Annotated in this window: 51 protein-coding genes and 2 pseudogenes (1 of these 53 cut by a window edge); 30 read left to right on the top strand and 23 right to left on the bottom strand. The window is 57.2% G+C overall.

The window, feature by feature from the left end:
* The 3 genes from guaA to ACK5JN_RS10865 form a co-directional block, all read left to right on the top strand.
* Positions 1–1,153: glutamine-hydrolyzing GMP synthase (gene guaA / locus ACK5JN_RS10855; protein WP_416870191.1), on the top strand; the 1,153-nt coding region annotated here is incomplete at its 5' end.
* Positions 1,154–1,368: 215 nt separating this feature from the next.
* A complete protein-coding gene (locus tag ACK5JN_RS10860; RefSeq protein WP_416870192.1) occupies positions 1,369–1,671 on the top strand; it encodes a hypothetical protein in 303 nt (100 codons plus the stop codon).
* A gap of 95 nt (positions 1,672–1,766) precedes the next feature.
* Positions 1,767–3,233: a hypothetical protein gene (locus ACK5JN_RS10865; RefSeq protein ID WP_416870193.1), complete on the top strand. Its 1,467-nt coding sequence runs from the start codon at positions 1,767–1,769 to the stop codon at positions 3,231–3,233.
* Positions 3,234–3,278: 45 nt separating this feature from the next.
* On the opposite strand, the gene ACK5JN_RS10870 is transcribed toward ACK5JN_RS10865, so the two are convergent.
* The gene (locus ACK5JN_RS10870) at positions 3,279–3,794 is read right to left on the bottom strand and encodes a GNAT family N-acetyltransferase (protein WP_416870194.1); all 516 of its coding nucleotides are present in this window, start codon (positions 3,792–3,794) and stop codon (positions 3,279–3,281) included.
* Between the two features lie 5 nt (positions 3,795–3,799).
* Positions 3,800–4,993, bottom strand: a complete 1,194-nt coding sequence (locus tag ACK5JN_RS10875) for an MFS transporter (RefSeq protein ID WP_416870244.1) — start codon at positions 4,991–4,993, stop codon at positions 3,800–3,802.
* 72 nt (positions 4,994–5,065) lie between these two features.
* Here ACK5JN_RS10875 and ACK5JN_RS10880 point away from each other — a divergent pair.
* Positions 5,066–5,984 (top strand): annotated as a pseudogene (locus tag ACK5JN_RS10880) (LysR family transcriptional regulator).
* On the opposite strand, the gene mscS reads toward ACK5JN_RS10880, so the two are convergent.
* A complete protein-coding gene (mscS, locus tag ACK5JN_RS10885) occupies positions 5,981–6,859 on the bottom strand; it encodes a small-conductance mechanosensitive channel MscS (protein WP_416870195.1) in 879 nt (292 codons plus the stop codon). The pseudogene ACK5JN_RS10880 and the gene mscS sit on opposite strands and share 4 nt — an antisense overlap.
* A gap of 315 nt (positions 6,860–7,174) precedes the next feature.
* A complete protein-coding gene (locus ACK5JN_RS10890) occupies positions 7,175–7,378 on the bottom strand; it encodes a YfgG family protein (RefSeq protein ID WP_416870196.1) in 204 nt (67 codons plus the stop codon).
* Positions 7,379–7,729: 351 nt separating this feature from the next.
* On the opposite strand from ACK5JN_RS10890, the pseudogene ACK5JN_RS10895 reads away from it, so the two are divergent.
* Positions 7,730–10,011, top strand: a pseudogene (locus tag ACK5JN_RS10895) (EAL domain-containing protein).
* Here the strand turns inward: ACK5JN_RS10895 and ppx are convergent.
* From ppx to purM, 4 genes are all read right to left on the bottom strand, one after another.
* Positions 9,964–11,511 carry an exopolyphosphatase gene (ppx, locus tag ACK5JN_RS10900; RefSeq protein WP_416870197.1) on the bottom strand — a complete coding sequence of 516 codons (1,548 nt, stop codon included), beginning with the start codon at positions 11,509–11,511 and terminating at the stop codon, positions 9,964–9,966. The pseudogene ACK5JN_RS10895 and the gene ppx sit on opposite strands and share 48 nt — an antisense overlap.
* Before the next feature lie 3 nt (positions 11,512–11,514).
* Complete coding sequence (gene ppk1, locus ACK5JN_RS10905) at positions 11,515–13,575, bottom strand: polyphosphate kinase 1 (RefSeq protein ID WP_416870198.1); 2,061 nt, start codon at positions 13,573–13,575, stop codon at positions 11,515–11,517.
* 191 nt (positions 13,576–13,766) lie between these two features.
* Positions 13,767–14,408, bottom strand: coding sequence for a phosphoribosylglycinamide formyltransferase (purN, locus tag ACK5JN_RS10910; RefSeq protein WP_416870199.1), 642 nt, complete (start codon positions 14,406–14,408; stop codon positions 13,767–13,769).
* Positions 14,409–15,446 (bottom strand): phosphoribosylformylglycinamidine cyclo-ligase, encoded by a 1,038-nt coding sequence (gene purM, locus ACK5JN_RS10915; protein ID WP_065355898.1) that lies wholly within the window; start codon positions 15,444–15,446, stop codon positions 14,409–14,411.
* 286 nt (positions 15,447–15,732) lie between these two features.
* On the opposite strand from purM, the gene bglK reads away from it, so the two are divergent.
* The 5 genes from bglK to ACK5JN_RS10940 all read left to right on the top strand — a co-directional run bounded on the left by bglK (position 15,733) and on the right by ACK5JN_RS10940 (position 21,051).
* Positions 15,733–16,623, top strand: a complete 891-nt coding sequence (bglK, locus tag ACK5JN_RS10920; protein ID WP_416870200.1) for a beta-glucoside kinase BglK — start codon at positions 15,733–15,735, stop codon at positions 16,621–16,623.
* 12 nt (positions 16,624–16,635) lie between these two features.
* Entirely contained in the window at positions 16,636–18,066 is a 1,431-nt protein-coding gene (locus ACK5JN_RS10925; protein WP_416870201.1) for a 6-phospho-beta-glucosidase, read from the top strand.
* Positions 18,067–18,252: 186 nt separating this feature from the next.
* Positions 18,253–18,879 (top strand): uracil phosphoribosyltransferase, encoded by a 627-nt coding sequence (gene upp, locus ACK5JN_RS10930; RefSeq protein WP_416870202.1) that lies wholly within the window; start codon positions 18,253–18,255, stop codon positions 18,877–18,879.
* A gap of 84 nt (positions 18,880–18,963) precedes the next feature.
* Positions 18,964–20,253, top strand: a complete 1,290-nt coding sequence (gene uraA, locus ACK5JN_RS10935; RefSeq protein ID WP_416870203.1) for a uracil permease — start codon at positions 18,964–18,966, stop codon at positions 20,251–20,253.
* A 96-nt stretch (positions 20,254–20,349) separates the two neighbouring features.
* A complete protein-coding gene (locus ACK5JN_RS10940; protein ID WP_074398749.1) occupies positions 20,350–21,051 on the top strand; it encodes a DnaA inactivator Hda in 702 nt (233 codons plus the stop codon).
* 2 nt (positions 21,052–21,053) lie between these two features.
* Here ACK5JN_RS10940 and ACK5JN_RS10945 read toward each other — a convergent pair whose 3' ends face one another.
* The 4 genes from ACK5JN_RS10945 to celB form a co-directional block, all read right to left on the bottom strand.
* A complete protein-coding gene (locus ACK5JN_RS10945; protein ID WP_416870204.1) occupies positions 21,054–21,392 on the bottom strand; it encodes an anti-adapter protein iraM in 339 nt (112 codons plus the stop codon).
* 242 nt (positions 21,393–21,634) lie between these two features.
* Complete coding sequence (locus ACK5JN_RS10950; protein WP_416870205.1) at positions 21,635–23,092, bottom strand: leucyl aminopeptidase family protein; 1,458 nt, start codon at positions 23,090–23,092, stop codon at positions 21,635–21,637.
* A gap of 3 nt (positions 23,093–23,095) precedes the next feature.
* On the bottom strand, positions 23,096–24,049 hold the full coding sequence (locus ACK5JN_RS10955) for a N(4)-(beta-N-acetylglucosaminyl)-L-asparaginase (protein ID WP_416870206.1): 954 nt from the start codon (positions 24,047–24,049) through the stop codon (positions 23,096–23,098).
* Between the two features lie 6 nt (positions 24,050–24,055).
* Complete coding sequence (celB, locus tag ACK5JN_RS10960; RefSeq protein ID WP_416870207.1) at positions 24,056–25,372, bottom strand: PTS cellobiose transporter subunit IIC; 1,317 nt, start codon at positions 25,370–25,372, stop codon at positions 24,056–24,058.
* Positions 25,373–25,539: 167 nt separating this feature from the next.
* Here celB and ACK5JN_RS10965 point away from each other — a divergent pair, with 167 nt between their 5' ends.
* Positions 25,540–26,397 (top strand): XRE family transcriptional regulator, encoded by an 858-nt coding sequence (locus tag ACK5JN_RS10965; protein ID WP_416870208.1) that lies wholly within the window; start codon positions 25,540–25,542, stop codon positions 26,395–26,397.
* A gap of 6 nt (positions 26,398–26,403) precedes the next feature.
* On the opposite strand, the gene arsC is transcribed toward ACK5JN_RS10965, so the two are convergent.
* Together arsC and bepA are read right to left on the bottom strand one after the other, a co-directional pair.
* Positions 26,404–26,763, bottom strand: a complete 360-nt coding sequence (gene arsC / locus ACK5JN_RS10970; RefSeq protein ID WP_416870209.1) for an arsenate reductase (glutaredoxin) — start codon at positions 26,761–26,763, stop codon at positions 26,404–26,406.
* Between the two features lie 11 nt (positions 26,764–26,774).
* Complete coding sequence (gene bepA, locus ACK5JN_RS10975) at positions 26,775–28,238, bottom strand: beta-barrel assembly-enhancing protease (RefSeq protein ID WP_416870210.1); 1,464 nt, start codon at positions 28,236–28,238, stop codon at positions 26,775–26,777.
* 189 nt (positions 28,239–28,427) lie between these two features.
* Between bepA and ACK5JN_RS10980 the strand changes: the two genes are divergently transcribed.
* On the top strand, positions 28,428–29,501 hold the full coding sequence (locus tag ACK5JN_RS10980; protein WP_416870211.1) for an AI-2E family transporter: 1,074 nt from the start codon (positions 28,428–28,430) through the stop codon (positions 29,499–29,501).
* A gap of 81 nt (positions 29,502–29,582) precedes the next feature.
* Here the strand turns inward: ACK5JN_RS10980 and bcp are convergent, their stop codons facing one another.
* Entirely contained in the window at positions 29,583–30,053 is a 471-nt protein-coding gene (bcp, locus tag ACK5JN_RS10985) for a thioredoxin-dependent thiol peroxidase (RefSeq protein WP_416870212.1), read from the bottom strand.
* The gene (locus ACK5JN_RS10990; RefSeq protein WP_416870213.1) at positions 30,053–30,625 is read right to left on the bottom strand and encodes a glycine cleavage system transcriptional repressor; all 573 of its coding nucleotides are present in this window, start codon (positions 30,623–30,625) and stop codon (positions 30,053–30,055) included. Before ACK5JN_RS10990 ends, bcp begins: the two co-directional genes overlap by 1 nt.
* A gap of 154 nt (positions 30,626–30,779) precedes the next feature.
* Here ACK5JN_RS10990 and dapA point away from each other — a divergent pair, with 154 nt between their 5' ends.
* The 6 genes from dapA to ypfH all read left to right on the top strand — a co-directional run bounded on the left by dapA (position 30,780) and on the right by ypfH (position 37,333).
* On the top strand, positions 30,780–31,658 hold the full coding sequence (gene dapA / locus ACK5JN_RS10995; protein WP_064543635.1) for a 4-hydroxy-tetrahydrodipicolinate synthase: 879 nt from the start codon (positions 30,780–30,782) through the stop codon (positions 31,656–31,658).
* Positions 31,659–31,674: 16 nt separating this feature from the next.
* The gene (gene bamC / locus ACK5JN_RS11000) at positions 31,675–32,706 is read left to right on the top strand and encodes an outer membrane protein assembly factor BamC (protein WP_416870214.1); all 1,032 of its coding nucleotides are present in this window, start codon (positions 31,675–31,677) and stop codon (positions 32,704–32,706) included.
* A gap of 109 nt (positions 32,707–32,815) precedes the next feature.
* Positions 32,816–33,529 (top strand): phosphoribosylaminoimidazolesuccinocarboxamide synthase, encoded by a 714-nt coding sequence (purC, locus tag ACK5JN_RS11005; RefSeq protein WP_416870215.1) that lies wholly within the window; start codon positions 32,816–32,818, stop codon positions 33,527–33,529.
* A 139-nt stretch (positions 33,530–33,668) separates the two neighbouring features.
* On the top strand, positions 33,669–34,541 hold the full coding sequence (locus ACK5JN_RS11010; protein WP_416870216.1) for a neutral zinc metallopeptidase: 873 nt from the start codon (positions 33,669–33,671) through the stop codon (positions 34,539–34,541).
* Between the two features lie 16 nt (positions 34,542–34,557).
* Positions 34,558–36,558 carry a tRNA(Met) cytidine acetyltransferase TmcA gene (locus ACK5JN_RS11015; protein WP_416870217.1) on the top strand — a complete coding sequence of 667 codons (2,001 nt, stop codon included), beginning with the start codon at positions 34,558–34,560 and terminating at the stop codon, positions 36,556–36,558.
* A 76-nt stretch (positions 36,559–36,634) separates the two neighbouring features.
* Entirely contained in the window at positions 36,635–37,333 is a 699-nt protein-coding gene (gene ypfH, locus ACK5JN_RS11020) for an esterase (RefSeq protein ID WP_416870218.1), read from the top strand.
* Between the two features lie 92 nt (positions 37,334–37,425).
* On the opposite strand, the gene ACK5JN_RS11025 is transcribed toward ypfH, so the two are convergent.
* The 3 genes from ACK5JN_RS11025 to ACK5JN_RS11035 are packed head-to-tail and all read right to left on the bottom strand — an operon-like array spanning position 37,426 to position 39,198.
* Positions 37,426–37,626 (bottom strand): YpfN family protein, encoded by a 201-nt coding sequence (locus ACK5JN_RS11025; RefSeq protein ID WP_333496781.1) that lies wholly within the window; start codon positions 37,624–37,626, stop codon positions 37,426–37,428.
* Positions 37,627–37,652: 26 nt separating this feature from the next.
* Positions 37,653–38,780, bottom strand: a complete 1,128-nt coding sequence (gene dapE / locus ACK5JN_RS11030) for a succinyl-diaminopimelate desuccinylase (protein ID WP_416870219.1) — start codon at positions 38,778–38,780, stop codon at positions 37,653–37,655.
* A gap of 55 nt (positions 38,781–38,835) precedes the next feature.
* Positions 38,836–39,198, bottom strand: a complete 363-nt coding sequence (locus tag ACK5JN_RS11035; protein WP_416870220.1) for an ArsC family reductase — start codon at positions 39,196–39,198, stop codon at positions 38,836–38,838.
* Positions 39,199–39,555: 357 nt separating this feature from the next.
* On the opposite strand from ACK5JN_RS11035, the gene ypfM reads away from it, so the two are divergent.
* Complete coding sequence (gene ypfM, locus ACK5JN_RS11040) at positions 39,556–39,615, top strand: protein YpfM (RefSeq protein WP_001386977.1); 60 nt, start codon at positions 39,556–39,558, stop codon at positions 39,613–39,615.
* Between the two features lie 125 nt (positions 39,616–39,740).
* Here the strand turns inward: ypfM and acrD are convergent, their stop codons facing one another.
* A complete protein-coding gene (gene acrD, locus ACK5JN_RS11045; RefSeq protein WP_416870221.1) occupies positions 39,741–42,854 on the bottom strand; it encodes a multidrug efflux RND transporter permease AcrD in 3,114 nt (1,037 codons plus the stop codon).
* Between the two features lie 328 nt (positions 42,855–43,182).
* Here acrD and aegA point away from each other — a divergent pair, with 328 nt between their 5' ends.
* The 4 genes from aegA to maeB all read left to right on the top strand — a co-directional run bounded on the left by aegA (position 43,183) and on the right by maeB (position 49,534).
* Entirely contained in the window at positions 43,183–45,165 is a 1,983-nt protein-coding gene (gene aegA, locus ACK5JN_RS11050; RefSeq protein WP_416870222.1) for a formate-dependent uric acid utilization protein AegA, read from the top strand.
* A 58-nt stretch (positions 45,166–45,223) separates the two neighbouring features.
* Positions 45,224–45,799, top strand: coding sequence for a GDP-mannose pyrophosphatase NudK (gene nudK, locus ACK5JN_RS11055; protein WP_416870223.1), 576 nt, complete (start codon positions 45,224–45,226; stop codon positions 45,797–45,799).
* 105 nt (positions 45,800–45,904) lie between these two features.
* Positions 45,905–46,954 carry a DUF1176 domain-containing protein gene (locus tag ACK5JN_RS11060; RefSeq protein WP_416870224.1) on the top strand — a complete coding sequence of 350 codons (1,050 nt, stop codon included), beginning with the start codon at positions 45,905–45,907 and terminating at the stop codon, positions 46,952–46,954.
* Between the two features lie 300 nt (positions 46,955–47,254).
* Positions 47,255–49,534 carry an NADP-dependent oxaloacetate-decarboxylating malate dehydrogenase gene (maeB, locus tag ACK5JN_RS11065; protein ID WP_416870225.1) on the top strand — a complete coding sequence of 760 codons (2,280 nt, stop codon included), beginning with the start codon at positions 47,255–47,257 and terminating at the stop codon, positions 49,532–49,534.
* Between the two features lie 78 nt (positions 49,535–49,612).
* Here maeB and hemF read toward each other — a convergent pair whose 3' ends face one another.
* Positions 49,613–50,515 carry an oxygen-dependent coproporphyrinogen oxidase gene (gene hemF / locus ACK5JN_RS11070; RefSeq protein WP_416870226.1) on the bottom strand — a complete coding sequence of 301 codons (903 nt, stop codon included), beginning with the start codon at positions 50,513–50,515 and terminating at the stop codon, positions 49,613–49,615.
* Positions 50,515–51,384: an N-acetylmuramoyl-L-alanine amidase AmiA gene (amiA, locus tag ACK5JN_RS11075; protein WP_416870227.1), complete on the bottom strand. Its 870-nt coding sequence runs from the start codon at positions 51,382–51,384 to the stop codon at positions 50,515–50,517. The genes hemF and amiA overlap by 1 nt, the downstream gene beginning before the upstream one ends.
* A gap of 213 nt (positions 51,385–51,597) precedes the next feature.
* On the opposite strand from amiA, the gene ACK5JN_RS11080 reads away from it, so the two are divergent.
* The 4 genes from ACK5JN_RS11080 (at position 51,598) to ACK5JN_RS11095 (ending at position 54,093) form a co-directional block, all read left to right on the top strand.
* On the top strand, positions 51,598–52,023 hold the full coding sequence (locus ACK5JN_RS11080; protein WP_416870228.1) for a GNAT family acetyltransferase: 426 nt from the start codon (positions 51,598–51,600) through the stop codon (positions 52,021–52,023).
* A complete protein-coding gene (locus ACK5JN_RS11085) occupies positions 52,010–52,459 on the top strand; it encodes a DUF2919 domain-containing protein (protein ID WP_416870229.1) in 450 nt (149 codons plus the stop codon). The genes ACK5JN_RS11080 and ACK5JN_RS11085 overlap by 14 nt, the downstream gene beginning before the upstream one ends.
* 61 nt (positions 52,460–52,520) lie before the next feature.
* Positions 52,521–53,096: an RpoE-regulated lipoprotein gene (locus ACK5JN_RS11090; RefSeq protein WP_416870230.1), complete on the top strand. Its 576-nt coding sequence runs from the start codon at positions 52,521–52,523 to the stop codon at positions 53,094–53,096.
* 97 nt (positions 53,097–53,193) lie between these two features.
* Positions 53,194–54,093 (top strand): Dyp-type peroxidase, encoded by a 900-nt coding sequence (locus ACK5JN_RS11095; RefSeq protein WP_416870231.1) that lies wholly within the window; start codon positions 53,194–53,196, stop codon positions 54,091–54,093.
* Between the two features lie 340 nt (positions 54,094–54,433).
* On the opposite strand, the gene ACK5JN_RS11100 is transcribed toward ACK5JN_RS11095, so the two are convergent.
* Positions 54,434–54,796: an endonuclease domain-containing protein gene (locus tag ACK5JN_RS11100; protein ID WP_416870232.1), complete on the bottom strand. Its 363-nt coding sequence runs from the start codon at positions 54,794–54,796 to the stop codon at positions 54,434–54,436.
* A gap of 196 nt (positions 54,797–54,992) precedes the next feature.
* Here ACK5JN_RS11100 and ACK5JN_RS11105 point away from each other — a divergent pair, with 196 nt between their 5' ends.
* The 3 genes in view from ACK5JN_RS11105 to cysW are tightly spaced (each overlapping or abutting the next) and all read left to right on the top strand, a layout consistent with a single transcriptional unit that may run on beyond the window.
* Complete coding sequence (locus ACK5JN_RS11105) at positions 54,993–56,009, top strand: sulfate ABC transporter substrate-binding protein (protein ID WP_416870233.1); 1,017 nt, start codon at positions 54,993–54,995, stop codon at positions 56,007–56,009.
* Positions 56,009–56,842, top strand: a complete 834-nt coding sequence (cysT, locus tag ACK5JN_RS11110; RefSeq protein ID WP_416870234.1) for a sulfate/thiosulfate ABC transporter permease CysT — start codon at positions 56,009–56,011, stop codon at positions 56,840–56,842. The genes ACK5JN_RS11105 and cysT overlap by 1 nt, the downstream gene beginning before the upstream one ends.
* Positions 56,842–57,520 carry the 5' portion of a sulfate/thiosulfate ABC transporter permease CysW gene (gene cysW / locus ACK5JN_RS11115; RefSeq protein ID WP_416870235.1) on the top strand. The gene runs 197 nt beyond the window's last position, so 679 of the gene's 876 nt are visible here — the first part of the coding sequence; the start codon lies at positions 56,842–56,844; the stop codon falls past the right edge of the window. The genes cysT and cysW overlap by 1 nt, the downstream gene beginning before the upstream one ends.

Raw genomic sequence — 57,520 nt, forward strand, 5'->3', positions numbered from 1 at the left:
CCACGGCGACAAAGTGACCGCGATCCCGGAAGGCTTCGTGACCGTTGCCAGCACCGAGACCTGCCCATTCGCCATTATGGCGCACGAAGAAAAACGCTTCTACGGCGTGCAGTTCCACCCGGAAGTGACCCATACCCGTCAGGGCCAGCGTCTGCTGGAGCGTTTTGTTCTGGAGATCTGCGGCTGCGAATCACTGTGGACACCGGCAAAAATCATCGAAGATGCCGTTTTCCGCATCCGCGAGCAGGAGGGTAACGACAAAGATATCCTCGGCCTGTCCGGCGGCGTTGACTCCTCCGTCACCGCAATGCTGCTGCACCGCGCCATTGGTAAAAACCTGACCTGCGTCTTCGTGGATAACGGCCTGCTGCGCCTGAACGAAGCCGATCAGGTGATGGATATGTTCGGCGACCGTTTCGGCCTGAACATCGTGCACGTCGAAGCCGAAGAGCGCTTCCTGAGCGCGCTGAAGGGCGAAAACGATCCGGAAGCGAAGCGTAAAATCATTGGACGCGTCTTTGTGGAAGTCTTCGACGAAGAAGCGCTGAAGCTGGAAGACGTGAAGTGGCTGGCGCAGGGGACTATCTACCCTGATGTGATCGAATCCGCGGCATCCGCGACCGGTAAAGCACACGTCATCAAATCTCACCACAACGTGGGCGGCCTGCCGAAAGAGATGAAGATGGGTCTGGTGGAGCCGCTGCGTGAGCTGTTCAAAGACGAAGTGCGTAAAATTGGTCTGGAGCTGGGCCTGCCGTACGACATGCTGTACCGTCACCCGTTCCCGGGCCCGGGTCTCGGCGTGCGCGTGCTGGGCGAAGTGAAGAAAGAGTACTGCGACCTGCTGCGTCGCGCGGACGCTATCTTCATTGAAGAGCTGCACAAAGCTGACCTGTACAACAAAGTCAGCCAGGCGTTCACCGTATTCCTGCCGGTCCGTTCTGTGGGCGTAATGGGCGATGGCCGTAAGTACGACTGGGTTGTTTCCCTGCGTGCTGTGGAAACCATCGACTTTATGACCGCGCACTGGGCGCACCTGCCGTATGACTTCTTAGGCCGCGTGTCTAACCGTATCATCAACGAAGTGAACGGTATTTCCCGCGTGGTGTATGACATCAGCGGTAAGCCGCCAGCGACGATTGAGTGGGAATGATTTTGCGTCTGGTAAGTCTCTGAGCGTAAAAGTATATACCTCCTTCTAAGTCCGCGTAACAGCGGACTTTTTTTTTGCTCGGTATTTTGTTGTATAGGGCGTGGAAGTTAGTTTTTTATTACATATAGCATTAAACAGGGCACAACGGGGGGAAGGTGACCCATACAGGATAATCTCTATGGGATACTGAATTCCTCATCAACCAGGAGGTCAGTATGACTACACCGAAAAACCCCTATAAAGGCTTGTACACTGCCGGTAACAATCATTATCACGGCGTTAAATCAATCGCTGAGTTTGGGGCGCTCGCTCACGCAAATGCCTTGGCCAATGTGTTGATTCAGGAAGGAAAAGTATCCACGGAGGAGGAGGCCCTCTCTTTATCCAACTTCGAAGTTCAGCGGCTAAAGTGGAATAATGATGGTTTTCAGGGCAACCGCAAGGCACGAGATAAACTACGTGCTGATAAAGCCCCCCGTGTGCAGAAGTCCGATATTAACCCTTTAGCGGAAAAATAATCGGTTCGGCAAAGATTAGTTATTTCATTCAGGCGGTTATTGCGTACGAACGTTGCGCGATAGCTGCCTGTGATATGCATGACAGAGGGGATATTATGAGAAAGCTATTCGAATATGAAACTAAACGCATTTTACCGCGTATTGAGGCGATTTTATCCGTGGAGAAGGAGCGTAAGGGTGAACTAAGATCGTGGATTCGACATCACAAGTTTAATGATGATTTGGCGCGTTTCTCTGATATTTCTAACTCTGCGACGCTTAAGCTTAACTCCCAGTGGACAAAGGCAATTTTAGCCGCGTTACCTGATACATTTTGGTCCGTGAGCCAGGAAGGAATGGTGCAGCTTGATAAAACTGGCTCTGCCGCGTCTCTGCGTTTGCTGTCTATTATGTGGGAGGGCGCTGAAGAGGATAAATCGATTTTGCACCAGAAGGTGCGTAAAGATGTGATGCAGGAATTGTTCAATAATATTCCACTGCCAGATCGTCGAGCATATAAGGAAATGCTGAGCTGGGTTGATGGACCAGAGGGAGAGGCTGGTCACTTTTCTGGAGAAACTCGATTTGGTCTGATGTTGTATCATCTGGAACTTTTGATGGATTCGATGGTTGCGGAGCAGGATAAATTGTGGCGGAAGGAAGTGTTGCTGGATGATGCTCAAACCACCCCCGTAGCGATGCGAGAAAAATTCTCTGCTATTGCGGTAAGGCAGATGAGTTACTTTATTGACCGTTGCTGCGCATATGGAAATAACAATCTCACTACTCCGGACAGCTTACTTGCTTTACTGTCGGCACATATGTCGTGTAACAAAGCTGTGCTGGAGTACGCCGCGATGAACAATCGAGGGGTGGAGGCGCGGGAAATGACGGTCAACTTTTTACGCGTGTTAAACCAGTATGGTATTCAGGAAGTGCCTATAGAATTTGGGCCGTTAAATCCAACTGAGTGTGAACATGCTATCTCCACGATAATGCAGACTTGGTTTGGCTACCGAGGCAAATTAATTCAGAGTGGGACTGAGTTTGCCAAGCATATGACAAACTCAGATATTCAGACCATTGTAGATCTGAGCCGTGAGCTGCAAGAGGTATACATTGTGTCGCGGGGTTCTATTCCCATGACACCAAAGGAACAAGCTCAACAAATTCATGGTGGGTCGCAGAATCGATTTATTTTTGCATTGGTATTGGCTGCGGCCTTTTATAGCAAAATTCGCACCGATAGGGAGTTCTCAGTCGGGAAGAATGCATCTTATGCCATTTTTCCTGACCGGCAATCGATTAAACGTGGCGATTCATTGAGTATTCATGCCAGGGATGTGCTACTCAAAGCGTATGGTCTGGTTTTCTTTGGCAATCGTGATTGGGATTTGCTAGCTGAAGGTATTGAGCAGTACGCCGGAGGTACTGAAATTCGCCGTTTGCACAATCAGGCGATTCTGTTATATGCCGTAAAGGGACGCACAACAAAAGAATTAATGGGCCTTTATGAATGCCTGACGCAATTACAAAATGAACCTGCTTTAGTTTTTACGCGCATCGGCATGAAGTCTACATAATGCTCGTTTTGAGCCGCGTTTCTTTTTTGTGTTACTTGGGCTGGGTTAGCAGCGGTGTCGTATAAATATTAGACTCGGCTCCGCCCCCGGCACATCGTCAATTTCCCTGAACAGCTTCAACCCACACTTCAGCAGCACCTTTTGCGACGCCAGATGATTCTTGCGCACGATCCCGACGATCTCTTCGAGCCTTAACGTTGTAAAGGCATAATCCACCGCCGCCAGGGCAAATTCCGTCGCTAACCCTTTTCCCCACGCTTCGGGAGCAAAGCGGTAGCCCAGGTTATTCACCGTCCCGAAGGGATATTCGACGATGCGCAGCCCGCCAAAACCGATGATCCGCTCGGGCGTCTCCCGCAGGCTGAACGCCCAGTTGCCGAAGCCGTGAGCATCGCGATGTGCAAGCCACCCGGCCAGAATGCGGCGAGAGTGTTCGATATTCGGGTGCGGGCCCGCCGGGTTAAAGGTGTTGGTCGCCGGATCGCCGTAGATGCGGTACAACGCGTCGAGATCGCTAGCCGCCGCTGGACGGAGGCTCAAGCGTTCAGTTTGCAGGTGCATGGGGGTTATCCTTGTCGTGAAGCGTGTTGATCGTTGTTTTTGGTTATGCGAGCAGTCTGGCATAGCGCAATGGTCACCGCCAGCCCAGCGGCGATCACGGCGAGAGCAGCGGATACGGTAAGACTTCCCTGCATACCCAGCATCTGATTTAGCCAGGCGTAGGCAAACGGTGAGGCGGCGGCCAGCAGTTGGGCGGGGATCAGCAATATGCCAGTGCGGCGGGCATAGTCTTCAGCGGCGAACAGTTGAAGTGGCAGGGTGGCCTTGAATACCGTGGTCAAACCGTTGATTGCGCCGTATCCGAGGACAAATCCTCCGGCCGCCCAGCCAATATGTGTGCTGCTGATGCCCAATGCAAAGCACAGCGGTATGAAAAAGACCGTGAGCAGCGTCAGTCTGATGGGCGTTAACACTGAGCCGGAGGCGACTTCAAGAAAGCGCGCGCCGGTCTGCCCGACGCCCCACAGAATACCCACGACGATGGGGAGGCCGTGGGCAGCGATAAACTCCGGCAGATGCGTTGAGGTACCATTAGAGATAAAGGTCACGATGGCAATCAGTGCAGCGTAAAGCCAGCCAATATGCCCGTCGCGGGAGAGGGGGGCGTTGGGGCAGCGTGGGCTCACTGGCGGCAGTTTTTGGTTGGGCATTGGGATGAGAATCAGGGCGCTAAGAAAACCGAGCAGGCTGTACACCAGCAGCGCGTGTCGCCAGTCGGTTATCGTGAGTAATGCACTACCCAGCGGCCAGAATAGCGCGGAGGCTAGCCCGCCGGCTAAGGTGACGCGGGAAATGGTCGGTCTGGCTCTCTGGCCGTAGAGGTTCACCAGCGCGGCAAACAGGCCATCGTACAGCGCCAACCGCATGCCGATGCCGGTCAGTATCCAGGCACAGTACCAGCCCGGCAAGGTGTGTATGAGCGACATCAGGAGGCAGCCTGCGGCAATCAGCATGGTGCCGCCTATCACCACACGCTGGCCGCCAAAATGTGCCAGCAGGCGAGCGACACATGGTGAAAGTAGCGCCATGACCAGCATGGCTAGCGTCAGGCCGAAATAGATATGCGTCGCTGCCCAGCCGGTATCTTGCGTAATCGCGCAGGCCAAAGTGCCAGGCATATAAAACGAGATCCCCCAGTTAATCAGCTGGTTGCCTCCAGCGGCAAGGGTAACAGAAAGGGGGGCGGGAGGTGTTTTCATCATATTCTCGTCAGTTATGCAGTTGCTGGCAGCATAACGCTCACGCTATTGTGCTGGCAGAGCCCTTCGTTTATGACCCTGATAAGAGAAACTTTGCATGACAACCCTGAATCTGGGATATCTGGCAACCTTCCGCCTGGTGATACAGCGCGGCAGCTTTTCGGCGGCGGCTGACGCGCTGGGTCTCTCTCAGCCAGCGGTGAGTCTTCAGGTGCGCCAGCTTGAACAGTTCTTACAGGCAAGGTTGATTGAGCGTACCGGGCGCGGTGTAAAGGCGACGGCGGCAGGAATGGCGTTGTTGCTGCACGGCGAGCGGATTGAACAGGCAGTGAATGAAGCCGTGCAGTCGGTAAACGAATGCAGCGAGCAGGTGAGCGGCGAGATTTCGTTGGGCACCGGGGCTACGGCGTGCATTCATCTGTTGCCGCCTATCCTGCAGGAACTACGTGAGCGTTATCCGCTGCTGACGGTAGGAGTCACCACTGGCAATACGCCGGATATCGTGCGGGCGCTAGAAGAGAATCGGCTCGATTTGGGGCTGGTCACCTTACCCGCTAGCGGGCGTAGTCTGGAAGTCATGGCGGTTCAACGAGAAGAATTTGTGCTAATTATCGCCGCGACGCAACAGGCACCAGCGGTCACACCTGCTGTTTTACAGAATCTACCGCTTATTGCGTTCGAGCAAGGAAGCGGCACGCGTAGTCTGATTGACGGCTGGTTCCAGCGCGCTGGCGTAGACGTTCGGCCGGTGATGCAACTGGGCAGTATTGAAGCGATAAAGCGCATGGTGGCTGCCGGGCTGGGTTACAGTATTATTCCGCGTATGGCGGTTGAGGCGCCCCGAGATCGTGAAGGGCTGCACGTCAGTTCGCTGGCGCCACTTTTGCACCGCCAACTGGCGGTGGTGATGCGCCAGGATAAGATCCTCAGTAAAGGGATTGCTGAGTTAGTGAAGCTGTTGCAAAGGGCACCCTCGTGCCCTCGGGATTAATCCACCAGCTGAAGCTGTGGATGCGCAGCGGCCGTTACGTTCTCAACGCGAATATCCATCTGCGGATAGGGCAGGTCGATATGATTGGCGTCCAGCGCCTCTTTGATGTTTTCCAGCATATCGTAATAGGTGTCCCAGTAATCTGCGTTGCGTACCCACACCCGCACGTAAAAGTTCAGCGATGAGGCGGCCAGCTCGCCGAGACGGACGGTGACGCCGCGTTTACGGTCGATTCGAGCGTCCTGTTCAATCAGCTGATTAATCACGCGCTTCACGTCGGCAATGCGGCTCTGGTAGCCTACGCCAATCACCAGGTCGATACGACGGAACGGATGGCGCGAGTAGTTGATGATATTGTCGGCGATGATTTTGCCGTTGGGGATCACCACCTCTTTGCTATCGCCCGTCAGCAGCGTGGTGGAGAAAATATGGACCTTTTCTACCGTGCCGGTCATGGCGCCAATCTGTACCACTTCTCCGGCGCGGAAGGGGCGCAAGGAAACCAGCAGCACGCCCGCGGCAAAGTTAGAGAGCGACCCCTGAAGCGCCAGGCCTACCGCCAGGCCCGCAGCGCCGATGACCGCGATGATGGACGAGGTTTCAATCCCGACACGACCCAGTGCGGCCACGACAAAAAACGCGAGCGTGATGTAGCGTACCATCGCGGTGAAAAACTGGACGATGGTAATATCAACCTTACGCTTGAGCAGTAGCTTTTCCAGCCCGCGAGAGAGCAGGCGGGAGATTGCTTTACCGACGAACAGCAGAATAATGGCCGCAACCAGATTCCAGCCAAATTGAATAACCGCATCGCTGTGGCCAGCCATCCATTCGAACGCATTTTTTATTTTCGGAAATAAGGTAAAGCTGGTCATCGTGAACCCTGTCTATTTAAAAGAATGACGAAAAAATCAAATAAAGATATATAAAATATCTATATATTTGCGATTTATATCTCTAAGGAGGTATGCATTAGCGATTATTTGAGCGCTTATTGCCTTTTTTCCGCTCATTTATCAAGAGCGTAAAAAAACAGCGCGAATGGTGCGGCGATGCGAAAAGAAAATTTTGTGTATTCGTGCGGGAAGCGATTTTTTGCGCATTGACGGCAGGCGATGCGCTGTAGTGCAGATCCCTTAGCGGATGGTTAAACGGCGACTTAGCCATTCGCTAAGGAATCTTACGGGCGATTAACGTTCGTCGGTTTGCGCGGGGGGAGTCTGTTGCGACAGGCTGCTCTGCTGGGATTCTTTTTTGTCCTGGTGGTGATGCCACGCACCGATAGAGGAGTAGACGAAGCGTCCGAAGAAGAAGAGGAAACTGATAAGCAGTACGATCCGGGTCATTCGACTGTTAAATCGGTGTCGTTTTCGTAGGCTGGTAACCTGGCTCACAAAGGGGTCCTTTAGCAATACCCATAGACGGGCGATTTATACATTAAGGCACAGAGTGGCGCACGGGTCAATTGACGGGAATGTAAAAAACCGTCAGATAAAACATTAATTAATGTTATATAAGATATTATTCGTATTCACAAATATAATTTGGGAATTGAACAAATGGCAAAGAAAAGGAAATTATTAATTTTATGTACGCGGTTTCTTGACTCACATCAAACTTCATTCGTAACCAATAACTAAAATTCTCGCCATACCCGCGGGTTGCCTTCTTCTGCGGACTCCTAAGCCAGGTTGGATGCCTGTCTGAAAATACCCAGCAGGATTTGGGGTATCTATAGAGCATCTATGAACTTCTGTAAAATATATAAGCAATATCGCGATTGCTGGTGGGGTCTCCCGCTGATATTGCCGCTTCTGATATTGCCAATAATTAAATTTGCTAATACGTACACCTATGTGGACGGCGGCAAGACCTACCTTTATTATCTGCCGCTGCCGTTTCTGCTGTGTATGATGCTGTTTTTCGGCTGGAAAGCGCTGCCGGGCATGATTATCGGTATCAACTGCTACCTGACGCGCGATCTGTACATGGTAGAAGAAATTGGGCTGATGCTGCAGTTTCTCATTCCTACGCTGGTGGCGTGGGCCGGCTACCAGTATTTCAACGGTGGGCGGAAGATGGTGTCGCACGGCGACACGCGGCTTATGGCGCATAGGCTGTTCTGGCAGATGTTTATCCCGGCAACGCTGTTTATGTTCCTGCTCCAGTTTACGCTGTATATCGGGGTGTACCCGAGCCTCAGCGAAGCGCAGTGGACCTCGCCGCTGACCCAGCGCAACTTGATTAACTATCAGTCGCTGCTAATGGGCTACCTGACCGGGGTGCCGATGTGCTATCTGCTGATCAGGTTAATCCGCAACCCCTACTATATTCGCAGCTTTATCTCCCAGGTGCACCGCGACTTTGACCCCAAGGTTAAATGGTATGAAATGGTGGTGTGGATTGCGGTGGTGCTGGGGATTTTCTCCATGCTGATGAGCCCGCTGAACAACGCCAGCACCATTTTTAGCACTAACTACACCATTTCATTGCTGCTGCCGGTGATGCTGTGGGGGGCGATGCGCTTCGGCTACCGTTTTATCTCGGTGGTCTGGACGCTGCTGCTGATCGTGGCCATTCATTACCACTATCACTACGTGCCGCGCACCGCAGGCTACAGCGTACAGCTGGCGATTACCTCCTCCAGCTTCCTGGTGTTCTCATTTATCATCGCCTATATGGCGATGCTCTCCAGCCGCCAGCGGGCCATTCACGAGCGGGTGAGGCGTATGGCCTTTATCGACCCGGTGGTGAATTTGCCGAACATGCGCGCCCTGAGTCGGGCGATTAACAAAGCGCCGTGGTCGGTACTGTGCTTCCTGCGTATGCCGGATCTGGAAATGTTAACGCGCCATTACGGCATCATGCTGCGTATTAACTACAAGCAGAATCTGGCGGAGTACCTTAACGAGGTGCTGCGTCCCGGAGAAGGCGTGTATCAGCTAACCGGCAGCGATCTGGCGGTGATGCTGCACACCGAGTCCTACAAAGAGCGCATTGACGATCTCTATGCGCGCCTGAAAATGTTCCGCTACAGCTGGAACGGTATGCCGCTACAGCCGCAGATTGGCCTGAGCTACTGCTACATTCAGTCGCCAATATCGCATCTCTCGCTGATGCTGGGCGAGCTGAATACGGTCGCTGAACTGTCGCTGGTGACCGATCGTCCGGAAAACCTTGAGCGCAGAGGCGCGCAGCATCTCCAGCAGGAGCTGAAAGACAAAATCGCGATGATGGTCCGCGTTCAACAGGCGCTGGAAAACGATCGCTTCCGCCTGATGGCCCAGCCAATCGTCGGTATCCGCGGTGATGATTATCACGAAGTGCTGCTGCGCATGCTGGGCGATGATGATGAGCTGATCTCGCCGACGCTGTTCCTGCCGGTGGCCCATGAGTTTGGTATGGCCTCGCGTATCGACCTGTGGGTGCTGGAAAATACCCTGCGCTTTATGGCACGCCGCCGGGCGACTCACCCCGGTATGCGCCTGGCGCTGAACCTCGCGCCGTCAACGGCCAGCGGCCTGGGCTTTGCTCGTCAGGTGGCGCAGCTGTTGGAAGAGCACGGCATTGAGGCGTGGCAGCTGGTGTTTGAAATCACCGAAAGCCATTCGCTGGTTAACGTGGAGCAGGCGCGCCGCACCCTGCACGAGCTTCAGGATCTGGGCTGTCGGGTGGCCATCGATGACTTTGGTACCGGCTATGCCAGCTATGCGCGGCTTAAGCACATCAGCGCCGATATCCTCAGATTGACGGTAGCTTTATTCGTAATATTGCTACCAGCAGTATGGACTACCAGATAGTGGCGTCGATTTGCCATCTGGCGCGGATGAAGAAAATGCAGGTGGTGGCGGAGTACGTGGAGAACGAAGAGATTCGCCAGGCGGCGATTGCGCTGGGGATTGATTACCTGCAGGGGTACGGCATTGGTAAGCCAGCTCCCCTTGAGGAGCTGGCGGCGGCAGAGTACGAAAGCCGTGAATCAGGCCGCGACAACCTCGTCGGGGGCACGCTCCTCGGTGATTTTTAACAACCAGCCGGTGACGCTCTCCCAGTACTCCTGCTCTTTTTCCAGATCGAGCAGCACCAGCGCGTTCTGGGTAAACCAGTCGTGCGGGAAGCAGAGCGTCCAGTGGTTGGCTTCGGTCGTGAGCTTCAGCGTCGGTGGCGTCGTCGTCGCCTGACGCTGGTTGTTCAGCAGCACGCCCAGGCGCAGCAGCTGGATCATCGGCAGGAACTGCTTCTTCTTAAACAGCGTAAAGCGCGGCAGCTCGTCGAGCTTAATGGCCTTACGGTGGAAACGCACCAGGGTTGCCATCAGGTACTGCTGCTCCTGGTTGAAGCCGGGCAGATCGCTGTTTTGCAGAATGTAGGCCGAATGGCGATGCATACCGCTGTGGTTAATATTCAGCCCCACTTCGTGCAGCATCGACGCCCACTTCAGCAGCGCGTTCAGCTGCGGGTTGCCCAGCTTCGGGTTCTGCTCCAGCCACTGATCGTACATTTGCATCGTGGTTTCGAGTACGCGCTGGGCCTGCTCGCGGTCGATGTTGTACTGGTTCGCCAGGCTTTGCGCGGTGCGGCTACGCACGTCCTGATGACGGAAGCGGCCTTCCATCTCATACAGCACGCCTTCGCGCAGCGCGCCGTCCGACAGGCGCAGCTCTTTGATTGCCAGCGCGTCGAACACGCCGCAGAGAATCGCCAGCCCCGGTACAAACACGCCTTTACGCTCTTCGGAAAGGCCCGGCAGGCTCAGGCTACTGAAGTTTTTATACTTCAGCACTTCTTCCACCAGCTTTTCCAGGCGTTCCGGCGTGATAAAGCCGTCTTTCTCGCCCATCTCAAGCAGCACTTCATGCGCCGCCTTAATGGTACCGGAGGCGCCCATCGCCACGCTCCAGCCCTGAATGCGGAACTGCCATGCCAGGGTTTCCAGCTTCTGCACCGCCGCCATGCGGGCGCGCTGGAAGTTCTCGCGGTTGATGGTGCCGGCCAGGAAGAACTGCTGGCCGAAGCTCACGCAGCCCATGCGGCGGCTTTCCACCAGCTTGGGCTCGAAGTCTTCGCCAATCACCAGCTCCGTTGAGCCACCACCGATGTCGATGACCAGCTTACGGCCTTTCTCCGGCTGGGTATGCTCCACGCCCATGAAAATCAGACGGGCTTCTTCGTTCCCGGAGATGATTTCAATCGGGTAGGGGATCACTTTTTCCGCGCGCTTGAGGAACTCGGTCGCGTTGGTCGCCTGACGTAACGAGTGCGTGCCCACGATACAGACGCTGGAAGGGGAGAAGCCCTGTAGTCGCTCGGCGAATAGCGACAGGCAGCTCAGCCCGCGTTCCATGGCCTCTTCGCTCAGCATGTTGTTCTCATCCAGACCGTCGGCCAGATGAACGCGCTGCTTCAGGCGGCCGATGATCTGCATTGCGCCGTCGACGACGCGCGCAATGACCATGTGAAAACTGTTCGAACCAAGATCAACCGCCGCAAATTCCTGCGGCCGGGGTGCTTTGCTTTTTATTGGCATAGGTTAGTCAGGTTGTTCAAGTGATTTGATGTAATCGTAGATCGCCTGCTGCGAGCGGACCTTACGGCGGTTGCCGCGCGGAACATAGCGATTACTCAGTTCTTTATCAATAAAGCGGGCTTTCACCGTGTCGCTGAACAGGATCTCGATAATATCGAGAATGCGCTGTTTAAGACGCGGGTCGAGCAGCGGCGTCGCCACTTCAATACGGTAGTCGATGTTGCGGGTCATCCAGTCCGCGGAGGAGAGGTAAACGCGTTTGTCGCCGCCGTTCTCGAAAATATAGATCCTGTCGTGCTCAAGGAAACGGTCCACGATGCTAATGACGCGAATATTGTCGCTGATTCCTTCTAATTCCGGGATCAGCGAGCACATCCCGCGGATCAGCAGGTTCACCTGCACGCCGGAGCTGGAGGCCGCATACAGGCGATCGACCAGCCCTTTGTCCACCAGGTTGTTGAGCTTGAGGGTGATCCCCGCCGCGATGCCGTTCTGGGCGTTGGCGATTTCGCGGTCGATCATTTCGTACAGCAGGCGGCGCGAGTTCTGCGGTGAGACCAGCAGGTAGTCGAAGCTCACCGGGCGATACGGGTTCTCGATAAAGTTAAACACCCGGCGCACTTCGTTGGTGATGCGCGCGTCGGCGGTCAGCAGCGAGTAGTCGGTGTAAATACGCGCGGTTTTCTCGTTAAAGTTACCGGTGCCGATGTGGGCGTAGCGCACCACGTCATCGCCTTCTTTACGCGAGATGAGGAACAGCTTGGCGTGAATTTTTAGCCCCGGCGCGGAGAAAATCACGTGCACGCCCGCCTCGGTAAGGCGCTTCGCCCAGTGAATGTTGGCCTCTTCGTCGAAACGCGCCTGCAGCTCGACCACCACCGTCACTTTTTTGCCGTTGTGCGCCGCGTGGATCATGGCATCGATAATGCGCGAGTCTTTCGCCACGCGGTAGATGTTGATTTTGATCGCCAGCACGCTTGGGTCGAACGACGCCTGGCGCAGCAGCTCCAGCACGTGTTCAAAGGTGTGGTACGGATAGTAGAGCAGCACGTCGCGTTCGCGGATGGCGTCGAAGCCGTTGCGGAACTTATCGAACCACAGATGGCGAAGGCGCGGCAGCGGTTTATTGACCAGGTTGGCCTTCCCGACGTTCGGGAAGCCGATAAAGTCTTTGAAGTTGTGGTAGCGTCCGCCCGGCACAATCGAATCATAGCGGGAGATGGTCAGCTTTTTACGCAGCATTTCCACCATCGCGTCCGGCATGTCGCGCTGATAGACAAAGCGCACCGGCTCGGCGGTCAGACGCTGCTTGAGGCTGGAAGACATCAGCTCCATCAGGCTCGACTCCATTTCGTGCACCAGATCGTACTCGGCGTCACGGGTCATCTTCATGGAGTAGGCGTTGAGCGCGTCGTAGTCGAAGAAGCCTTTGAAGATATCGTCCAGGCAGTAGCGCAGAATGTTATCCAGCAGGATCATTGGCTTACGGCGGCGCGGCGTTTCCGGCGGCAGGTTGACGAAACGCGGCACTTTATCGGAAGGGATTTCCAGCAGCGCGTAGTTGATCTCATCGCCACGGATAATTTCAACCGCCAGATAGGTGTAATCGTCCTTAAGGAACTGCACCAGATCGGTTTCGCGGTTCAGCAGAATGGGCGTAATGTGCTGGCGCAGATGCTGTTTAAAGTAATGACGCAGCCAGCCCTGCTGGTTGACCGACAGCTGGCGTTCGTTAATCAGGAAGATTTGGTTGCGCGCCATCTCCAGCAGCAGCTCGTTGTACAGACCATCAAACTCCTGATCGGCCTTCAGCACCCGAGCCTGGATTTTACTCAACAGGTGGCGGGAATGTGTGGTCACGCCCTGTTCTTCGCTGATGATGATGCGACGCTTCAGCTCCGCAAAGCGGACCTTATAAAATTCGTCGAGGTTGTTGGAGTAGATCCCCAGAAAACGCATGCGCTCAATCAGCGGGTTACTTTTATCTGCCGCTTCCTGAAGGACGCGCTCGTTGAAGGACAACCAGCTCAGTTCTTTTTCGATGTACAGTTTTTCCTGACCCATTACTACTCACACTCCGGTTAATTCACGGGACGCGGCAAAGTCGTCTCACTGTTTATATTGCTAGCTTTGCCGGGTTATGTCCAACTGTGTCATCTTAGTATGACAGTTATCCTGGTTTGCATAAAAAAGAGGGCCTTAAAGGCCCTCTTTTTAAGGTCGCCGGCGAACGATGTTACGCCGGGCTGCATGATTTACTCTTCTGCGGCATAACCCGCAGGCGGCAGCGGAATGTCGTCGAGCCAGGCGTGGTTATCCTGCATCTTCAGGCGGCCATCAAGGAACCAGCCTACCACCAGCGGATAAATCGCGTGCTCCTGCGCCTGCACCCGCGCGGTGATATCGTCTTCATCATCGCCGTCAAACACCGGCACTCTGGCCTGCAAAATGACCGGCCCGCCGTCCAGCTCCTCGGTGACGAAGTGCACCGACGTGCCGTGCTCGGCGTCGCCGTTTTCCAGCGCCTGGCGGTGCGTATTGAGGCCCGGATACTTCGGCAGCAGGGAAGGGTGGATATTGAGCAGCTTCCCCTGATAGTGCTGAACGAATTCGGCGCTGAGGATACGCATATAGCCGGCCAGCACCACGACGTCGGGCGCGTAGGCGTCAATCTCGTGCATCAGCTCGCGATCGAATGCTTCACGGCTGGCGAACTGGCTGGCAGACAGCGCGTGCGGGGGGATACCCGCCGCGCGGGCGCGTTCAAGGCCGAACGCGTCGGCCTTATTGCTGAATACCGCCCGGATGGTGCCGTGGATCCTTTTCTGCTCGCAGGCATCAATAATGGCCTGTAAGTTGCTGCCGTTGCCGGAAATCAGCACCACGATGTTTTTCATTTACTCGATGACCACACGCTGTTCGGAATCAGTGGCTTTGATATAGCCGATTTTCCACGCGTTTTCACCTTTTTCGTTCATCAGGGCAATCGCTTTGTCCGCCTGGTCCGCCGCCAGCGCGATAACCATGCCAACGCCGCAGTTAAAGGTGCGGTACATTTCGTGACGGCTGACGTTACCGGCATCCTGCATCCAGTTGAACACCGCCGGCCACTGCCAGGAGGATTCATCAATCACCGCCTGAGTGTTGTCCGGCAGGACGCGCGGGATGTTTTCCCAGAAGCCGCCGCCGGTCAGGTGGGCAATTGCGTGCACGTCTACGTTGGCAATCAGCTCAAGAATTGATTTAACGTAGATGCGGGTCGGCGCCAGCAGGTGGTCGGCCAGGGTTTTGCCTTCCAGCATCGTGGTGTCCGGGTTGCAGCCGCTGACCTCAACAATTTTGCGCACCAGCGAGTAGCCGTTGGAGTGCGGGCCGCTGGAGCCCAGCGCGATCAGCACGTCGCCGTCGGCCACCTTGCTGCCGTCGATGATTTCGGATTTTTCGACCACGCCGACGCAGAAACCGGCCACGTCGTAGTCTTCGCCGTGGTACATGCCCGGCATTTCAGCGGTTTCCCCGCCGACCAGCGCGCAGCCCGATTGCAGACAGCCTTCGGCGATGCCGTTGATCACGCTTGCCGCGGTGTCGACGTCCAGCTTACCGGTGGCGTAGTAGTCGAGGAAGAACAGCGGCTCGGCGCCCTGAACCACCAGGTCGTTCACGCACATGGCCACCAGGTCGATGCCGATGGTGTCATGGCGTTTTAAATCCATCGCTAAACGCAATTTCGTGCCAACGCCATCAGTGCCGGACACCAGCACCGGTTCACGATATTTTTGCGGCAGCGCACACAGGGCGCCGAAACCGCCTAATCCACCCATCACTTCCGGACGGCGCGTTTTCTTCACCACCCCTTTGATACGGTCAACCAGAGCGTTTCCTGCGTCAATATCAACACCGGCATCTTTGTAGCTGAGAGAGGTTTTGTCGGTCACTGCAAGTCTCCACGCAATTGCGATAGCAAGAAAAATCGGCGCAATTCTATCAGCCAAGGCAAACGTTTGCGAGCCTATTCTGCACCCAATTTTTTGCTCGTAGATTTTCCCGCGTTTCCATCAATAAATTGGTCAAATATGATACTGCTCACGAAAATGAACGCGGGTATTCCCTTGTCCTTGCATCCTTCTGAATGAATCCACATCATGTCACTGAAACCGGTTTCTGTTTTATTTCGTCGCGTCCGGTAGCAGATCTAAATACGGCCAGAAGGGATTGAAAGGAATGAAAATTGCTGCCTTTGATATTGGGGGAACGGCGTTAAAAATGGGCGTCGTTACCGACAGCGGCGAGCTGTTGGAAAAATGGAAACAGCCAATCAGCAACAGCGACGGCGATCAAATCCTCGCGGCGATGGAAGGCTGGATGAACGACCACCCGGAGTGTGAAGGTGTGGCCATCAGCGCGCCGGGCTACGTTAACCCGCATACCGGCTATATAGAAATGGGCGGCGCTATCCGCCGCTTTGACAACTTTGCCATCAAAGATTGGCTGGAAGAGCGTTCCGGGCAGCCCGTCGCCATTGAGAACGATGCCAACTGCGTGCTGCTGGCCGAGCGCTGGAAGGGCAAAGGCGCGGACCTGTCCGATTTCCTGGTGCTGACCATCGGTACCGGCATCGGCGGCGCGATTTTCTGCAATAACCAACTGGTGCACGGCGCGCGCTTTCGCGCCGGTGAGTTTGGCTATATGCAAACCGAAAAGCCAGGTTCCCGCGATGTGCGCCGTTACTCGATGAATGAAAACAGCACCCTGCGCGTGCTGCGCTATCGCTATGCGCAGCATTTGGGTAAAGCACTGGAAGAGGTCACCGGCGAAGAGATATTTGACCGTTTTGACGCGGGCGACGCCGTTTGCCAGCGGCTGGTGGCCGAGTTTTTCAACGGCTTGGGCACCGGGCTCTACAACCTGGTGAATCTGTTTGATCCGCAGACCATTCTCATCGGCGGCGGCATCGTCGAGCGCCCGGGTTTTCTGGCGCTGATGCGCGAGCACCTGGCCTGGTTTGGCATTGCCGACTACATCGATACCGTCAGCCACGGCAACGACGCCGGGCTGATCGGCGCGGTTTACCATTTCAATCAGCACTATTCGCAGCGACAACTTACTGATTAACGAGGGAAAGATATGTCTGGATTTAAAACGGGGTTTCTCTGGGGCGGCGCGGTAGCGGCACATCAACTGGAAGGTGGCTGGAAAGAAGGCGGTAAGGGCGTGAGCGTGGCGGATGTGATGACCGCTGGCGCGCACGGCGTACCGCGTGAAATCACCGACGGCGTCCTGCCGGGGAAAAACTACCCTAACCACGAAGCCATCGACTTTTACCATCGCTATAAAGACGATCTGAAGTTGTTCGCTGAGATGGGCTATAAATGCTTCCGTACCTCTATTGCCTGGACGCGTATTTTCCCTAACGGCGACGAGCTGACGCCGAACGAAGCCGGGCTGCAATTCTATGACGATCTGTTTGATGAGTGCCTGAAGCTCGGCATCGAACCGGTGATCACCCTGTCGCACTTCGAGATGCCGTACCATCTGGTCACCGAATACGGCGGCTGGCGCAACCGTAAGCTGATTGAGTTCTTCGTGCGTTTCGCCGAAGTGGTATTTACCCGTTACCAGCACAAAGTGAAGTACTGGATGACGTTCAATGAAATCAACAACCAGGCCAACTTCCACGAAGATTTTGCGCCGTTTACCAACTCTGGCCTGAAGTACCTGCCGGGTGAAGATCGTGAGCCGGTGATGTATCAGGCGGCGCACTACGAGCTGGTGGCCAGCGCCCTGGCGGTGAAGGCGGCCCGTGAGATTAACCCGGCGCTGCAGGTCGGCTGTATGATCGCCATGTGCCCGATTTACCCGCTAACCTGCGCGCCGAACGATATGATGATGGCCATGAACGCCATGCATCGCCGCTACTGGTTCACCGACGTGCACGTGCGCGGCAAATATCCGCAGCACCTGCTGAACTACTTCGAGCGTCGCGGTTTTGAACTCGATATCACCGAGGAAGACCGTCAGGCGCTGACCCAGGGCTGCGTCGACTATATCGGCTTCAGCTACTATATGTCGTTCGCCACCAAAGCGACCGACGATAACCCGCAGCTTGATTACGACGAAACCACCAGCCTGGTCTCTAACCCGTACGTGCAGAAATCGGACTGGGGCTGGCAGATTGACCCGGTAGGCCTGCGCTACTCGCTGAACTGGTTCTACGACCACTATCAGCTGCCGCTGTTTATCGTTGAAAACGGCTTTGGCGCTATCGACGTGATGGAGAGCGACGGCACGGTGAACGACCAGTACCGCATTGACTACCTCTCCGCGCACATCGCCGAAATGAAAAAGGCGGTGGTGGAGGACGGCGTCTATCTGATGGGCTACACCCCGTGGGGCTGTATCGACCTGGTTTCCGCCGGCACCGGCGAGATGAAAAAGCGCTACGGCTTTATCTATGTCGATAAGGACAACGAAGGCAACGGTACGCTGGCGCGCAGCCGCAAAAAATCTTTTGCCTGGTATCAAAAGGTGATTGCGACCAACGGAAGCGAGCTTTAACTCGCTGAATAGACGAAATAAAACCCCGCGAGTCGGGGTTTATTTTTATCCTGTCTTATACTGACTGGTGCTCCATTCGCCGCTTTGCTTGATCCTGGTCAATCATCATAGGTATGGCGCAGTCGAAAAAAAGCGGTATAATCCCGCGATTTTTTTTGTGGCTGCCCTATTCAAAGGAGAAAGAGAATGAAGATTGTGGAAGTTAAACACCCACTCGTCAAACACAAGCTGGGCCTGATGCGTGAGAACGACATTAGCACCAAACGCTTCCGTGAACTCGCCTCCGAAGTCGGTAGCCTGCTGACTTATGAAGCCACCGCCGGTCTGGAAACGGAAAAAGTGACTATCGAAGGCTGGAACGGCCCGGTAGAAATCGACCAGATCAAAGGTAAGAAAATTACCGTTGTGCCGATCCTGCGCGCAGGCCTGGGCATGATGGACGGCGTGCTGGAAAACGTCCCAAGCGCGCGTATCAGCGTGGTCGGTATGTACCGCGACGAAGAGACGCTGGAGCCGGTACCGTACTTCCAGAAGCTGGTTTCCAACATCGATGAGCGTATGGCGCTGATCGTTGACCCGATGCTCGCCACCGGCGGTTCCGTGATCGCCACCATCGACCTGCTGAAAAAAGCGGGCTGCACCAGCATTAAGGTACTGGTGCTGGTTGCCGCGCCGGAAGGCATCGCGGCGCTGGAAAAGGCGCATCCGGATATTGAGCTGTACACCGCTTCTATCGATCAGGGCCTGAACGAGCAGGGATACATCATCCCGGGCCTCGGCGATGCCGGCGATAAGATTTTTGGTACGAAGTAAACGAAAAAATAAAAAGAGCCGACTTTGATAGTCGGCTTTTTTTTGAATAAAAAAACCTGACTAATAACACAGAGGAAAAACACAATGACGCGCCGCGCAATTGGGGTAAGTGAGAGACCACCACTTTTACAGACCATCCCGCTAAGTTTGCAGCATTTATTCGCCATGTTTGGCGCAACCGTGCTGGTGCCCGTGCTGTTCCACATTAACCCGGCGACCGTGCTGCTGTTCAACGGCATCGGGACCCTGCTGTATCTGTTCATCTGTAAAGGGAAAATCCCGGCCTATCTCGGTTCGAGCTTTGCCTTTATCTCGCCGGTTCTGCTGCTGCTGCCGTTAGGCTACGAAGTGGCGCTGGGCGGCTTTATTATGTGCGGCGTGCTGTTCTGCCTGGTCTCCTTCATCGTCAAGAAAGCGGGTACCGGCTGGCTGGACGTGATGTTCCCACCGGCGGCAATGGGCGCAATTGTTGCGGTCATCGGCCTGGAGCTGGCGGGCGTGGCGGCCAACATGGCGGGGCTGCTGCCGCCGGACGGTCAGTCTGCGGACACCAAAACCATCATTATTTCCCTGGTCACGCTGGGCGTCACCGTGTTCGGCTCGGTGCTGTTCCGCGGCTTCCTGGCGATTATCCCGATTCTGATCGGCGTGCTGGTGGGCTACGCGCTCTCCTTCGTGATGGGCGTAGTCGATACCACGCCGATTGCCCAGGCGCACTGGTTCGCGCTGCCAACCTTCTACACCCCGCGCTTTGAGTGGTTTGCCATCTTCACCATTCTGCCTGCGGCGCTGGTAGTGATTGCCGAGCACGTGGGCCACCTGGTGGTCACGGCGAACATCGTGAAGAAAGACCTGATCCGCGACCCGGGCCTGCATCGCTCGATGTTTGCCAACGGTTTGTCGACGGTGATTTCCGGTTTCTTCGGCTCCACCCCGAACACCACCTACGGTGAAAACATTGGCGTGATGGCGATTACCCGCGTCTACAGCACCTGGGTTATCGGCGGGGCGGCGATTATTGCGATTCTGCTCTCCTGCGTCGGCAAGCTGGCGGCCGCCATCCAGATTATCCCGCTGCCGGTGATGGGCGGCGTGTCTCTGCTGCTGTACGGGGTCATCGGCGCGTCCGGTATTCGCGTGCTGATCGAATCAAAAGTGGATTACAGCAAAGCGCAGAACCTGATCCTGACCTCCGTTATCCTGATCATCGGCGTCAGCGGCGCGAAGGTGCACATCGGCGCGGCCGAGCTGAAAGGCATGGCGCTGGCGACCATCGTCGGGATCTGCCTGAGCCTGATCTTCAAACTCATCAGCGTACTGCGCCCGGAAGAAGTGGTGCTGGACGCCGCGGACAGCGACGACGCGAAGTCGTGATCCGTAAGCCGGGCGGGATCGCCGCCCGGTTCTCTGATCGGTTATTTCTGTGGTAAACTCTTTACGTTTTTTCGTAAGCCCATGTTGAGGTCTCCTCTGAACGCACCGGCACAGCTCTCTTTGCCACTTTATCTTCCCGATGACGAAACCTTTGCGAGTTTCTTCCCGGGCGATAACCCTTCTTTACTTGCTGCACTGCAAAACGTGCTGCGGCAGGAACATAGCGGATACATCTATATCTGGGCGCGTGAAGGCGCCGGGCGCAGCCATCTGCTGCACGCGGCCTGTGCTGAGCTCTCCCAGCGCGGCGACGCGGTTGGCTATGTGCCGCTGGATAAGCGCACCTGGTTTGTGCCGGAGGTGCTGGAAGGGATGGAGCAGCTCTCGCTGGTCTGCATTGATAATATCGAGTGCGTGGCGGGCGACGAACCGTGGGAAATGGCGATCTTTAACCTCTACAACCGCATTCTCGAATCCGGCAATACGCGCCTGCTGATCACCGGCGATCGCCCGCCGCGCCAGCTGAATCTTGGCCTGCCGGATCTCGCCTCGCGCCTTGACTGGGGGCAAATCTACAAGCTCCAGCCGCTCTCTGATGAAGACAAATTACAGGCATTGCAGCTGCGCGCCCGACTGCGCGGTTTTGAGATGCCGGACGATGTCTGCCGCTTTATGCTCAAGCGTCTGGATCGTGAAATGCGTACTTTGTTCCAGACGCTGGATCAGCTCGATCACGCCTCCATCACCGCCCAGCGCAAGCTGACCATTCCGTTTGTTAAAGAGATCCTCAAGCTCTAGTTTCAGGCTTCCTGCGCCCCGTAGGGGCAAAGCTGAAAAGCGCACATCATCTGGCGCGGGCAGCGCCGGAGCTCTGGCAGCGTATTGCCGGGGCAAAGCGTGCGCTCTGTGAAATAGTCCCACAGTGAGCGACTATAGGGAAAGGCGTGCAGCACCTGAATCTTCCTGACTTTCCCGTTCACCACCATGCCAAACGGCGTGTTGTTCATCACTGAACCCTGACGTAAAAAATAGTCGCCTTTACACCACAGAATCAACCGCAGGTTTTTGGCGCTGATGGCCATACTGTACATCGTCCCGGTCTCGGGGCAGACAATGAATTTCTGAATATCCCAGTTCATTTTCGCACCTTATCGTCAGGTTTTTCCGTTGTGTTAACGCAGAATTACCGATGCAGATAAGGCTGTCACTCCCGTTTAAATAGTTTTTAAAAACAGTGATTTATAAACAAAAACTGAACGTTAGTGACAAACATTATCAGCGGTAGGCGCTACGTCTGGGTGGCTCAGAGAGAAGGCTGATGATTAAGCGGCGCTTATCGAAAGGGAAATACCCGGCGTCGCGATGCTCGGCCGGGAGGGGGTTAGCGAGTGAGGGACAGATCGTTAAGCAGGTGCTGCATCAGCAGTGGAATGGGCCTGCCGGACGCCACGCTTTTGCCGCCTTCGCGCCACAGTGCCGTACCGCTGACGTCAAGGTGCGCCCACGGAATATCCGCCGGGCAGAAGTGGTGCAGCAGCCAGGCGGCGGAGGCGCTGATCGCCGCGTTATTGGTCGGCGTATTGCACAGATCGGCAATCGCGCTCTCGGTTTGCTTTATCAGCCGCGCATCCAGCGGCAGCGACCAGACTTCATCGCCGCTCTGTTCCCCGGCGGCGGTTAAGCCTGAACGCAGCGCGTTATCCTGCGTCATCAGCCCGCTCAGCTCATAGCCCAGCGCTTTCACCACCGCACCGGTCAGGGTGGCTAAATCGATGATATAGCGCGTTTGCGCATGGCGCTGACTGGCCCAGGCAATGGCGTCGGAAAGCACCAGCCGGCCTTCGGCGTCGGTGTTGTTGATCTCCACCGTCATACCGTTACAGGCGCGCGCCACGCTGCCCGGCTGCATCGCGTCGGGGCCGATCGCGTTTTCCGCCAGCGCCAGTACGCCCATCACCCGTACCGGCAGCGCCAGCTCGGCGATACTTAGCATCAGCCCCAGGACGTTGGCCGCGCCGCACATGTCGTACTTCATGGTGTACATACCCGCGCCTTCTTTCAGCCACAGGCCGCCGGTATCAAAGGTGACGCCTTTACCCACATAGCTGCGCACCGGGCCCTGGCTGGCCCCTTCATAGTGAATAGCCAGCAGGCGCGGTGGGCGGCTGGCGCCTTTGCCTACCGCGTGCAGCAGGCCAAGGCCTTGATCAACAATCTCTTGCTCATCCAGCACTTCGCAGCGCAGGGTAGGGAAGGCCGCGCACAGGCGCTGAGCTTCTTCCACCACAAACTGCGGCGAGCACTGTTCGGCGGGAATATCCGCCAGCCGGCGGGCGGCAATCATGCCGTTGGTGATGGCCTGCTGCTGGCTGAACAGGGTTTCCAGCCGCGCCAGTTCAGAGGCCGGGCAGTAGGCATGAACGTGCGTCAGGCGCACGTCGCTCTGCGCGGTGCTCTTTAAGCCGAGGTCCGTCAACCGGTGCGCCTGGTTAAACAGAAAACGCAGGGTTTTAGCCAGCACCGTATCGTGAATGTGCGTGCAGTCCAGCAGCACTTCCCGGCACACCGGCGCGGCAAACAGCGGGCGCAGGAAGGTGAGCAGCGCGTCGGTCAGGCTATCCTGCCAGGCGCTTTGCGGCACCAGCGTGATACGGGCGAACGGCCCGCAGCCAAAGCAGGTGTCCGCCAGTTGCCCCTGGGCCGCGCGCGCCGCCATCTCGGCGATCAGCGGGTTGTTGCGCAGCGCCTCTTGCTGGAGCAGGGGGCTGTCGGGCCAGGTGATGAGATGGCTCTGTTCCTGCTCGCGGGACAGCGCCGTGACTAAGCGGTAGTGAATCATCGTTTACTCCTCGATGGGGGCGCGGATACGGTCGGCATAAGCCTGCATCCAGGCGTCGTCCACCGGCTGATAATGGGTTTTCTCTTTCACGCGCTCGGCGCGGAACACCGTCAGCGGCTGCGTGGCGGTTGCTACCACGAAAGAGAAGGTTTTGATGTTGGTTGCCGCGCCGAACTCGCCCTTGCGGTTCATGCAGACCACGGAGAGATCCCCCGCGCGGCCAAAGCGCGACATCAGCTTGTCTTCCAGTTCGTACACCACCGAATCCGCCGCCTGCTGCGGGGTCATGCCCTGTTCCATGCGGCGAACGATCTCATAGCTGGTGCAGCCTTTCATCAGGTCTTCACCGACGCCGGTGGCGGTAGCCGCGCCGATTTGGCTGTCGCAGTAGAAGCCGGAGCCGATAATCGGCGAGTCGCCAATCCGCCCGCGCTTTTTCATAAACAGGCCGCTGGTGGAGGTGGCGACGCTCATCGAACCCTGCATATCGAGGGCGATAACGCCAACGGTATCGTGACCGTCGTAGGGGCTTAGCCCTTTATCCAGCGTTTCGCGGCAGCGTTTACGGTAGTGCTGCATCGCCCGTTCGGTGAGCATCTTTTTCTCGGCAAAGCCCTGGCTCAACGCCCATTCGCGCGCGCCCTGGCCGACCAGCAGCGAGTTATAGCGCTGGCGGCCCAGCGCCTGCGCCACTTTCACCGGGTTGGCGATGTCGATCAGATTGCCGACCGCGCCAAAAGCCAGGGTATCGCCGTCCATCCAGGCGGCGTCCAGCTCAACCTCGCCGTTTTCGGTCGGCAGACCGCCGTAGCCGACCGATTTATAGAACGGAAAATCTTCCACCGCGACCACCGCATCCACCACGGACGTTGTTGCCGCGCTGCCGGCCGCCAGCGCGGAAGCCGACTCGCCTACCCCTTCCAGCGCCATACGCCAGGTTGCAATAATTCCCCACATCCTCTGTTACTCCTGTTTTGCTAGCGTGCTGGATCCCTCAACGGCACTGATTTCCGCATTGCGGTACTGCTTATCGACGATGCGCATGAACGGCAGGTACAGCATCGCGCCGATCAGCAGGTTAATGATTTGCATCACGCTGCCGGAAATGTGCCCGGTCACGATAAAGCCGCTGATGACCGGCGGCAGCGTCCACGGGATAAACACCCCGGTAGTGACCGCGACCGCCCCGATTTTCATCGCCAGATACTGGATGGTGACCAGCACCAGCGGAACCAGGTTGAACGGGATCAGCATGATCGGGTTCATGATGACCGGCAGGCCAAACAGCACCGGTTCGTTGATGTTAAAGATGGAGGCGCCCGCGCCCAGCCGCGCCACTTCGCGCATATTTTTACTGCGGGCGAAAATCAGCATCGCGATGACCAGCGACAGCGTGGCCCCTGCGCCACCCATCCAGATCATGTCGAAGAACTGCTCGGTAATAATGTGCGGCGGCGTGACGCCCGCCTGAATGGCGGCGATGTTGTCGGTCTGGTTTTCCATCCACAGCGGGCGGATGATGCCGTTGACCATTGAACCGGAGTTGATCCCAACGGACCAAAGAATGGTGATGCTGAACACCGTCATCAGCGCGCCGAAGTAAGAGGTGCCGAAGTGGCGCACCGGGGTCGCGACGACGTCATAAATAAACTGGTGAATAGTGTTGTAGTGGGTGTTCTCAAAACCAATACGAATCGCCAGCACCAGAATCATCACCACCAGCGCGGGGATCAGTGCGGCGAAGGATTCCTGCACCGCCGGCGGCACGCCTTCCGGCATTTTAATGACCAGCTTTTTGCGCTTCAGCCAGCAGAACAGCTCGGTCCACAGCAGCGAACCAATCATGGCGACGAACAGACCTTTGGTGCCGATCCACTCTACCGGCATGACGGTAATGCCGCCGTTTTCGGCGACCTTAATAAACGGCGTCAGGATCAGGAAGCAGACCAGCGCCAGAATGCCGCTGGAAATTTTGTCATCGCCGTAGTGCTCGGCCAGGCGGTAGGCGACAAGGAAGCTGATAAACAGCGACATGGTGGAGAAGACCGCGTTAAACGGAATCTCGATAATAGCGCTCCAGCTGGCGCCGAAGGTGCTGGACATAAACTGCTGATAGCCCTGATTCGGGAACGATGAGATCACCAGCAGGATGGAGCCGACGATAATAAACGGCATAAAGGAAACATACGCGCCGCGGATGGCGCCGAGATGACGTTGCTGTGCGGTTTTCGCCGCAATCGGCATCAATTTCTCTTCTAAAAATCCCAGAACATTGTTCATTGTGAACTCCGTATAAGATTAACGGACATTGTGTGTGTTATGTAATAGAAAACGACGAAGGGGATTATCGGAGAAAGGCGGGTGCGGAAAGGTGAAACGGGTCACAATGCATCCACTTAATCTATATAAATCTCATATGATTAGTTATTTATTTCTTAAGGAATAGCATGGAAATTAAGCTGCACGCTAACGCCACCACCACGCCACGTATCCGCAAATATCTGCAGAAGTCGGATAAAAGTGACCGTGAACTGGCGCTGGAACTGGGTATTTCCGTGACTACGGTGCGGCGCTGGCGCAATCGCGAGCAGACTGCCGATCGCAGCACCACGCCAGGCGTCGTACACAAAGCAATGAGACAAGAACAGGTTGTGCTGATTAATGCGCTGCGCGAAATCCTCCGCGCGCCGCTGGACGACCTGCTGTTTATGGTGGTGGAAGGGCTGGGCATTTCTCTGTCCCGAGCCACGCTTAGCCGCTATCTGACGCCGTCGTACCCGAAAAATGGCGAGATGAGTGCGCAAGGCAAGAAGGCGCTGAAGGCGGGCCTCCGGCCGCAAACGCTGACCTTACATTACCGTTTGTTGTCGCTGCATATGGATGATGACGGTGACCATCACCTGCTGTGGGCGCAGGAGCCGGTGAGCGGCTGGTGCGCGGCGCGTATCTATTCGGGAATGTCGTCACCGCTGGTCATCCACTGGCTGGATGAGGTACTGGCACAGTTTCCGGGTGCTATCCAATCTGTTGAGATTAAAAGTGACGAAGGGCTAAGCGAAGCGCATTTTGCCGCGCTACGTGAGCATCTGGCGGAGAGGGGGATTGACGCTAGTGCCACCTCAGCCGGAGAAAAGCGCCAGGCGGTCGCGGTGACCGTACCGCTGGCAGAGATTATTCCGGCGGCGCGGTTCTGTACGCCGGATGAACTGGCGCTCAGGCTGTGTGGGCTATTTAACGGCGGGAAGGCGCAGAAAAAGCTGGGGAATCTGACGCCGCAGGCTTTTCTGGAAGCGCTGCGGCCTTAAGGAGAATTAGCGAACGATCTCCAGCACCTGCTCCGGCGGGCGGCCAATGCGCGCCTGGCCGTTGTTCACGACGATAGGGCGTTCGATCAGCTTCGGGTTCTCGACCATCGCCTGAATCAGCGCCTCTTCGCTGAGCTGCGCATCGGCGAGATTCAGCGATTTATAGAGATCTTCTTTCTGGCGCATCAGCTCACGGGCGCTACCCAGGCCGAGCATCTTAATCAACTTGCCCAGCGTCGCGGCATCCGGCGGCGTCTCAAGGTAGAGCACCACGTCAGGGTCGATGCCGTTATCTTTCAGCAGGGCTAATGTCTCGCGGCTCTTTGAGCAGCGCGGGTTGTGATAAATGGTGACCGAATCCGTCATCGTCTCTCCTGTTACATTTTCTGATAAGGGCGGAAGCGTTCCTGCAGCTGGCGCAGCTGGTCGATACGCGCATCGTAGCGGGCCTGCTGCAGGCTGCGCAGCTTCACCTGCGCGCTGGCGGCGCTCAGCAGGGAAATCGCCTGGTCGAGCCTGCCGACCAGCGCCATATTTTCGGCGCGCGCGGCCAGCTCCTGATCGCGGTTACCCAGTTTGGCTTCCGCCTGGGCCAGCAGATCCCAGCCGTTGGTGTCGTCTTTATAGTTGAAGGTGTAGCGGTTCAGGATGGTGGCCGCTTCGCCGGCCTGGCCTCCTTCCAGCAGGGCGTTAGCCAGGTTGAGCTGGAGCACCGGGTTGGTACGCAGCTCGCGGGCGTTTTTCAGCCGGTTAATCGCCTCGCTGGTTTTGTTCTGACCCAGGTCGATGTCGGTTGCCAGGTCAAGGAACCAGGCATTCTGCGGGTCGGCGCTCAGCAGCGGCTGGAGCAGCTTGCTGGCTTCGGCGAAGTTTTTCGCCTCCATCGCCAGCAGCGCTCGACCGTACTGGGCGGCGTGCTGCTCGCGCACGTTGCCTTTCGACCAGCTGTCGAGCAGATCGCTGCCGAGCTGGTTTTGCCCGTTGTTGTACATGCCCAGGGTACGCGCTTTGGCAAAGTAGAAGTCGGCGGAGGACTGTACCACCACCGGGCGCATCTGGTTGGCGCGGTTACGCGCATCGGACAGGCGGCTTTCCGGCAAGGGGTGGGTCAGCAGCATTTCCGGCGGACGAGAAGAGTAGCGCGACTGGTCGAGCAGCTTTTCCATAAACGCGGGCATCGCCTGCGGATCGAAGCCCGCGCGCTGGAGCACCTGAATGCCGATACGGTCCGCTTCTTCTTCATTCTGGCGGGTAAAGCTGATCATCCCTTGCTGCGTTCCCGCCAGCGTGCCGCTGAGCGCGGCCATCCCCGCCTGCGGGCTGGCCATTGCCAGCAGAATGGAGCCGAGCGCCCCGACCCACGTCAGCGGGGCGTTACGTTTCTGATCTTCCATCGCGCGCGCCAGGTGGCGCTGGGTAACGTGAGAAATTTCGTGCGCCATCACCGAAGCCAGCTGGCTTTCGGTATCTGAATAGCGGAACAGCGCCGAGTGCAGCACCACGTTGCCGCCGAAGAAGGCGAAGGCGTTGATGTCGTCGTTATTAATCAGATAAAAATGGAACGGGGTGCGCACGGAAAAGGCGTGCGAGACCAGCCGCATACCCAGCGAGTTAATGTACTGGACCAGCAGCGGATCGTTAATCAGGGGCGCGCTTCCGCGCAGTTGTCGAACATAGTAATCCCCCATCTGCATCTCCTGGCCGATGGAGAGCGTGCTTCCTGCGGATGTACCCATATCCGGCAGATTATCCGTTGCGTCCGCGAACGCGGGGGCAATCTGGCCGAAAGCGAGTGTCGCAATAAGGGATGCCAACAGCGTTTTTTTCAACTGCCTGAACATAACCTCTGTCCTGTAATGTGGGATGTGCCTGTTTTGACCAACAGCATAACGTTACGTTCCATTATGGGCTGCGTTGGCAGTGTATCATCACGAGATTACGGGCTAAAAATAAAAAGCGCAGTCTTTTTTGTGACACTTAGATACAATTCATGTTCTGTATGAACGCGATAGGCTTCAGGGAATAGATTTATGCTCGAGATGTTGACGCAATGGTATCGCCGCCGATTCAGTGACCCGGAGGCCATCGCGCTGCTGGTCATTCTGGTGGTGGGTTTTTGCATTCTGTTTTTCTTCAGCGGCCTGCTGGCGCCGCTGCTGGTAGCGCTGGTGCTGGCGTACCTGCTGGAATGGCCGACGGTGCGCCTGGAGCGTCTGGGCTGGTCGCGTACCTGGGCGACCAGCGTGGTGCTGGTGCTGTTTGTCGGCATTCTGCTGCTGATGTCGTTCGTGGTGATGCCGATTGCCTGGCAGCAGGGGATATACCTCATTCGCGATATGCCAGGCATGCTCAACAAACTCTCCGATTTTGCCGCCACGCTGCCGCGCCGCTATCCGGCGCTGATGGATGCCGGCATTATTGATGCTATGGCGGAGAATATGCGCACCCGTATGCTCACCATGGGCGATTCGGTGGTGAAGTATTCGGTCGCTTCTCTCGTCGGGCTGCTGACGCTGGCGGTCTACCTGGTGCTGGTGCCGCTGATGGTCTTCTTCCTGGTCAAAGATAAAGAGCAGATGCTCAACGCCGTGCGCCGCGTGCTGCCGCGCAACCGCGGGCTGGCCGGGCAGGTATGGAAAGAGATGAATCAGCAGATCACCAACTATATCCGCGGCAAGGTGCTGGAGATGATCGTCGTCGGCGTCGCCACCTGGCTCGGCTTCCTGCTTTTTGGCCTCAACTACTCGCTGCTGCTGGCGGTGCTGGTGGGCGTGTCGGTGCTGATTCCGTATATCGGCGCCTTCGTGGTGACCATTCCGGTGGTCTGCGTGGCGCTGTTCCAGTTTGGGCTTGGCACCGAATTCTGGAGCCTGTTTGCGGTCTACCTGATTATTCAGGGGCTGGATGGCAACCTGCTGGTGCCGGTGCTGTTCTCAGAGGCGGTGAACCTGCATCCGCTGGTGATCATCCTGTCGGTGGTGATTTTCGGCGGCCTGTGGGGGTTCTGGGGCGTGTTCTTCGCCATTCCGCTGGCGACGTTGATTAAAGCGGTGGTCCACGCCTGGCCGGATGGGCTGGTGGTGGAAGAAGAGACGTCAGATTAACCTGCCGTCAGGGGAGCGCTATGCTTCCCGGCGTCGCTGCGCTCGGCCGGGCTATATAAGGGATAACCCGGCCGATGAGTGCTACGCGTTGGCCTTCAGCCAGCCGATCACCACGTCATGGTGGTTGCTGGTTTTGAAGTCATCAAACACATGTTCAACTTTACCGTCGGCGTCAATCAGGAAGCTGATGCGGTGAATGCCGTCATAGGTTTTCCCCATGAAGGTTTTTTCACCCCAGATGCCGAACTGCTCGCAGACCTGGTGATTTTCATCGGAGAGCAGCGTGAAGTTCAGCAGCTCTTTTTCCGAGAAGCGGGAGAGCTTTTCCGGTTTATCGGTGCTGATACCCAGAACCTCAACGCCAGCTTTTTTTAGCTCGTCCATATTGTCGCGAAGGCCGCATGCCTGCACGGTGCAGCCAGGGGTCATCGCTTTCGGGTAAAAATAGACCAGAACACGTTGTCCCTGGAAGTCGGTCAAATTTACTTGCTCGCCGTCTTGATCGGGCAAACTAAATTTCGGTGCGATATCACCGGCTTTCAGTGGGTTCATTACTCAGCTCCATCCTGTTCGTCATGCTGTGAATAATTAATCACGTTTATACTGCCTTGCGCTTTCAATTCTGTACATAGGGCTTTGAACGCTTGCTCAATATTTGATGCATTTTGCGTAGCCGGGCTGTGGGCGGAAATCTGAATAAACAGCTGCGCCGCGCTCTCGTCGGTGCCCGGCTGGGTCCGCGATACCAGCTCGGCGATGTTCATCTCCCAGCTGTCGAACAGGGCGGTAAAGCGCTCGATAATATGCGGTGAATCAGGGACTTCCACCTGTACCCACACGGTGGCCGGCATTGCCGGACGCGGGCTGGCGGTGGTCCGTTTCATGACGATCAGCAGGTCCAGCTCCGCACCTTTCAGCGGCAGGGTGGACTCGATCAGCGTAATCGCATTCCAGGTTCCGGACAGCAGCATAATAAAAGTGAATTCATCCCCCAGCATGGCCAACCGACTGTCTTCGATATTACAGCCGCAGCTGCTCACATGACGAGTAATCGTATTGACGATGCCGGAGCGATCCGCGCCCAGGGCTGTAATGACCAGATAGTGTTGTAATGAGGCTGTCAAACCTGTTCTTCCTTTAAAAAGGTGCGGTATACCCTAGGAAAGCATAAAAAAAACCGGCATACAACATTCTGAAGGGCCTCAGTCTCTTGCTTTTATTACAGTACCAAACGTACCATTGAGTTTCATGTCCGCACGTCAGCACAGAGGATGGCCCATGTTCACGGGAAGTATTGTAGCGCTTGTCACGCCGATGGATGAAAAAGGTAATGTCGACCGTTCAAGCCTGAAAAAACTGATTGATTACCATGTCGCCAACGGAACCTCGGCGATTGTGTCGGTAGGGACTACCGGCGAGTCAGCGACGCTTAGCCACGAAGAGCATGGCGATGTGGTCTTAACCACCCTGGAACTGGCCGATGGCCGCATTCCGGTTATCGCAGGAACGGGGGCAAATGCAACCGCAGAGGCGATCAGCCTGACCCAGCGTTTCAACGACAGCGGCGTCGTCGGCTGCCTGACCGTGACCCCGTACTACAACCGTCCGACCCAGGAAGGTTTGTTCCAGCACTTTAAAGCGATTGCCGAGCATACTGACCTGCCACAAATCCTGTATAATGTGCCGTCCCGCACCGGTTGCGATATGCTGCCGGAAACCGTAGGTCGCCTGGCGAAAATTAAAAATATTATCGCGATTAAGGAAGCTACGGGGAACTTAAGCCGCGTTCATCAGATCAAAGAGCTGGTTTCAGACGATTTCATCCTGCTTAGCGGCGATGATGCAACCGGTCTGGACTTCATGCAGCTCGGCGGCCACGGCGTCATTTCGGTGACGGCGAACGTTGCGGCGCGTGATATGGCGGAAATGTGCAAACTGTCCGCTGCAGGAGAGTTCGCGCAGGCGCGCATCATCAACCAGCGTTTGATGCCGCTGCACAATAAATTATTTGTCGAACCCAATCCGATCCCAGTGAAATGGGCGTGTAAGGAATTGGGGCTTGTGGCGACCGACACCATGCGCTTGCCGATGACACCGATCACCGACCACGGTCGTGACGTGGTGGCATCCGCACTCAAGCATGCCGGTTTGCTGTAAAGTTTAGGGAGATTTGATGGCTTACTCAGTACAGAAGTCGCGCCTGGCCAAGGTTGCGGGTGTATCGCTGGTATTACTGCTTGCGGCCTGTAGTTCCGACTCGCGCTATAAGCGCCAGGTGAGCGGCGATGAGTCCTATCTGGACGCCACGCCGTTAGGTGAACTTCACGCCCCAGCGGGCATGATCCTGCCGCTGGAAAATGGCGACTACAACATTCCGGTCGCCAACGGCAGCGGTGCCGTCGGTAAAGCGCTGGACATCCGTCCGCCGGCTCAGCCGCTGGCGCTGGTCGCCGGCGCGCGTACCCAGTTTACCGGTGATACCGCCACGCTGCTGGTGGAAAATAGCCGTAGCGGCTCCCTGTGGCCGCAGGTGGTTAGCATTGTGCAGGCGAAAAACTACACCATCACCAAACGTGATGATGCGAGCCAAACGCTGACGACGGACTGGGTCGAGTGGAATCGCCTTGATGAAGACCAGCAGTATCGCGGTCGCTATCAAATCTCCGTGCAGCCTCAGGGCTATCAGCAGGCGGTGATGGTGAAGCTGGTTAACCTGGAGCAGGCGGGCAAGCCGGTTGCCGATCGCGCGTCTTTACAGCGCTACAGCGCCGAAATGCTGAACGTGATTTCTGCCGGTCTGGATAAGAACGCCAGCGACGCACAGGCTTCTCGCGGTTCTGCGGGCGCAACCTATGACGTGCAGAGCGCTTCTGATGACACCGGTCTGCCGATGCTGGTGGTGCGTGCGCCGTTCAACCAGGTCTGGCAGCGTCTGCCGGGCGCGCTGGAAAAAGCGGGCATGAAAGTGACCGACAGCACCCGTTCTCAGGGCAGCATCGCCGTGACCTACAAGCCGCTGTCTGATAGCGGCTGGCAGGACCTCGGCGCCAGCGACCCGGGTCTGGTCTCCGGTGACTACAAGCTTCAGGTCGGCGACCTGGACAACCGTAGTAGCCTGCAGTTCATCGATCCGAAAGGCCACACGCTGACGCAGTCGCAGAATGACGCCCTGGTCGCCGTATTCCAGGCCGCATTAAGCAAGTAATTTATCAGGGCTGGAGCAATCCGGCCCTTTTTTCTGTATAGTGACGCAAACGTGTGCGTCGACAGAAAAGCACAAATATTTATGGTTAATCATCACTGGAGTGACAAAGATGCAAAAGCTAGCTGAGTTGTATCGTGGTAAAGCGAAAACCGTATACAGCACCGAAAATCCGGATCTGTTGGTACTCGAATTCCGTAACGATACGTCAGCAGGGGACGGCGCCCGCATTGAACAGTTCGATCGTAAAGGCATGGTGAACAACAAGTTCAACCATTTCATTATGAGCAAGCTGGCGGAAGCGGGTATCCCGACCCAGATGGAAGCGCTGTTGTCCGATACCGAATGTCTGGTGAAAAAGCTGGATATGGTGCCGGTGGAGTGCGTTGTGCGTAACCGCGCCGCGGGGTCGCTGGTGAAGCGTTTAGGGATTGAAGAAGGCATCGAGCTGAACCCGCCGCTGTTCGACCTGTTCCTGAAAAACGATGCGATGCACGACCCGATGGTCAACGAATCCTACTGCGAAACCTTCGGCTGGGTGAGCAAAGAGAACCTGGCGCGCATGCAGGAGCTGACCTTCAAAGCGAATGACGTGCTGAAGAAACTGTTCGACGACGCGGGCCTGATCCTCGTCGACTTCAAGCTGGAGTTCGGTCTGTTCAAAGGCGAAGTGGTGCTGGGCGATGAATTCTCGCCGGACGGCAGCCGTCTGTGGGATAAAAACACCCTGGATAAAATGGACAAAGACCGTTTCCGCCAGAGCCTGGGCGGCCTGATCGAAGCTTACGAAGAAGTGGCGCGCCGTCTGGGCGTGAAGCTGGACTAAGTTTGTACTTCCCCGGCGTCGCGTAGCTCGGCCAAGCAACGCGACGCCGGGATCTGCCACTCATTACATTTCCAGTGGTAATCCCGCCTTTAACCGCCTACGATCGTATGAGTAATTAAAAATAAGAATCGAGGTAGTTATGCGTTGGCAAGGCCGTCGTGAAAGCGACAATGTTGAAGACCGCCGGAATAATTCCCAGTCGCCACTCTCCGGGCGCGGCCCGGGTTTCCGCATTCCCAGCGGCAAGGGCGGTATTATTCTGCTGATTGTGGTGCTGGTCGCCGGGTACTACGGCGTTGACCTCACCGGCCTGATGACCGGCGAACCAATCGGTCAGAGCCAGCAAAGCAGTCAGCGCGTCAGCAATCCTAATGAGGATGAAGCGGCAAAGTTCACCTCGGTTATCCTCGCCACCACGGAAGACACCTGGTCTCAGCAGTTTAAAGAGATGGGCAAAACCTATCAGCCGCCGCGGCTGGTGATGTACCGCGGCGCGACCCGCACCGGCTGCGGTACCGGGCAGTCGGTGATGGGGCCGTTCTACTGCCCGGCCGATAGTACGGTATATATCGACCTCTCTTTCTACGACGACATGAAAAGCAAACTCGGCGCGGGCGGTGATTTCGCTCAGGGCTACGTGATTGCGCATGAAGTCGGCCACCACATCCAGAAACTGCTCGGCATCGAGCCAAAAGTGCGCCAGATGCAGCAGGGCGCGTCGCAGGCTGAGGTGAACCGCCTGTCAGTACGCATGGAGCTTCAGGCCGACTGTTTTGCCGGCGTCTGGGGCCATAACATGCAGAAGCAGGGCATTCTGGAAGCGGGCGACCTGGAAGAGGCGCTCAACGCCGCTGAAGCCATTGGTGACGATCGTTTACAGCAGCAAAGTCAGGGGCGGGTGGTGCCGGACAGCTTCACTCACGGCACGTCACAGCAGCGCTATACCTGGCTGAAACGCGGCTTCGATAGCGGCGACCCGGCTCAGTGCAACACCTTCAGTCAATCACGCTAACCGGATGTTGAAGGTCATGGATGAGCTGCTCGCGCAGGCCGCGCGAATGGCACAGGAGGGCATCCGCCGCCTGCTGGTGGTGAGCGGCGAGCCTGACTGGAGCCATGAGCAGGCGATGGCGTTTCGTCGCGCCGTCGGCCACGACGTGCTGTGGGTTGGGCCGCAGGCAGCCGATGAACCTTATTGTCAGCCAGCAAAACTGGCTACGCTGCTGGGGCGCGAGTTCCAGCATGCTATCTTTGACGCCCGCACCGGTTTTGACGTGTCGGCGTTCGCCGCGCTGGCCGGTACGCTACGCGCCGGTAGCTGGCTGCTGCTGCTGGTGCCGGAGCTCTCGCGCTGGCCCACTCAGGCCGATGCCGATTCGCTACGCTGGAGCGATGCTCCGGAACCTATCGCCACGCCCCATTTTGTCCACCATTTTTGCCGTACCTTAGCCGCTCACCCGCAGGCCCTAATCTGGCGTCAGGGGCAGCCGCTGACGCCGCTCCATGACTCGCCGCGCCCGCGGTGGCAGCGCGCCAACGGCCAGCCCGACAACGAGCAGCAGGCCATTTTGACGGCGCTGGCACACGCTACCGTGCAGGTCTGCGTGGTGACGGCGGAGCGCGGTCGCGGCAAATCGGCGCTGGCCGGGATGCACATTCAACACATTTCCGGTACGGCGCTGGTTACCGCGCCTTCCCGCGCCTCGGCGGAGGTGATTGCCGCCTTTGCCGGTGACCGCTTTCATTTTATCGCCCCGGATGCGCTGCTGGCCTCTGATGCCAGCGCTGACTGGCTGGTGGTTGATGAGGCGGCCGCCATTCCCGCACCGCTGCTGCAAAAGCTGATGGCCCGATTCCCTCGGGTGCTGCTGACCACCACGGTCCAGGGCTATGAAGGCACCGGGCGCGGCTTTTTGCTGAAATTCTGCGCCGCGTTTCCGCATCGGCAGACGTTTACCCTCAGTCAACCGATTCGCTGGGCCGCCGGATGCCCGCTGGAAGCGCTGGTGAACGAGGCGCTGATTTTCGACGATGATGCTTTTACCACGCCGCCGCAGGGCGATTTGACGCTGCATGCTGTGCCACAGTCGGCCTGGCAAACGGCGCCAGAGCTGCCGCGCGCGCTCTATCAGCTGCTTTCCGGCGCGCATTACCGCACCTCGCCGCTGGATCTGCGACGCATGATGGATGCGCCGGGGCAGCATTTTCTCAGTGCTCAGGGCAATAACGGCCCGGCTGGCGCATTGTGGCTGGTGGACGAAGGTGGGCTTTCGCCGGCACTCAGTCGGGCGGTATGGGCTGGTTTTCGTCGCCCGCGCGGCAATCTGGTGGCGCAGTCGCTGGCCGCTCACGGCGGTAGTCCGCTGGCGGCGACGCTCGCCGGACGGCGCATCAGCCGCATCGCGGTACATCCGCTGCGCCAACGGGAAGGGCTCGGCCAGCGGATGGTTGCCCAGGCGTGGGAGGAGGCTCAGGGCTGTGATTATCTGTCGGTGAGCTTTGGCTACACCGATGCGCTCTGGCGCTTCTGGCAGCGCTGCGGCTTTACGCTGGTGCGTATTGGCACCCAGCGCGAAGCCAGCAGCGGCTGCTATGCGGCAATGGCGCTGCGCCCGCTGACGGCGGCGGGGGAGGCGTTGATGCAGCATGAGCACCAGCGTTTGTGTCGCGAATGGCGCTGGCTGCGCCAGTGGGTGGATGAAAAAGTACCGCTCCCTGACGTTGCTGAGGCTATCCTTACTGAAGATGACTGGTGGGATCTGGCCGGGTTTGCTTTTGCCCATCGCCCGCTGCTGGCGGTGCTGGCGAATCTGCATCGGTTGAGCGCGTTGAGCGAGCTGCCGCTACCCGCGCTGCGCGGGCGGCTGGGCGGTGAGAGTGAGGCGCAGCTTTGCGCGCGGCTGGGCGTGCAGGGGCGTAAAGCGCTGCTGGCGCAGTTACGGGCAGAAGCGGCGCAGGCGATGCGCAGCGTTGACGCCGAACGCACAAACCGGCTGGCGGAACAGCTCCCGCAACTGCAATTTTTTTAACTGACTCATTCAGTTAAATGGCATGGTCATTATTCTGGTGCGGCGTAAACTGACCGTCAAAACCAAGGAGACAGCCATGACACACGATCATTTTGTTGTTCAAAGCCCCGCGAAGCCCGCTCAACAGCTGCTGCTGTTGTTTCATGGCGTGGGCGATAATCCGGTGGCGATGGGGCAGATCGGTAGCTGGTTTGCGCCGCTGTTCCCGGACGCATTGATTGTCAGCATCGGCGGCGCCGAGCCGTGCGGCCCCGCGCCGGGGCGGCAGTGGTTTTCGGTGCAGGGCGTGACCGAAGAGAACCGCCAGGCGCGCGTTGATGCCATTATGCCGACCTTTATCGAAACGGTACGCTACTGGCAAAAACAGAGCGGCGTCGGCCCACAGGCCACCGCGCTGATCGGCTTCTCGCAGGGGGCGATTATGTCGCTCGAAGGCATCAAAGCCGAGCCGGACCTGGCATCACGGGTGATTGCGTTTAACGGCCGTTACGCCACGCTGCCGCAGCATGCGGACACCACGACCACGATCCACCTGATCCACGGTGGAGAAGACCGGGTTATCGATTTGGCCTGGGCGGTGCGAGGTCAGGAAGCGGTGCTGGCGGCGGGCGGCGATGTCACGCTGGATATCGTGGAGGATCTGGGGCATGCGATTGACGATCGCAGCATGCAGTTTGCGCTCGATCACCTACGCTATACCGTGCCGAAGCACTATTTTGACGAGGCGTTAAGCGGCAGCACGCCGAAAGACGACGATATTATTGAGATGCTTTAAGCGTTGAATTCCCGGCGTCACTGCGTTCGGCCGGGCTACCGTTCTGAGTAGCCCGGCCGAGCAACGCGACGCCGGGATAGCACTGTCCAGATTTACTTCTTCGGCTGGTCTTTCTTCGGCCAGTCGTCGTCATCGTCCCACTTATCGTTAAAGTCGCGATGCGGCGGCAGCTCGGGTTTATCGGCGAGGAATTTTTTATGGTCAACGCGGTTAAGATCCTTAATCACGTTGATAATCACCCCTACCAGGAACACCAGTACCAGAATCCACCAGTATTTTGACAGCCAATCCATGCGCATTACCTCTTAAAGTTGTGCCGTCAGGCGACAAGTTGTTCCATGATGCGCTGGTACATGCGTGCCAGCATCTGTAGGTCTGCGGCGTTCACGCATTCGTTAATCTTATGAATGGTGGCGTTCACCGGCCCCAGCTCAACAACCTGCGCGCCCATCTGGGCGATAAAGCGACCATCTGACGTCCCGCCGGTGGTCAGCAGCTGCGGTTCTATTTCATTATAGTGCGCGATAGCGTTCACCACCGCATCAACCAGCTTACCGCGCGCGGTGAGGAACGGCTGACCGGAGATCCACCAGTCTACGCTGTAGCGCAGCTGATGTTTTTCCAGCAGCGCAATCACCCGCTCTTTGATCATCGCGTCGGTCAGTTCGGTGCTGAAGCGGAAGTTGAACTGTACGAACAGATCGCCGGGGATCACGTTGTTGCTGCCGGTACCGGCCTGAATATTCGCAATCTGCATACTGGTGGGCGGGAAGAATTCGTTGCCCTGATCCCACTCGATAGCCACCAGTTCGTTGATCCACGGCGCGGCGCGGTGAACCGGGTTGTCGGCAAGGTGTGGATAGGCCACGTGTCCCTGCACGCCGTGAATGGTCAGGTTGCAGGTCATGGAACCGCGGCGGCCGTTTTTGACCACGTCGCCAACCACTTCGGTGCTGGACGGTTCGCCCACCAGGCAGTAGTCCAGGCGCTCGTTACGCGCCATCAGCGCTTCGACCACCTTCACGGTGCCGTGGGTGGCGCTGGCCTCTTCATCGGAGGTGATCAGGAACGCCAGGCGGCCCTGATGATTCGGGTGCTGCGCGACAAAACGCTCTGCGGCGACGACCATCGCGGCCAGCGAGCCTTTCATGTCAGCCGCGCCGCGGCCAAATAACATGCCGTCGCGAATGGTGGGTTCAAACGGCGGGTTAATCCAGCGATCGGCATCGCCTGCGGGCACCACGTCGGTATGGCCGGCAAACGCCAGGGTTTCCCCTTTGCCGCGCCACGCCCAGAAATTCTGGGTATCGCCGAAATCCATCGGCTCAACGGTAAAACCGATAGCGCGCAGACGTTCAATCATTAATGCCTGACAGCCCGCGTCATCGGGGCTAAGAGACGGGCGGCGAATAAGCTGCTGAGCCAGCTCAATGACTGGGCAAGACATAAACTAGACCTCGTTATTTTTCGTTATCTGCAAAAATCAAAACAGGGCGACGGCATCAGGAGCGCGTCTGCGCAAGCCACTGACCGTAACTGGCATCGCTAAAACCCAGCAGCATAGGCTGTGCGGGCGCGCAGAGCAATGGGCGTTTAATGATTGCCGGCATTTCGAGCATTAGCGCGGCGGCGGCATCGGCATTGTCGATGCGCATGCGCACGCTTTCATCCAGCTTGCGCCAGGTGGTGCCGCGCGTATTCAGCAACGCCTCCCAGCCCAGTTCAGCAATAAAGGACGCCAGCAGTTCCGGCGGCAGGCCGTCGACGCGATAATCATGAAAGCGATATTCAACCTGATGGTCGTCGAGCCAACGACGGGCTTTTTTAATCGTGTCGCAGTTTTTTATTCCATAGAGGATGGTCATGTTCCACCTTTATATCAGCAGGTTTTAGGGGCCTCGAATATACACGGAATTGCCGTGGCTGCCTGTTTTAATTTCACCAGCATAAACGGGCTGAAATTCATACAGTTTATCACGCTACCTACGACGAAAGTCGCAGTTTATTGACTTTGTTGTAGGGTAAATTCTTATCATATGATTCACATTCTGGTAACCATTTCAAAATGTTGCTGTTGGTCACATTAAATGTCAACGTTCCAGCCCATAGTGGCCTTAAGCAGTAAACAAACGTTGGCAGCGGCAATCAAAGTAATCGGATTTACCGTATTCACAGGTCATATATTTGTACGTAAAATACGCATAATAATAAGAGAGGTAGTTATGATCGAACGTGAACTGGGGAACTGGAAAGATTTTATCGAAGTGATGCTTCGTAAATAATTTTCAGCGATGTGAGTTATAAAGCGCTGTGTTCTTTCAATAACCATGATGGTGTTGTTTGCAGTACAGAGTGAGTGCTCAACATAAAGATAAAAAGGCGACAGTGACTGTCGCCTTTTCTGTTTTTACTCGGGCTTCTCTTTGAGCGGGAAGCGCCGACGCACCAGCACAAAGAACAGCGGCACGAAGTAGATAGCCAGGAACGTTGCCGAAATCATCCCGCCAACCACGCCGGTACCTACCGCGTGCTGGCCGCCGGAGCCCGCGCCGGTGGTGAGCGCCATCGGCAGCACCCCGAAGATAAACGCCAGCGAGGTCATCAGGATGGGGCGCAGGCGCTGGCGGCAGGCTTCCAGCGTTGCCGCCATCAGGTCTTCGCCTTTCTCATTCATTTCGTTAGCAAACTCGACGATCAGAATGGCGTTTTTCGCCGATAGCCCGATGACCGTCAGCAGCCCCACCTGGAAGTACACGTCGTTCTCCAGCCCGCGCATCCAGGTGGCCAGCAGCGCGCCGATCACCCCCAGCGGCACCACCAGCATGACCGAGAACGGCACCGACCAGCTTTCATACAGCGCCGCCAGGCACAGGAACACCACCAGCAGGGAAATGGCGTACAGCGCCGGGGCCTGCGCGCCGGAGAGCCGTTCCTGGTAGGACATCGCCGTCCACTCCAGGCCAAAACCAGTCGGCAACTGCTGGACCAGATTCTGCATCACGTCCATCGCGGTACCGGTGCTGACGCCCGGCGCGGCCTCGCCGATGATCTCCACCGCCGAGTAGCCGTTGTAGCGCTCCAGACGCGGCGAGCCGGTTTCCCAGCGCGAAGTGGCGAAGGCGGAGAACGGCACCATCTGGCCGCTATTGTTGCGAACGTACCACTGGTTAATGTCGTCCGGCAGCATGCGGTACTTCGCGGCGGCCTGCACGTACACTTTCTTAACGCGGCCGCGATCCATAAAGTCGTTGACGTAGCTTGAGCCCCACGCGGTTTGCAGCGTGTCGTTGATATCGTCGATAGAGACGCCCAGCGCCTGCGCTTTGCGCTGGTCGATATCAATCTGTAGCTGCGGGCTGTCATCCAGGCCATTGTGACGCACGCGGGTAAGCTGTGGACTCTGGCCCGCCAGCTCCAGCAGCTTGTCGCGCGCGGCCATCAGGGCATCGTGCCCCGCGCCGCCGTGATCCTGCAGTTCCATATCAAAACCGGCAGAGCTGCCCAGGCCGCTGATGGCCGGTGGGCTGCTGGCGTAGACGCGCGCCTCTTTAATCTTGTTCAGCGCTTTGGTTGCGCGCTCGATAATGGCAAACGAGGTGCCGGTGGTGCTGTCGCGATCATCCCAGTCTTTCAGGCGCACAAACATGCGCGCCACGTTCTGCCCGTTCCCCCCCGGCCCGGAACCGATGGTGGCAAAGATCGAGGTGATATTGTCCTTCTCGTTTTTGAAGAAGTAGTCTTCGACCTGCTCGACCACCTTCAGCGTCTGCTGCTGAGTGGAGCCGCTCGGAAGCTGGACCGACGTGGTGAACATGCCGCGATCCTCCAGCGGCAGGAAGGAAGAGGGCAGACGCAGGAACAGGAACACCATACCGCCCAGCAGCACAACGTAAATCAGCATCCAGCGCACGCTGCGGTGGAGGATTTTCGCCACGCCGGACTCATAGCGCCGCGCGCTAGCATCAAATTTGCGGTTGAACCAGCCAAAAAAGCCTTTGCTCCCGTGAACTTCCCCTTTATGAATCGGTTTGAGGATGGTGGCGCACAGCGCGGGCGTCAGAATCATCGCTACCAGCACCGACAGCACCATGGCTGAAACGATGGTGATCGAGAACTGGCGATAGATAGCCCCGGTGGTGCCGCCAAAGAAGGCCATCGGGATAAACACCGCCGACAGCACCATGGCGATACCGACCAGCGCGCCCTGAATCTGGCCCATCGATTTACGCGTCGCCTGCCTTGGCGTCAGCCCCTCGGTGCTCATAATGCGCTCGACGTTCTCAACCACCACGATGGCGTCATCCACCAATAGCCCGATCGCCAGCACCATCGCGAACATCGTCAGGGTATTAATACTGTATCCGCAGGCGTAAAGCACCGAGAAGGTGCCCATCAGCACCACCGGCACGGCGATGGTTGGAATCAGCGTGGCGCGGAAGTTTTGCAGGAACAGGTACATCACCAGGAACACCAGCAGGATGGCTTCCAGCAGCGTTTTCACCACGTCCTTGATGGACGCTTTAACGAACGAGGTGGTTTCGTAGGCGACTTTATACTCCAGCCCATGCGGGAAATAGGCTTTCAGTTCATCCAGACGCTGCAGCACGCGCTCGGCGGTCGCCATTTCGTTGGCCCCGGAGGCCAGCTTGATGCCGAGGCCCGAGGCCGGGTTGCGGTTATAGCGGCTGAGATAGTCGTACTTTTCCGCCCCCATTTCGACGGTGGCGACGTCGCCTAATTTAACCTCTGAACCGTCCTGGTTGACGCGCAGGGTAATGTCGCGGAACTGCTGCGGCGTTTGCAGCAGCGACTGGGCGTTAATGGTGGCGTTCAGCGCCTGATTATCGACCGACGGCGTCCCGCCCAACTGCCCGACGGCAATCTGCGCGTTCTGCGATTTAATCGCGCTGGTCACGTCGGAAGCGGTCATCTGATAGCTGTTAAGTTTGGTCGGATTCAACCAGATGCGCATTGAATACTGGGAACCGTAGGCGTCAATGTCGCCAACGCCGTCCACGCGGCTGAGCGGGTCCTGAATGTTACTGGCGACATAGTCGGAAATATCTTGCTTATCCATGCTGCCATCGGTGGAGACAAACGCGATGGTCAGGATGTTGGTATCACCGGTTTTACGTACCGTGACGCCCTGAGTCTGGACCGCCTGCGGCAGTTTGTTCATCGCCGTTTGCAGCTGGTTTTGCACCTGCTGTACCGCTTCGTCCGGGTCGGTACCGGCCACGAAGCTCAGCGTGATGGAAGCCTGGCCGGTGGCGCTACTTTGAGAGGACATGTACATCAGGTTATCGATGCCGGTCATGTTTTGTTCGATAACCTGGGTGACGGTGTTTTCCAGCGTTTGCGCGGACGCGCCCGGATAGTTGGCGGTGACGCGGACGTTTGGCGGCGCGAGGTCAGGATATTGCTCAACCGGTAATGAAATTATCGCCAGGGCCCCGGTAAGGCACAAAAGGATTGCTAGCACCCAGGCAAAAATGGGGCGATCGATGAAGAAATTCGCCATCAGGATCCGAACCTCGTGTTGGTCATTTTTTTTACGTACTGAATTGCGTCAAACACTGTAGCCGTAAGGCTCCCGGCAATCGTGGAGAAAATAAGAAGATAATGTAAATAATCATACCGCTTCGCCGAAACGGTTTGCATATCCTTACGCAAGCGGAAATCCGGCTCCTGAAACGTAATTTCATTTAAGCTGAAATTTTTTGATCTGCCACAGCTTACTGATAAATAGTCGCTGATTCTGGGCAAATGGACATTGCTTGTACCGTGACTCCTCGGCTAATAAATAGGACTTATAAATATAAGGTTTTTTAACCATAGGCTGAGTGTGTATGAACCGTTTTATTAGGGTAGATAGCCAAAAATGCATTGGATGCAGGGCGTGTGAAGTTGCCTGTGTGATGTCGCATAACGATGAGCAGCATGTGCTCGACGCATCGCAGTTTATGCCGCGCATCACGGTTGTCAAAATGAACCACCAGCGCGGGGCGGCCACCTGCCATCATTGTGAAGATGCCCCCTGCGCGCGCAGCTGTCCCAACGGCGCGATTCGCCAGATCGATGACGCTATTCAGGTCGACCAGGCGAAGTGCATCGGCTGTAAATCCTGCGCGGTCGCCTGCCCCTTTGGCACCATGCAAATCGTCCTTTCACCGACCCAGGATGGGCGCGTCAAAGCCACGGCCCACAAATGCGATCTGTGCCACCAACGTCCGGCAGGCCCGGCCTGTGTGGAAAACTGCCCGGCAGACGCGCTACAGATGATGACCAGCCAGCAACTGAGTGATATTGCGCGCACCCGCCGCCTGCAAACGGCCTGTCGAGAAGCGCAGCCCTGGCACAGCGATAGCCGCGCGGCGGCGCCGGTTGCCCAACGCAGCAAGGTGCAGCAGATGGCGCAAACGCCTGCGCGCGGCGAAGCGGACAAACTGAATCTGGCGGCGCGCAAAACCGGCTTTGGCGAAATTTATCTGCCGCTGCAGGAGCATCAGGCGCAGCAGGCCTCCGCGCGCTGCCTGAGCTGCGGTGAGCATAGCGTCTGCGAATGGACCTGCCCGCTGCACAACCATATTCCACAGTGGATCGAGCGGGTTAACGCCGGGGATATCGAGGCGGCGGCCGCGCTGTCGCATCAGACCAATCCGCTGCCGGAGATCACCGGTCGCGTCTGCCCACAGGACCGGCTTTGCGAAGGCGCCTGTACGATTCGCGATGAGCATGGGGCGGTCACCATCGGCAATATTGAGCGCTACATCTCTGATCGCGCGCTGGCCAAAGGCTGGCGGCCGGATATCGGCAACGTCGCGCAGAGCGGTAAGCGGGTGGCGATTATTGGCGCTGGGCCGGCGGGGCTTGCCTGCGCCGACATTCTGGTGCGTCAGGGCGTGGAGCCGGTGGTCTTTGACCGCCATCCGGAAATCGGCGGCCTGCTGACCTTTGGCATTCCGGCGTTCAAGCTGGATAAATCGCTGATGGCCCGCCGTCGTGAAATCTTTAGCGACATGGGTATTCGCTTTGAACTGAACTGCGAAATTGGCAAAGACGTCTCCATGGAGACGCTGCTGAGCGAGTACGATGCGGTGTTTGTCGGCGTAGGCACCTACCGTTCGATGAAGGCGAATCTGCCGAACGAAGATGCGCCCGGCGTGTACGATGCGCTGCCGTTCCTGATTGCCAACACCAAAAACGTGATGGGCCTTGGCGAGCTGCCCGACGAGCCGTATATCAACACCCAAGGGCTGAACGTCGTCGTGCTTGGCGGCGGCGATACGGCGATGGACTGCGTGCGTACCGCGCTGCGGCACGGGGCGGAAAAAGTCACCTGCGCCTATCGTCGTGATGAAGCCAACATGCCCGGCTCGAAAAAAGAGGTTAAAAACGCGAAGGAAGAGGGCGCGGCGTTTGAGTTTAACGTCCAGCCGGTGACGCTGGAGCTGGACGCCAGCGGGCACGTGTGCGGCGTTCGCTTCCTGCGTACCCAGCTCGGTGAGCCGGACGCTCAGGGCCGTCGTCGCCCGACGCCGATTCCCGGCAGCGAGTTTGTGATGCCCGCCGATGCGGTCATCATGGCCTTTGGCTTCCACCCACACGGTATGCCGTGGCTGAACGTGCAGGGCGTTGAGGTTGATGACTGGGGCCGGATTCGCGCCAACGTGCATTCGCGCTACCGCTATCAGACCTCGAATCCCCAAATTTTCGCCGGCGGTGACGCGGTGCGCGGCGCCGATTTGGTGGTGACCGCGATGGCCGAGGGACGCCATGCCGCGCAGGGGATCCTCGACTGGTTAGGGGTAAAAATCACCCCCGCGCATTGACGATACCCGGGCTTCACGGCGTAATATGGCGCGTAAGCGTTATCGCCGTGGAGCCTTTATGTCCCTTAATATCAATGTGATTAAAGATAAAATCCTGTCTGAAAACTATTTCGTCCTGCGCAATATTACCTACGATTTAACCCAGAAAAACGGCGCTGTCGTGCAGCACAAACGCGAAGTCTACGACCGCGGCAACGGCGCGACGGTGCTGCTCTACAACCCTCAGAAGCAGAGCGTGGTGCTGGTGCGCCAGTTCCGCGTCGCCACCTGGGTGAACGGCAATGCCGACGGTATGCTGATTGAAACCTGCGCCGGGCTGCTCGACGACGACGAGCCGGAAGACTGCATTCGTAAAGAGGCCATTGAAGAGACCGGCTATCAGGTCAGCAACGTGCGTAAGGTGTTCCAGCTGTATATGTCGCCGGGCGGGGTGACCGAAATCGTCCACTTCTTTATTGCCGAATATGACGAGCGCCTGCGCGATAACGCCGGCGGCGGCGTGGATGATGAAGATATTGATGTGCTTGAGCTGCCGTTCACCCGTGCAATTGAGATGATTCGCAGCGGTGAAATTTGCGATGGTAAGACGGTGATTTTACTCCAGTATCTGCAAGCTTCAGGCCTGATGGCGTAATTTCAGGGCGGGCTCAATCCGATAAATCCGATTGAGCGTTACCGCTTCGTCCTCCAGGATAGCCCCGGTAAGTTGATGCTTTTTTCTTCTGGGGTTGTACCGTCCATGCGTTACCGCGTTCTCCTTTTTTTCTTCTGCATCGGGATGCTCCCGACGTCGTTGACGTGGGCGGCCCCGACGCAACAGCGCTTTTCCGACTGGTTAGTCACCTGTAATAACCAGAATTTCTGCGTGACCCGCAACGTGGGCCTGCACTACGGGCTGGTGATGACCCTCAGCCGCAGCGCGGGGGCGCATACCGACGCCCAGCTGCGTATTGAGCTGGGCGGGCTGGTCAACCCGGTGGCCGCGGTCCCGGCGATCGAACCCCGGCTGCTGCTGGACGGTAAGCCGTTAAAACTCAGCGGTGAGCGCTGGAAAGTGCAGCCGAAGCTGCTATCGACCGGCGATAGCGTGACGATTGACGCCTTCCTGCAGCAAATTCAGGATGCCCAGGCCATTACGCTGTCGAAGGGCGTGCAGGTGATGTCGCTACAGGGGCTGAAGGCCGCGCTGCTGTTTATCGACGCCCAGCAAAAGCGCGTGGGCAATGAAACCGCGTGGATCCGCAAAGGCGACGAGCCGCCGCTGAGCGTGCCGCCCGCCCCGGCGCTGAAGCCCGTCGCGAAAGTGAATCCGGTGCCAACGCCGCTCGGGCGTGACGAATATAACGATCTGATCGATTTTGCCACCTGGCGGATGAACAACGTGCAGTGCTCGCTGGATCCGCTGCGTCGCGAAGTGTGGGTCACGGCGTTAACCGACGATAAGGCGCTGATCATGACCAGCTGTGAATCCGGCGCCTATAACACCTTCTATCGCGCCTGGCTGGTGTCGCGTAAAAAACCGTTCGCCACCACGCCGATTCGCCTGCGTCTGCCGTTCCTGCCCACCGGTAAAGAGGGGCGAGATATTGAGCTGGTGAATTTGACCTTCAACGAGCATACGCGGGAACTGGTGACGCTTGAGAAAGGACGCGGCCTTGGCGACTGCGGCGTGCAGACGCGCTGGCGCTTCGACGGCCAGCGTTTCCGCCTGGCGCGTTATGCCGCGCAGCCCGAGTGCGATAACTGGCAGGGCGCGGACGCCTGGGCCACCCAGTGGGTCTCCGGTTAAGACTTCTTCTCTTCCTCCCGGCGCGTCACCCGGCGCGCCGACCACGCTTTCACCTCCCCCATGTCACTTTGGTTATGGCAGACATAACAAAAAAGCATATCTGGAAATCATGATCTTACTATCGATAGTTGATAACATGGGCGACATAAATAAATAACAAAGCAAGGCGTGTTCGCAAGAGTATGGCGGCCTTCAAAGTTTACCGGGCGGCCACAGGCGATACTAGGCGCTTCCTTCGGGAGTGCATCAGGACGTAATTGCGCTTCACCCTTTTAGTTTGATACGTGAAAGGAACCCTAAATGGACGACCAATTAAAACAAAGTGCCCTCGATTTCCATGAATTCCCCATCCCAGGAAAAATTCAGGTAGCGCCCACCAAGCCTCTCGCCACGCAACGCGATCTCGCGCTGGCCTATTCACCGGGCGTGGCCGCACCGTGTCTGGAGATCGAAAAAGATCCGCTGGCGGCCTATAAATATACGGCGCGCGGTAACCTGGTGGCGGTGGTGTCCAACGGTACCGCGGTGCTGGGCTTAGGCAATATCGGCGCGCTGGCCGGTAAGCCGGTGATGGAAGGCAAGGGCGTTTTGTTCAAGAAATTCGCCGGTATCGACGTTTTCGATATCGAAGTGGATGAAACCAACCCGGACAAATTTATCGATGTGGTGGCGGCGCTGGAGCCGACCTTTGGCGGCATCAACCTCGAAGACATTAAAGCGCCGGAATGTTTCTACATTGAGCAGCAGCTGCGCGAGCGCATGAACATTCCTGTGTTCCACGACGATCAGCACGGTACCGCGATTATCAGCACGGCGGCGATCCTCAACGGCCTGCGGGTGGTGGAGAAAAATATCTCCGACGTTCGCATGGTAGTCTCCGGCGCGGGCGCGGCGGCGATTGCCTGTATGAACCTGCTGGTGGCGCTGGGGATGCAGAAACACAATATTGTGGTCTGCGACTCGAAGGGCGTTATCTACGAAGGCCGCGAGCCGAACATGGCGGAAACCAAAGCCGCCTACGCGGTGAAGGATGACGGCAAGCGTACGCTGGATGACGTGATCGCCGACGCCGACATCTTCCTCGGCTGCTCCGGCCCGAAAGTGCTGACCCAGGAGATGGTACAGAAGATGGCCCGCGCGCCGATGATCCTCGCGCTGGCCAACCCGGAGCCGGAAATTCTGCCGCCGCTGGCAAAAGAGGTGCGCCCGGACGCCATTATCTGCACCGGCCGCTCCGACTACCCGAACCAGGTCAACAACGTGCTGTGCTTCCCGTTCATCTTCCGCGGCGCGCTGGACGTGGGCGCCACGGCGATTAACGAAGAGATGAAGCTGGCAGCGGTGCACGCAATCGCCGAACTGGCTCACGCCGAACAGAGCGAAGTGGTGGCCTCCGCCTACGGCGACCAGGACCTGAGCTTCGGCCCGGACTACATTATTCCGAAACCGTTCGATCCACGCCTGATCGTCAAGATCGCCCCGGCCGTAGCGAAGGCGGCAATGGACTCCGGCGTGGCGAAGCGTCCGATTAGCGATTTTGATGCCTATATCGAAAAACTGAGCGAGTTTGTCTACAAGACCAACCTGTTCATGAAGCCGATCTTCTCCCAGGCGCGTAAAGAGCCGAAACGCATCGTGCTGGCGGAAGGCGAGGAGAACCGCGTACTGCATGCCACTCAGGAGCTGATTACCCTGGGGCTGGCGAAACCGATTCTGATTGGCCGCCCGAGCGTTATCGAGATGCGCCTGCAGAAGCTGGGCCTGCAAATTAAGCCGGGCGTCGACTTTGAAATCGTCAATAACGAATCTGACCCGCGCTTTAAAGAGTACTGGCAGGAATACTACAGCCTGATGAAGCGTCGCGGCATCACTCAGGAGCAGGCACAGCGCGAGATGCGCAGCAACACCACCGCCATCGGTGCAATCATGGTGCAGCGTGGGGAAGCGGACGGCATGATTTGCGGCACCATCGGCGATTATCACGAGCATTTCAGCGTGATTAATCCGGTGTTCGGCTACCGCGACGGCCTGCATACCGCCGGGGCGATGAACGCGCTGCTGCTGCCAAGCGGCAACACCTTTATCGCTGATACCTACGTCAACAACGATCCGACGCCGGAGCAAATTGCCGAAATCACGCTGATGGCGGCGGAAAGCGTGCGTCGTTTTGGGATCGAGCCGCGCGTGGCGCTGCTGTCGCACTCGAACTTTGGCTCCTCCAACTGCCCGTCGGCCAGCAAAATGCGCGATGCGCTGGAGCTGGTGAAAGCACGCGCGCCGGAGCTGATGATTGATGGTGAAATGCACGGCGACGCCGCGCTGGTGGAGAGCATCCGTCACGACCGTATGCCGGATAGCCCGCTGAAAGGCTCGGCGAATATCCTGGTGATGCCGAATATGGAAGCCGCGCGTATCAGCTATAACCTGCTGCGCGTCTCCAGCTCGGAAGGGGTGACCGTTGGGCCGGTGCTGATGGGGGTATCGAAACCGGTACATATCCTGACGCCGATTGCTTCCGTGCGCCGCATCGTCAATATGGTGGCGCTGGCGGTGGTTGAAGCGCAGACCCAGCCGCTGTAACCATGTAGCCCGGGTGAGGCGTTTACGCCGACCCCGGGATGGCTCCGAGCTGCCCCGGCGGCGCTTCGCTTGGCCGGGCTACAGGAGCCAGTCTTTCACTTTGATAAATTCGCTTAGCGCTGCTTCCGGGCTGTTTTCATCCGGCTGATAGTTATACTCCCAGCGCACCAGCGGCGGCATCGACATTAATATCGACTCTGTACGCCCACCGGTTTGCAGGCCGAACAGCGTGCCTCTGTCCCACACCAGATTAAACTCTACGTAGCGGCCACGGCGGTAGAGCTGGAAATCTCGCTCGCGCTCACCGTAGGCGATATCTTTACGGCGCTCGACGATCGGCAGATAGGCGTCGGTAAAACCTTTCCCCACCGCCTGCATAAAGCTGAAGCAATGGTCGAAGTCTGGCGTGTTGAGGTCGTCAAAGAACAGGCCGCCAATGCCGCGCTGTTCATTGCGGTGCTTCAGATGGAAGTAGTCGTCGCACCACTTTTTGTAGCGCGGGTAGACGTCGTCGCCAAACGGCTGACACAGATTGCGCGCGACGGTATGCCAGTGAACGGCGTCTTCGTGAAAACCGTAGTAGGGGGTTAAATCAAAACCACCGCCAAACCACCACACCGGCTCCGCGCCGGGCTTTTCGGCAATGAAGAAGCGCACGTTGGCGTGGCTGGTGGGCACATACGGATTGCGCGGGTGGATAACCAGCGAAACGCCCATGGCCTCGAAGCTGCGGCCAGCCAGCTCCGGGCGGTGCGCTGTGGCGGAAGCGGGCATCGCGTCGCCGTGCACGTGGGAAAAGTTAACGCCCGCTTGTTCAAACAGCGCGCCGTCGCGCAGCACCCGGCTGCGACCGCCGCCGCCGGCTTCGCGCTGCCAGCTATCTTCAACAAACGCGCTGCCGTCGAGCTGCTCAAGCTGCCGACAAATATCGTCCTGTAGCCCGAGCAGAAAGGCTTTGACCTGCTCTACGTTAATCGTCATCAGCGTCGCTTCGCGTGGGCTTTCTGGTTATCGAACCAGTGGAAATAGCTGATAATGCCGGAAGCAATGGCATTGGCGATTTTCTGGCGGAACGCGGCGGTACCCAGCAGCTTCTCCTCGCCGGGGTTGGTGATAAACGAGGTTTCCACCAGCACCGACGGGATCGACGGTGATTTCAGCACCACGAAGGCCGCCTGTTCGGTGCTGCGGCTGTGCAGCTTATGCACCGGCTTAATTTTTTTCAGCACGTGCGAACCGAGGGTGAGGCTATTTTTAATGGTGTCGGTCTGGACCAGATCGAACAGCACCTGCTGCAACAGATGGTCTTTATCCTTGGCCTTTTTGCCCGCCAGCTCATCGGCGGCGTTCTCGCGATCCGACAGGTATTTCGCCATGGCGCTACTGGCCCCGCGATTGGAAAGGGCAAACACCGAGGCGCCCGCCGCGGACGGGTTGGTAAAGCCGTCGGCGTGGATGGACATAAACAGGTCTGCGCCGTGCTTGTGCGCGATCTCCACCCGGTCGTACAGCGGGATAAAGGTATCGCCCGAGCGCGTCAGTTTGGCGTCGATTCCGTTTTTCTGCAAAATAGCGCGCACGTTTTTGGCAATCGCCAGCACGACGTGCTTTTCTTTGGAGCCGTTATGGCCAATTGCGCCGGTATCAATACCGCCGTGGCCCGGGTCCAGCATCACCAGCCGGCGACTCGACGATTTTTTTGCCGGTTTACTGTGCCCATTGCTGGTTTTTAAGGTGGTTTCTTTCGCGGCTGCCTGAGACGCGATTCCCGACAGCGTGAGCGCAGCCAATCCGGCTTTTAGCGCCTGGCGGCGCGAAGTCAGTATTTTTAAAGGTTTAAACGTGCTCATTCCGGCCTGAGTTGTAAAAACAAGAATCTGTATGTTATATCGTATCGCGATTTTCGTTACGACTGTTCGTGATAAGAATTGTTTTACTTTTCATTTCAATACGTGTCTGTACCTTATTATGCCATTTTTTTCACTGTGCCGCGTCAGATATTGGCTAAATTGGCCGTTCACGCCATAATCACTGTTTTTAAACCTGAAAAGGTGGGTAATACCATGGAGATACGCGTTTTTCGCCAGTCGGACTTTGAAGAGGTCATCACCCTGTGGGAGCGATGCGATCTGCTGCGACCATGGAACGACCCGGAAATGGATATTGAACGTAAGGTGAATCACGACGTCAGCCTGTTTCTGGTGGCGGAAGTGAACGGCGAAGTGGTGGGCACCATTATGGGCGGCTACGACGGCCATCGCGGCTCGGCCTACTATCTGGGCGTGCACCCGGAGTATCGCGGGCGCGGCATTGCCAACGCCTTGCTCAACCGGCTGGAGAAAAAACTGATTGCCCGCGGCTGTCCGAAAATCAACATCATGGTGCGTGAAGAAAACGACGTGGTGCTGGGGATGTACGAGCGTCTTGGCTATGAGCACGCCGACGCCCAAAGCTTAGGAAAGCGCCTGATCGAAGATGAAGAGTACTGATTTCTCCCCCGCCCACTACGATCCGCAGGGTCGCCTGCGTCTGCCGTTTCTGTTCTGGTGCCTGCTGTTGTTGCAGGCGCGGACGTGGGTGTTGTTTCTGATGGCGGGCGCGTCGCGCGATCAAGGTGACGCTCTGCTGAATCTGTTCTATCCCGACCACAGCCTGTTCTGGATTGGTCTGCTGCCCGGCGTACCGGCGGTGCTGGCATTCCTGCTCAGCGGGCGGCGGCATGTCTACCCGCGCTTATGGCGCCTTCTTCACCCGGCACTGATAGTGGCTCAGCTGATTTTGCTGCTGTGGCAGCCGTGGCTATGGCTGAACGGCGAGTCGTTATCCGGCGTGGGATTAAGCCTGTTTGTGCTCGATATTTATGCCTTGTGGTGGCTACTGAGCAATCGACGTTTACGCGCCTGTTTTCGCGATGTCACAGATTGAACGGCACTTTTTGTGTTTACTGGACTCCAATAGGCCTGACTTGAATTTATAGGACGTATTAATGAAATCGCTGCGTTTACTCTTGTGTGCTCTGCCGCTGGCGCTGACCGGCTGCTCAACGCTGTCGTCGGTTAACTGGTCGGCGGCCTATCCGTGGAACTGGTTTGGTTCGTCTGCGGGCGTTACCGAGCAGGGGGTGGGCGGTATTACCGGCACGACGGCGCTGAGCGAGCAGGCGATTAGCGACGCGCTGGGCGGCGATTACCGCCTGCGCAGCGGCATGAAAGCGCACGATGGCAATATCGTTCACTATTTTGAAGCGCTCCGTGGCGACACGCTGGCGATGGTTATCAACGGCGACAGCGGCACCGTTAGCCGCGTTGATGTGCTGGATGACGAGATAACCGCCGTCGACGGCGCGAAGATTGGCGCGCCGTTCAACACGCTCTACGACAAAGCCTATGGCCACTGCCAGGCAGCCACTAGCGACGAGAGCAACGTCGTAGAGTGTAAAGCCAAAGACAGCCAGCATATCAGCTACCAGTTCTCCGGTAGCTGGCAGGGGCCGCAGGGACTGATGCCGCCGGACGATACCCTGAAAAACTGGACGCTATCGAAAATTATCTGGCGACGCTAATTTTGTCGTCGAATTGACCCGCTTCAGCGAAAAGCGAGTACAATGTGTGAGGTTTTTATATGCCACGACGTCGTGGCATTTTATTTCAGGAGGAGCGATGTCTCAGGTTCAGAGCGGCATTTTGCCGGAACATTGCCGCGCGGCGATTTGGATTGAAGCCAATGTGAAAGGGGACGTTAATGCCCTGCGTGCCGGCAGCAAAATTTTTGCCGAAAAGCTGGCGGCGTTTCAGGATAAATTCCCGGAGGCCCATTTAGGCGCGGTTGTGGCGTTTGGCCACAATACCTGGCGCGAGCTGAGCGGCGGCGTGGGCGCTGAGGAACTGAAAGATTTTCCTCAATACGGCAAGGGGCTGGCGCCTTCCACGCAGTTCGACGTGCTGATCCACATCCTCTCTCTGCGTCACGATGTGAACTTCTCCGTGGCCCAGGCGGCGCTGGCCGCTTTTGGCGACGCGCTGGACGTGCAGGAAGAAGTGCATGGCTTCCGTTGGGTTGAAGAACGCGACCTGAGCGGCTTTGTTGACGGTACCGAAAACCCGGCCGGTGAAGAAACTCGCCGTGAAGTGGCGGTGATTAAAGACGGCGTTGACGCCGGCGGCAGCTACGTGTTCGTACAGCGCTGGGAGCACAACCTCAAGCAGCTTAACCGCATGAGCGTGCCGGACCAGGAGATGATGATTGGTCGAACCAAAGAGGCCAACGAAGAGATCGACGGCGACGATCGCCCGGAAACCTCTCACCTGAGCCGCGTGGATCTGAAAGAAGACGGCAAAGGGCTGAAGATTGTTCGCCAGAGCCTGCCGTATGGCACGGCCAGCGGTACTCACGGCCTGTACTTCTGCGCCTACTGTGCGCGTTTGCACAACATTGAGCAGCAGCTGCTGAGCATGTTTGGCGATACCGATGGCAAGCGTGACGCGATGCTGCGCTTCACCAAACCGGTGACCGGCGGGTATTACTTTGCGCCTTCGCTGGATAAGCTGGTGGTGTTGTAATACAGAGCCGCCCCCTCACCCTAACCCTCTCCCCACAGGGGAGAGGGGACCGTTTGATGCGGTTTGATATAACGAAACTGATGGTCAGGTTCGTTTTTCTCCCTCTCCTCACAGGGGAGAGGGGACCGTTTGATGCGGTTTGATATAACGAAACTGATGGTCAGGTCCGTTTTTCCCCCTCTCCCCACAGGGGAGAGGGGACCGTTTGATGCGGTTTGATATAACGAAACTGATGGTCAGGTTCGTTTTTCTCCCTCTCCTCACAGGGGAGAGGGGACCGTTTGATGCGGGTTTGATGTAACGAAACTGATGGTCAGGTTCGTTTTTCTCCCTCTCCCTTTCAGGGAGAGGGCCGGGGTGAGGGTAATTGCGACACCAATGCCTCCAGAATCTTCGCTAACACCGCTTCCTCATTGTCTATCAACTCGTTATTCCAGAATCTCAGCACCCGCCATCCTTGTCGTTCAAGCCACGCCGTTCTCCGCGCATCGTACCTGCTTCTTTCATCATGCTGCCCCCCATCCAGCTCGATAGCAAGATGTGCAGCGCAGCATGCGAAATCGAGAATATACGGGCCAACCGGATGCTGACGACGAAATTTAAAACGCGAAAAACGGCGGTCACGCAACCAATACCATAACCGACGTTCTTGCGGGGTGAGTTCACGCCTCAACCTTCGGGCAAATAGGTTCGTACTTTCCATAACGCCACTTTGTCAGCATCAGTCTGGCGTGTCAGAATCGGGTTAGGGTTCTGGAACCGCGCTTCAAAAAATCTTTCATTTGTCTTATTCCCTTTTCAACTTCCAAATCACCAAACGGTATATAAAACCGTTACGCCTTTAGCACCCGTTATAAATACACTGATGCTCAGAAAGTCCTCACACTATAGGGTGCGCAATGGCCATTAACTTACTGAAAAAAGGATACCTGACGCTGGCGGCTTCCATGCTGCTGGTCGCGCAGGCGCAGGCGACTGAGCTGTTGAACAGCTCGTATGACGTTTCCCGCGAGCTGTTTGCCGCCCTGAATCCGCCGTTTGAGCAGCAGTGGGCGCAAGAGAATGGCGGCGACAAGCTGACCATCAAGCAGTCGCACGCCGGTTCTTCCAAACAGGCGCTGGCGATTCTGCAGGGCTTAAAAGCAGACGTTGTAACTTATAACCAGGTGACCGACGTGCAGATCCTGCACGACAGAGGCAAGCTGATCCCCGCAGACTGGCAGTCGCGTTTGCCAAATAACAGCTCGCCGTTCTACTCGACCATGGCCTTCCTGGTGCGTAAGGGCAACCCAAAAAATATCCACGACTGGAACGACCTGGTGCGTTCTGACGTGAAGCTGATTTTCCCGAACCCGAAAACCTCCGGCAACGCGCGCTATACCTACCTTGCGGCGTGGGGCGCGGCGGATCGGGCCGACGGCGGTGATAAAGCCAAAACCGAGCAGTTTATGACCCAGTTCCTGAAAAACGTCGAAGTCTTTGATACCGGCGGCCGCGGTGCCACCACCACCTTCGTGGAACGTGGGCTGGGCGACGTGCTGATCACCTTCGAATCAGAAGTGAACAACATCCGCAAACAGTATGAAGATAAGGGCTTTGAAGTGGTGGTGCCGAAGGTCAACATTCTGGCGGAGTTCCCGGTGGCGTGGGTCGATAAAAACGTCAAGGCCAACGGTACGGAGAAGGCGGCGAAAGCCTACCTCAACTATCTCTATAGCCCGCAGGCGCAGACCATCATCACCGACTACTACTACCGCGTGAACAACCCGCAGGTGATGGACAAGCTGAAAGACAAATTCCCGCAGACCGAACTGTTCCGCGTGGAAGATCAGTTTGGCGGCTGGCCTGATGTCATGAAAACCCATTTCGCCAGCGGTGGCGAGTTAGACAAGCTGTTAGCGGCGGGGCGTAAGTAATGTTTGCAGTTTCTTCCAGACGCGTGCTGCCGGGCTTTACCCTGAGCCTCGGCACCAGTCTGCTGTTTGTCTGTTTGATTCTGCTGCTGCCGCTCAGCGCGCTGGTGATGCAGCTTTCTGAGATGAGCTGGTCGCAGTACTGGGAAGTGATCACCAACCCGCAGGTGGTAGCGGCCTACAAGGTCACGCTGCTGTCGGCGTTTGTGGCCTCGATTTTTAACGGCGTTTTCGGCCTGCTGATGGCGTGGATTTTAACCCGCTATCGTTTCCCGGGCCGCACGCTGCTCGATGCGCTGATGGATTTGCCGTTTGCGCTGCCAACGGCGGTGGCGGGCCTGACGCTGGCGTCGCTGTTCTCGGTGAACGGCTTCTACGGCGAGTGGCTGGCAAAATTTGATATCAAGGTGACCTACACCTGGATCGGTATTGCGGTGGCGATGGCTTTTACCAGCATCCCGTTTGTGGTGCGTACCGTGCAGCCGGTGCTGGAAGAGTTAGGCCCGGAATATGAAGAAGCCGCGGAAACGCTGGGCGCCACGCGCTGGCAAAGCTTCCGTAAAGTGGTGCTGCCGGAGCTGTCGCCTGCGCTGCTGGCGGGCGTGGCGCTGTCGTTTACCCGCAGCCTCGGCGAATTTGGCGCGGTGATTTTTATCGCCGGCAACATCGCGTGGAAGACGGAAGTGACTTCGCTGATGATCTTTATTCGTCTGCAGGAGTTTGATTATCCGGCGGCGAGCGCGATTGCCTCGGTGATCCTGGCGGCCTCTCTGCTGCTGCTGTTCTCTATCAATACCTTGCAAAGTCGCTTTGGTCGACGTGTGGTAGGTCATTAATGGCGGAAGTGACTCAATTGAAGCGTTATGACGCGCCCCGCGTGAACTGGGGGAAATGGTTTTTGATTGGTACCGGGGTACTGGTTTCGGCCTTTATCCTGCTGGTGCCGATGATTTATATCTTCGTCCAGGCGTTCAGCAAAGGGCTGATGCCGGTGCTGCAAAATCTGGCCGATCCGGACATGCTGCACGCCATCTGGCTGACGGTGATGATTGCACTGATTACCGTGCCGGTGAACCTGGTGTTCGGCGTGCTGCTGGCCTGGCTGGTGACGCGCTTTAACTTCCCGGGCCGCCAGCTGCTGCTGACGCTGCTGGATATCCCGTTCGCGGTATCGCCGGTCGTCGCCGGCCTGGTGTATCTGCTGTTTTACGGCTCTAACGGCCCACTGGGTGGCTGGCTGGAGGCGCATGACCTGCAAATTATGTTTGCCTGGCCGGGCATGGTGCTGGTGACCATCTTCGTGACCTGCCCGTTTGTGGTGCGCGAGCTGGTGCCGGTGATGCTGAGCCAGGGCAGCCAGGAGGATGAAGCAGCGATTCTGCTCGGCGCATCCGGCTGGCAGATGTTCCGCCGCGTCACCTTGCCGAATATTCGCTGGGCGCTGCTGTACGGCGTGGTGCTGACCAACGCCCGCGCCATCGGCGAGTTTGGCGCCGTGTCGGTGGTCTCCGGCT

The organism is Kluyvera sp. (genome assembly GCF_047971185.1).
Classification (GTDB): Bacteria; Pseudomonadota; Gammaproteobacteria; order Enterobacterales; family Enterobacteriaceae; genus Kluyvera.

Bases quoted from the DNA above. Each gene is read 5' to 3' on its own strand.
- ACK5JN_RS10860 (WP_416870192.1), top strand. From the start codon at position 1,369: ATGACTACACCGAAAAACCCCTATAAAGGCTTGTACACTGCCGGTAAC.
- ACK5JN_RS10865 (WP_416870193.1), top strand. From the start codon at position 1,767: ATGAGAAAGCTATTCGAATATGAAACTAAACGCATTTTACCGCGTATT.
- ACK5JN_RS10870 (WP_416870194.1), bottom strand. From the start codon at position 3,794: ATGCACCTGCAAACTGAACGCTTGAGCCTCCGTCCAGCGGCGGCTAGC.
- ACK5JN_RS10875 (WP_416870244.1), bottom strand. From the start codon at position 4,993: ATGAAAACACCTCCCGCCCCCCTTTCTGTTACCCTTGCCGCTGGAGGC.
- mscS (WP_416870195.1), bottom strand. From the start codon at position 6,859: ATGACCAGCTTTACCTTATTTCCGAAAATAAAAAATGCGTTCGAATGG.
- ppx (WP_416870197.1), bottom strand. From the start codon at position 11,511: ATGCCAATAAAAAGCAAAGCACCCCGGCCGCAGGAATTTGCGGCGGTT.
- ppk1 (WP_416870198.1), bottom strand. From the start codon at position 13,575: ATGGGTCAGGAAAAACTGTACATCGAAAAAGAACTGAGCTGGTTGTCC.
- purN (WP_416870199.1), bottom strand. From the start codon at position 14,408: ATGAAAAACATCGTGGTGCTGATTTCCGGCAACGGCAGCAACTTACAG.
- bglK (WP_416870200.1), top strand. From the start codon at position 15,733: ATGAAAATTGCTGCCTTTGATATTGGGGGAACGGCGTTAAAAATGGGC.
- ACK5JN_RS10925 (WP_416870201.1), top strand. From the start codon at position 16,636: ATGTCTGGATTTAAAACGGGGTTTCTCTGGGGCGGCGCGGTAGCGGCA.
- upp (WP_416870202.1), top strand. From the start codon at position 18,253: ATGAAGATTGTGGAAGTTAAACACCCACTCGTCAAACACAAGCTGGGC.
- uraA (WP_416870203.1), top strand. From the start codon at position 18,964: ATGACGCGCCGCGCAATTGGGGTAAGTGAGAGACCACCACTTTTACAG.
- ACK5JN_RS10945 (WP_416870204.1), bottom strand. From the start codon at position 21,392: ATGAACTGGGATATTCAGAAATTCATTGTCTGCCCCGAGACCGGGACG.
- ACK5JN_RS10950 (WP_416870205.1), bottom strand. From the start codon at position 23,092: ATGATTCACTACCGCTTAGTCACGGCGCTGTCCCGCGAGCAGGAACAG.
- ACK5JN_RS10955 (WP_416870206.1), bottom strand. From the start codon at position 24,049: ATGTGGGGAATTATTGCAACCTGGCGTATGGCGCTGGAAGGGGTAGGC.
- celB (WP_416870207.1), bottom strand. From the start codon at position 25,372: ATGAACAATGTTCTGGGATTTTTAGAAGAGAAATTGATGCCGATTGCG.
- ACK5JN_RS10965 (WP_416870208.1), top strand. From the start codon at position 25,540: ATGGAAATTAAGCTGCACGCTAACGCCACCACCACGCCACGTATCCGC.
- arsC (WP_416870209.1), bottom strand. From the start codon at position 26,763: ATGACGGATTCGGTCACCATTTATCACAACCCGCGCTGCTCAAAGAGC.
- bepA (WP_416870210.1), bottom strand. From the start codon at position 28,238: ATGTTCAGGCAGTTGAAAAAAACGCTGTTGGCATCCCTTATTGCGACA.
- ACK5JN_RS10980 (WP_416870211.1), top strand. From the start codon at position 28,428: ATGCTCGAGATGTTGACGCAATGGTATCGCCGCCGATTCAGTGACCCG.
- bcp (WP_416870212.1), bottom strand. From the start codon at position 30,053: ATGAACCCACTGAAAGCCGGTGATATCGCACCGAAATTTAGTTTGCCC.
- dapA (WP_064543635.1), top strand. From the start codon at position 30,780: ATGTTCACGGGAAGTATTGTAGCGCTTGTCACGCCGATGGATGAAAAA.
- bamC (WP_416870214.1), top strand. From the start codon at position 31,675: ATGGCTTACTCAGTACAGAAGTCGCGCCTGGCCAAGGTTGCGGGTGTA.
- purC (WP_416870215.1), top strand. From the start codon at position 32,816: ATGCAAAAGCTAGCTGAGTTGTATCGTGGTAAAGCGAAAACCGTATAC.
- ACK5JN_RS11010 (WP_416870216.1), top strand. From the start codon at position 33,669: ATGCGTTGGCAAGGCCGTCGTGAAAGCGACAATGTTGAAGACCGCCGG.
- ACK5JN_RS11015 (WP_416870217.1), top strand. From the start codon at position 34,558: ATGGATGAGCTGCTCGCGCAGGCCGCGCGAATGGCACAGGAGGGCATC.
- ypfH (WP_416870218.1), top strand. From the start codon at position 36,635: ATGACACACGATCATTTTGTTGTTCAAAGCCCCGCGAAGCCCGCTCAA.
- ACK5JN_RS11025 (WP_333496781.1), bottom strand. From the start codon at position 37,626: ATGGATTGGCTGTCAAAATACTGGTGGATTCTGGTACTGGTGTTCCTG.
- dapE (WP_416870219.1), bottom strand. From the start codon at position 38,780: ATGTCTTGCCCAGTCATTGAGCTGGCTCAGCAGCTTATTCGCCGCCCG.
- ACK5JN_RS11035 (WP_416870220.1), bottom strand. From the start codon at position 39,198: ATGACCATCCTCTATGGAATAAAAAACTGCGACACGATTAAAAAAGCC.
- acrD (WP_416870221.1), bottom strand. From the start codon at position 42,854: ATGGCGAATTTCTTCATCGATCGCCCCATTTTTGCCTGGGTGCTAGCA.
- aegA (WP_416870222.1), top strand. From the start codon at position 43,183: ATGAACCGTTTTATTAGGGTAGATAGCCAAAAATGCATTGGATGCAGG.
- nudK (WP_416870223.1), top strand. From the start codon at position 45,224: ATGTCCCTTAATATCAATGTGATTAAAGATAAAATCCTGTCTGAAAAC.
- ACK5JN_RS11060 (WP_416870224.1), top strand. From the start codon at position 45,905: ATGCGTTACCGCGTTCTCCTTTTTTTCTTCTGCATCGGGATGCTCCCG.
- maeB (WP_416870225.1), top strand. From the start codon at position 47,255: ATGGACGACCAATTAAAACAAAGTGCCCTCGATTTCCATGAATTCCCC.
- hemF (WP_416870226.1), bottom strand. From the start codon at position 50,515: ATGACGATTAACGTAGAGCAGGTCAAAGCCTTTCTGCTCGGGCTACAG.
- amiA (WP_416870227.1), bottom strand. From the start codon at position 51,384: ATGAGCACGTTTAAACCTTTAAAAATACTGACTTCGCGCCGCCAGGCG.
- ACK5JN_RS11080 (WP_416870228.1), top strand. From the start codon at position 51,598: ATGGAGATACGCGTTTTTCGCCAGTCGGACTTTGAAGAGGTCATCACC.
- ACK5JN_RS11085 (WP_416870229.1), top strand. From the start codon at position 52,010: ATGAAGAGTACTGATTTCTCCCCCGCCCACTACGATCCGCAGGGTCGC.
- ACK5JN_RS11090 (WP_416870230.1), top strand. From the start codon at position 52,521: ATGAAATCGCTGCGTTTACTCTTGTGTGCTCTGCCGCTGGCGCTGACC.
- ACK5JN_RS11095 (WP_416870231.1), top strand. From the start codon at position 53,194: ATGTCTCAGGTTCAGAGCGGCATTTTGCCGGAACATTGCCGCGCGGCG.
- ACK5JN_RS11100 (WP_416870232.1), bottom strand. From the start codon at position 54,796: ATGGAAAGTACGAACCTATTTGCCCGAAGGTTGAGGCGTGAACTCACC.
- ACK5JN_RS11105 (WP_416870233.1), top strand. From the start codon at position 54,993: ATGGCCATTAACTTACTGAAAAAAGGATACCTGACGCTGGCGGCTTCC.
- cysT (WP_416870234.1), top strand. From the start codon at position 56,009: ATGTTTGCAGTTTCTTCCAGACGCGTGCTGCCGGGCTTTACCCTGAGC.